Origin of the sequence: Novosphingobium naphthalenivorans NBRC 102051 (assembly GCF_001590985.1) — a bacterium.
GTDB lineage: Bacteria > Pseudomonadota > Alphaproteobacteria > Sphingomonadales > Sphingomonadaceae > Novosphingobium > Novosphingobium naphthalenivorans.
Map to the genome: position 1 here is coordinate 54855 of NZ_BCTX01000003.1, position 57671 is coordinate 112525.

The window sequence follows — 57671 nt, forward strand, 5'->3', positions numbered from 1 at the left end:
GCGGTGGTGGCAGCAAGTACGGCGAGAGAAAGTGCAGTCTTCATAAGCGTAGCCCTCCGAAGGGCGCCCACCCCCGGGCACCCTGTTTTCCAAAACTGGATCGAAGGCAGACGCCATTGCCCGCCGGTTATGTCCTCTCCCGGGCCCTTCCCGGCCCTTGTGTCGCGCCTTGCACGGCGGGCGCCCTTGCCCGTCCGCCGCCCCTCATGAGCCAGGCGCTTGCATTTTTCTTCAGCCCCTCCCCTTCAAGGGAGGGGTTGGGTAGGGCTTTGCCGCAAGCGCGGTGCCCGGACGAGAGGCCCCACCCCCGGCCCCTCCCCTGAAGGGGAGGGGAGATGAGCCCGGCCTTTCGCCCCCTCTTTCCTCAGGCCGCCTTCGCGGCCGGACCGTGATCGTATTCGGCCAGGAAATGCAGAACTTCCTGGCGGTAGTGATAGAACTGCGGATCATCGAGCAGCGCCTTGCGATCACGCGGGCGCGGCAGGTCGACTTTCAGGATCTTGCCGATCGTGGCATTCGGACCATTGGTCATCATCACCACCCGGTCGGCCAGCAGGATCGCCTCGTCGACGTCGTGCGTGACCATGATCGCCGTGACTTTGGTCCGGTTCCAGGTTTCCACCAGCACATCCTGCAGATCCCACCGCGTCAGGCTGTCGAGCATCCCGAAAGGCTCGTCGAGCAGCAGCAGCCGCGGGCTGAGCGCAAAGGCGCGGGCAATGCCGACGCGCTGGCGCATCCCGTTCGACATTTCCGCCGCCATCTTGTCCTTGGCATCGGCCAGCCCCACCCGGTCGAGGTAGTAATCGACGATATCGCGCCGCTCACCCTTACCGGCGTGCGGATAGACCCGCTCCACCCCCAGCGCGACGTTCTGGCGCGCGGTGAGCCAGGGCATCAGGCTGGGCGCCTGGAACACCACGGCCTTGTCCGGCCCGGCCACATCGATCTCGCGGTTGTCGAGCACGATACCGCCCGAGGAGATCGCATTGAGCCCGGCGGCCATGGTCAGCACGGTCGACTTGCCGCAGCCCGAGTGGCCGATGAGCGAGATGAACTCGCCCTTGTCCATCAAGAGGTTGAAATCCTCCACCACGGTCAGCGGCCCCTTCGGGGTCGGATAGACCTTGTGGAGCTTGAAGAATTCCAGATAGCGCCGCTCAACCGCCGACTTGCCGGCCTCGACGTAGGCGGCCGGAAGCTCCACTTCCTTCGCCCCGGCAAACAGATCCAGCGGCGCGACTTCGGGCAGCGCCACGCTGCTTTCACCGACGCTCGAACCCTGTTCGTTGAGCGCGCCGAGATAGCCGACGATCTGCTTGCGCAGCGACTGGAAGTGCGCATCGTCGTTCACCGCCTCACGGTCGCGCGGGCGCGGCACGTCGACGGTGAAAATGCGGCCGATCTTCGCGGCAGGCGCGGGCGTCAGGATCGCAACCCGGTCCGCCAGCAGCAGCGCTTCGTCCACGTCGTTGGTGACAAGGATGATCGTGCGCTTCTCTTCCTTGCGGATGCGCTCGATCTCGTCCTGCAGCTTGGAACGGGTCAGCGCATCGAGCGCCGAGAGCGGCTCGTCGAGCAGCAGGATCTCGGGCTCCATCGCCAGAGCCCGCGCCACCGAGACGCGCTGGCGCATCCCGCCCGAAAGCTGCCCCGGCTTGCGATCCATCGCATGGCCGAGGCCGACCAGTTCGACCTTCTGCCGGACCAGCGCCGCGCGTTCTTCCTTGCTGCGGTCCTTGTGGACGGCATCGACGGCCAGCGCGACGTTCTTCTCCACCGTCAGCCAGGGGAACAGCGAATAGGACTGGAACACCAGACCCCGGTCCTTGTCCGGCCCCTTGATTTGCTTGCCGTGCAGCAGGATTTCACCGGCATCGGGCTCGATCAGGCCCGCAATGGACGAGATCAGCGTGGTCTTGCCGGCCCCGGAGAAGCCGAGCACGGCGATGAATTCGCCCTCCTCGACATCGAGATCGATACCGTCGAGCACTTTGGTCACACCGCCGGTCACACCGGTGTAGGACTTCGAGACACCCTTGAGCGAAAGGATCGTGGCCATGGTCTTGTTCCTTTCCGGCTTTATGGATCAGGCGAGACGGTTGCGGCTGGCGAACTTTTCGACGGCCATCATGATCCGGTCGAGCAGGAAGCCGATCAGGCCGATGACGATCACCGCGAACATGATGCGGGCAAGCGACTGGCTGGAGCCGTTCTGGAACTCGTCCCACACGAACTTGCCGAGGCCGGGGTTCTGCGCGAGCATTTCCGCGGCGATCAGCACCATCCAGCCCACGCCCAGCGAAAGACGCATACCGGTGAAGATGTAAGGCAGCGCCGAAGGCAGCACGAGCTTGGTCAGCTTGGCGAACCAGCCCAGCTTGAGCACGCGGCCGACATTGAGCAGGTCCTTGTCGATCGAGGCGGTGCCCACGGCGGTATTGATGAGCGTCGGCCAGAGCGAGCAGAGCATGACCACGATCGCCGAGATCACGAAGCTCTTGGCCAGCATCGGATCGGCGCTGGTGATCGTGGCCGAAACCACCATGGTCACGATCGGCAGCCAGGCGAGCGGGCTGACCGGCTTCATGATCTGCACCAGCGGATTGATCGCGGCGTTGAACAGTGGCGAGAGACCGGCGGCAAGGCCGATCGGCACCGCGAACAGGGTGGCCAGCACGAAGCCCAGCGCCACCGTCTTGAGCGAGGTGAAGACCTGATCGAGGAAGGTCGGCGGCCCGGCATAATCGAAAGCGATGGCCTGCGTCCCGGCGGCGATGCGCGCATCCTGCGCCGCGTAGAACTCGGCCTTGGCTTCGTTCGAGGCCTGCCATTCGTCATACAGGGCGACACCCTGCTCGGCGACTTCCAAGGGGCCAGGAAGGGCGCCGAGCGAGGTATCGACCTGCGGGGCCAGAACCGCCCAGAGCGCGAGGAAGGCAAGGATTCCCGCCAGCGGCGCCAGGAAGGCCTTGCCGTATTTCGAGACAACCGCCTGCATGTTCCAGGCTGGGGCCGCCGGCGCGCTGCCCTTGGCGCCCTGTTCCGGCTGCGTCGTGGTCTGCGTCACCTTAATCTCCGTCTGGTCCTGAACCGGAGCCGCTTCCGAGCGAACCGGTTCCACGTCTGCAAATGCGGTTGCCATCGAAATTCTCCTTTAGAAAGGAACCGAGGCTGTCAGCCGCCGGTTACGCCCGAAGCCGTGACCTTCTGGCCCTGCTTGAGGCCGATCTTGAGCGACTGGATATAAGCGTTCGGCTTGTGTCCATCGTAGGGAACGTGATCGAGGAAGCCGTTGTCGACCGGCTTGAAACCGTCGGTTTCAGGCACGGAGGCAGCCGGGATCACCTTGTCCGCGACGAGCTTGTTGGCGGCGGCGAGATAGAGGTCCGGGCGATAGACGGCCTTGGCCTTTTCGACATACCAGCCATCGTCATGGTCGCCCGGGATCTGGCCCCAGCGGCGCATCTGGGTCATGTACCAGATGGCGTCCGAATAGAACGGATAGCCGGCGTACTTGTCGAAGAAGATGTTGAAGCCCGGCGCCGGACGGGTGTCGCCCGGTGCGAACGTGAACTTGCCGGTCATCGAGGCGGCGATCACGTCCGCGTCCGCGCCCACGTAGTTCGACTGGCTGAGGATCTTGACCGCCTCGGCCCGGTTCTTGCCGCCGTCGGCATCAAGCCACTGCTGGGCCTTGATGATCGCGCGCAGCATGGCAGCAGTGGTGTTCGGATACTTCTCGGCAAAGTCCTTGCGGATGCCGAAGACCTTTTCCGGGTTGTCGTGCCAGATGCCGTCGTCGGTCACGACCGGCACGCCGATCTTCTTCTGAACGGCAGCCTGGTTCCACGGCTCGCCCACGCAGTAGCCTTCGATCGTGCCGGCTTCGAGCGTCGCGGGCATCTGCGGCGGCGGCGTGACCGAAAGCTGGACGTCGGCATCGGTGGTGCCCTTGATGTCGCCCGGCAGGTAGTAACCGGGGTTCAGGCCACCGGCCGCCAGCCAATAGCGCAGTTCGTAGTTGTGGGTCGAAACCGGGAAGACCATGCCCATGTTGAAGGGCTTGCCCTGCTTCTTGTAGCTGTCGACGATCGGCTTGAGCGCCGAGGCCGAGATCGGGTGCACGGGCTTGCCGTCCGGGCCCTTGGGCAAGCTGGGTTCCATCTGCGCCCAGACCTTGTTCGACACGGTGATCGCATTGCCGTTGAGGTCGAGGCTGAGCGGCGCGATCAGGTCGGCCTGGGTGCCGATGCCCAGCGTCGCCGCGATCGGCTGGCCGGCGAGCATATGCGCGCCGTCAAGCTGGCCGCCGATCACGCCATCGAGCAGGACCTTCCAGTTGGCCTGCGGTTCGAGCGTGACGTTGAGGCCTTCCGCCGCGAAGAACCCCTTTTCCTTGGCAATCGCCAGCGGGGCCATGTCGGTCAGCTTGATGAAGCCGAGCTTGAGCACCGGCTTTTCAACCGCGCCGTTCGCCGAAGCGGCCTTCACGGTCTCGCCCGAAGGCGCCTCGCTCTTGTGGCCGCATCCCGCCAGTGCAACGCTCGCCATCAGCGCGATAACCGCTGCGCGACGTGTGAAACAGAACCCCCGATCCATGCTCATCGAAACCAACCCCACGTCCGAACGGCAAACGCGAAAAACCGCCTCGACGCACGTCCTCTGGGGACGACATCGGGCGGCTGCGTTGCCACTGATTGTTGAAAGCCACAGTCCGGTTCTGATCCGCTCCCGTCCTTGGGAGACAACCGTCCTGCGTCACGCACTGTTTAAGCGATTCGGCCCATTCGCGTAAAGCCCCTTTTTGCAGTGCAACAGCAAACGGGGATCAGGGAAGGCGCGAAATATACCCCTCGATATCGTTCGGATCGAACACCATCCCATCAAAGAAAATGTTCTTTTCCAATGTCATGGAACCCTGCTGCGTTCCCACGACAGTGGTCGATGCAAGGCTGCCCTCAACCTTCGAACTGGCTCCGGGAAGCGGCGCTCCAGTCCCCAGAAGTGCACTGCGGTACACATCGGGACGGAATACGCGGGCCGCCTTGCGGCACTCTTCCGCATCGAAAGGCGTGCCATCCCAGCGCACCATCTGGGTGTAGAGCCACTCCGCCTGACTGACCCAGGGAAAGTTCGCCGCCTCGCGGTGCTGGAACATGAAATCGGGGTAGTGAACCAGCGGCCCTTCCTGCGCGATCAGCAACTGGTCGGAAATCGCCCGGCGGATCAGTTCGGCGGACCCGTCGAGATACTCGGGACGCGCCAGAATTTCCGCATTCCGCTCCCAGTTCGCCGGGTCGACGAAATGCCCGCCAGCCTTGCACAAGGCCCGGATCAGACGCTCGACGCCTTCGCGCTTTTCCTCCAGCACGCTCTCGCGAAGGGCCAGAACCTTCTCGACCCCGCGCCGCCAGATCTGCGCCGTCGACAGCACGATCTCGCCTGCGCCCTGCTCCACCGCCACGCTGTTCCACGGCTCGCCCACGCAGATCCCGTCGACTTCGCCCTGCTTCAGCGCATCGGCGCAGAACGGCGGCGGAACCGTAGAAATATCAACATCATGGTCGGGCCGGATACCGCAAGCCGCGAGCCAGTAGCGCAGCATGTAGTTGTGGCTGGAATAGCGGTGGACGACGCCGAACGTCAGCGGCCGGCCAGCCTTGCTGCGCTCCTGCGCAATGGTCTTGAGCGCGGCACCGACTTCGGCCGGCGTGCCCATCCCGCCCTCGGGCCGGACTTGCCGCGCCAGCTCGGGCCGCAGCGTGATGGCATTGCCGTTGAGGCCCAGCACGAACGGCACCGACAGCGGCTGCGCGGGACGTCCCCGGCCCAGTGTGGCGGCAATCGCCAGCGGCGCCACCAGATGCGCGGCATCGCTGTGGCCGTAGAGCAGACGGTCGAGCACCGTGGCCCAGCTCATGTCCTTGACCAGCCGCAGCGACACCCCCGCCTCCTCGGCAAAGCCATGCTCGTGCGCGAGGATCGGCAGGCAGGCATCGACCAGAGGCAGGAAGCCGATTGTCAGTTCGGTGCTCACTTCGAAGAAACCCCCAGATTTCCCAACCCCATCAGACATTTCCCATGAGATTGTGGGCCGTGACTATGGCCTCGGCGATGTCCACGATCCGCTTGCCCTGGTTCATCGCCGCCTTGCGCAGTTCCGCATAGGCCTTCGGTTCGGGCAGCCCCCGGCTGTCCATCAGGATGCGCTTGGCCTTGTCGATGGTTTCGCGCTCGGCCAGCTTGCCCTTGGCTTCGGCAAGGTCCTGCTGCAACCGCGAGAAAGCGTTGAACCGGGTGACAGCCAGATCGAGAATCGGCCGGATGCGCCCCGCCGCCAGGCCATCCACGACATAGGACGACACCCCGGCCTCGACCGAAGCCACGATCGATTCGTCATCCGATTCGTCCACGAACATGGCGATCGGCCGCTGCAGCGCGCGGCTGACCGCAAAGTACTCTTCGAGCACGTCGCGTGACGGGTTGCCGAGGTTCATCAGCACGATATCGGGATTGATCTCGCCAATCCGGGCCAGCAGGCCGCGCCTTTCGGTGATGATGAACAATTCGCAATCATCGAGCGCGGCCATACCCTCCTGCAGGATGGAGGCGCGCGCGGCGCTGTCGTCGATGATGGCAATGCGCATAGGCGGCCCTTGTGCAGCGCAGCAGGCACCGTGGCAAGAGGGCCCGGCGATCGTTGCCCGGAGAGACCCATGCAAGCAAGGCGCGCATTGCATCCGAAACGGGTCCAGTTGCGATAACCGGCGTGCGCATCAACGGGTTACTCCTGCGGCAACGCACAACCTGCAGCCCGAACCGGCAAGACCATGGGCAATGCCAGAATTCCCGGAGCGCCATCTTGCAATGCACAGGACGCCCAGGCCGCGAATGCCCGAACCGGCCGAAGATGCGGCGGCGCGGAAATGCGTGACCCGGCGCCTTCCCGGCCAGAGGGCCTTGTGGTGGTGCTGGGCGGCGGAATCGCCGGGCTGGCCGCCGCGGACCAGCTCAGCCGGGCGGGCCTGCGCGTGCTGGTTATCGAGCGCAGCGCGCAAGCGGGCGGCCTGCATCGCGCCAGCCATATCGGCCCTTACACTTTCGATGCTGGATCGATCTTCTACGAACAGGGCGCAAGGCTGTTCGATCTGGCGCCGGGACTGCGGGACCTGTGCCCCACCGTCGCGCGGGTACAGCGCCGCATCGCGCCGGACGGAACTGTGCGGCACTATCCCTTCGAACCACGCGAATGGCTGGATCAGCCGCTGCCGGACATGGTTCGCACGATCGCGGATCTGGCATGGTCCCGGCTGACGGTCCGCCGGGACGGCACGCTGGATGCCCTCTGCCGCAAACGGCTGGGCCGCCGCCTGTTCGAGAGCAGCGGGCTGGCATCCTACATTGCCCGGTTCCACCACGTGCCGCCGCACGAAATCGACGAATCCTTCTTCTTCCACCGCATGGCTTTCGTGGCACGGGCGACCCGGCCCGGCGGGCTTGCCCGCATGGCGCTGCGCACCCTGACGGCAGCCAGCCCCCGCCCTCGCCCCCTGCTCCATGTCCGGCCGCGCGAGGGCTTTGCCCCCATCTTCGCGCGCATCGTCGCGCATCTTGCCGCGCGCGGCGTCGAATTCCGGTTCGGGGAAGAGCTGTTCGCGCTGCACCGCAAAGACCGCTTCTTCCTCCTGTGCACCACCGCCGGCACGCTGCGCGCCGAAGCGGTGGTGAGCACGATCGCGCTCGATTCCTTGCACAAGGTGATGTTCGGCACCGGCAGTGGGCTGGTGTCGCTCGACATGACGACCCTGTTCGTTTCGGCCGCCAGTCTCGATCCGCGACTGGGCAACGTGCTTTACAATTTCCACCGCGCAGGCTGGTGGAAACGGGCCACGATCCATTCGCGCATCTACCCCGAACCCCGCACGGGCCGGGAATTCCTCTCCGTAGAGGCCACCATCCCGAAACAGGGACGCCACGATCCCGGCGCGGCCTTTGCCGATTTCCAGCGCCACATGGCCGACCTCGGACTGGCCCAAGGACTCGCGCTGGAAGGGCATGAACGGGTCCGGAACTGCTACCCGCTCTACACGCCCGGTTCGAACGCGAACATCCGGCAGGTGCTGGACCGGATTGCCGGGGCCGGAATCGTTCTCGCAGGACGGCAGGGACGGTTCGAATACCTGCCCACGTCCTCCGGCGTGATCCGGCGCGTCGCCGAAGAGCTGGACGCGGCCCGCCATCTGACCGCTCTTTCCGGAAGGAGCCCATGAATTGCCCCTGACAGCCCTTTCCTCCAGCCAAGCCGCTCCCGCCCCGGACGATCGCGCTCCGGACGATCGCGCTCCGGACGATCGCGCTCCGGACCATCCCCCAGAGCGGCCCGCCTTGCAGAAAGCACGCCCGGAACAGCGCCAAAACGGCGTGCGGGTGCGTGTATTCAATGTGAAATACAGCCCGAACCTGGGCGATGGACTGCTCAGCGAATGTCTGGAGCAGACGCTGATCGATTGCGGCGCCGCGCCGGACACCTGGTCGGTGGACCTTGCCGGACGGACCACGTTCGGTGCCGGTTCCGCCAACCGTTCGGCGCAGATGCGCGTGCTCGATGCCTGTCCCGCGCCTCTGCGGCGCCTCGCGGTGCGCGCGCCGTTGGCGATCCAGTCGCGGCGGGTCTGGCGGCCGCACTACCGGCAGGCGCTCGACGGGGCGGACGGCGTGGTGATCGGCGGGGGCAACCTGATGACCGATCTCGACCTCAACTTTCCCACCAAGATCGGCCTTGTCGTGGAAGAGGCCGCCCGGCGCGGGTTGCCGGTTTTCTTCCATGGCTGCGGCGCGGCCGGAAACTGGAGCCCGCGCGGACGGGCCCTGCTGGGAAAGGCCCTGCGCCATGGCGTCATCAAAGGCGTATCGGTCAGGGACGAGCGCTCACGCCGGATCTGGAACGATCTTGCCGGGACGCAAAGCGGCCTCGAAGCCACGCTGGTGCGTGATCCGGGCCTGCTCGCGGCCCGGCGCTATCGCGTGGCGCCCGGCCGCCAGACGAACGATCCGCCCGTGATCGGCCTCAATGTGACCAGCCAGCTCGCGCTTCGCTATCACGCCGAGCAGGCGCCCGACGCCGCCAGCCTTGACGCCTGGTATATCGCCCTCGCCCGCGCGCTCGTCGCACGGGGCAACCGCGTCGCGGTCTTCACCAACGGCTCGCCGGAAGACCGCGCCTGCGCGCAGAGACTAGAGCCCGCTTTCCGTGCGCTGGGCAGCGCCGTCAGCTTCCCCGATCCCCGCACGCCGGAGCAACTGGTGCACCTGATCGCCGGTCTCGACGCACTGGCGGCCTTCCGTATGCACGCGGTGATCGCGGCCTATGCCTGCGGCGTGCCCTTTCTCGCGCTGGCCTGGGACCCCAAGCTGGACGCCTTCCTCCGCTCGGTCGGGTGCGAAGACCGGCTCTGCCGCCCGGTCCGGACATCGGGCGAAGCCGCGGCCGTGCGGCTACGGGACGCGATGCAGCGCCCCGTCCCCACCGAAGAGCGCGACCGCGCCGTGGCCGATGCGCACGCAGGCGTCGCCATGCTGCAGGACGCGATCGCGCAAGCTCTCCGGCGGCCGTGATGCCCCAAGCCGGACTCCGCATCGCCTGCGCGGCGGCCATGGTGATCGCCATCGCGGCAAAGGCAAGCGATGCGTCCCCGCCCCCCATCGAACTGGGCGCGGCGTCAAACTTTTCCCAGGGGTGGAGCCTGCGGACCGCGCAAGCGGCGCTGGACCTGCCGGTGCCGCGCCTGCGCGACAGCATCCGCTGGGCCGATGTCGAGCGAACACCGGGCCGCTACAGCTTCGACAAGCCGATCACGACATGGCCTGACCGTTTCGCGGACAGCAAAGTCAGGATCACGCTGACACTCAACTGGGGCAACCCGCTTTACGATGACGGCCAAACGCCGCACTCGGCCCGGGCGCTCGCCGCTTTCGGCCAGTTCGCCGCTGCCCTGGTGCAGCGTTTTCCCCGGATCGACACGCTGGAGATCGGCAACGAAGTCAATAGCGGCAATTTCGTCTCCGGCCCAGTGAAGGACGCCGGGCTCAGCGAACGCGGGCGCTATCATCTGGCCATGGTGCGCGCCGCCGCGCAGGCCGTCCGGCAAGTACGGCCGGACGTGAAAGTGCTCGGCGGCTCTACCCATTCGCTGCCGGGCGGCTTTCTCTGGCCCCTGCTCGACCTGCCCGGCGCCGATGCCATCGAAGGACTCGCGGTCCATCCCTACACCACGCCGATCGACCAATTGCCGGCCCAGATCGGCCTGCTGCGCGGCTATGGCCCGGCCGCGCACCTGCCGCTCCACGTGACCGAGTTCGGCAGTGCGGACCCGCAACGCGCCCCCGACGATCTGCTGCGCGGCTATGCCACGCTCGCCGCGCTGGGCGTCAGCGAGATGGACTGGTATCCGCTCAACGAGCGGGGCGACGGGCTTGTCCCGCTGGTGCGGCGCGACGGCGCCCTGACCGGCGCGGGCGAAGCATTCCGCTTCATGCAGGCGCGGCTGGCCGGCCTGCAAGCCCGCGATACGAGCCCGGACCGGTTTACTTTCGTCCGCAAGTTCGGCCGCAGGATCGAAGTGCTGTGGGGCGCGCCGCGTGCGGTCAGCATCGATACCCGGACTGTCTCCGCCTTCGATGCCACCGGCGCTCCGCTCGATCCCCGTTCGCTCGCCCTGCGGGATGACCGGGCGCTCGTGCTGATCGGCAAGGCGCCGCTCACTGCCGCTTCCGTGCAACTGGGATGCAATCCGCTGGTGGCAGACAGTTTCTATCAGTTCGGCTATCCCGCCCCCGGACAATTTCAAGCCTCGGGTGACGGCTTCCAGCGCTTCGTCCGGATCGCCGGACGCGACATTCCATTCGAAGTCATGGCCGGCCAGCAGCGCACCGGCGTACCCTGGACGCCCTATCTGGGGCGAAGCGACATGCGGGATCTGCGGCTTGCGGCAGACACCGTGCTCCCCGCGGTAAAAGGGCCCGACAGCGCCGTTGTCCTGCGCCACATCGCCGCGCGCGACAGCCGGTTGCGGGTTCTGGCCGAGTTTACGGTATCCCCCCGCAGCAGCGACGGTATTGTGGCCGCGCTTTCCCGCAACGAGCATACCCTGCTCTCGCGGGCCGGCACGGCGCCGGGCGATATCGATCTGAAACTGACCTTGCGCAAAGGCCAGAGCCTCTCGCTCTCGATAGCGCCCCGCGCCAGCCCCCAGGGCGATACGACGCGCTACCGCATCCGCATCTTCGACGAAGAGCGATGTCCGCAAGACCGCGCCTCCGGCACCTGACCCCCGGATGATCGCGCACCGCTGGCCATGAAACGAATCCGTTTTGAACCGGGACAAGGAAACGCAAAACAGGCGCCGGCACCCATCCTCTCAACACACAATCGATTAAATCAAAAATAATACTTATATATAAATACCTATTTTCTATCCATTATTACGAATAAAATCAATCACAACGAAATGACAACACCTCAACCATGTTGCAAACATTTCACAATGCAATTTATAAACCACCTATCTCATGAAGAGATATATTTGCCGATAATATCAAACAGGGGAGCCGGCACCACGTGATCAAGAGGCACTGCTCATGCAGTGCAGATTGACACAGGGCAGAAGACGGAAAGGAAATTCTCATGACGGATATTACCGGCGATACTTACGCCAACAAGATTGAAGGCACCCCGGATGCGGACATCATCGATGCCGGCGGGAGGAACGATGCCGTCCACGCCGCGGGCGGTGACGACACGGTTTACGGCGGCGCCAACCAGGACCGCCTTTATGGCGATGACGGCAACGACGTCCTCTATGGCGAAGGCTCGGACGACAAGCTCTACGGCGGTGCCGGGGACGATACGCTGGACGGGGGCGGACAGGACGACCGCCTCTATGGCGGCGACGGCAATGACGTGATCATCGGCGGCGACGGCAATGATGTCCTCTATGGCGACAATGCCAACGACGGGAACGACAACGAAGGCGGTCACGACATCTTCATGTTCGATTCCGCCGACGGGACCGACAAGGTCTTCGACTTCGAGCATGGGATCGACCAGGTCCAGCTCACCGATGGCGGCAGCTACACGCTCGACTACACCGGATCGGGCAACACCGTCCTGACTTACGGCACGACCACGGTCACGTTCTACGACGAGATCCTCGACTCTTCGGACATCCTCGTCGTCTGACGGCTTTCCGGTTCGCCGGAAGGATGCAGGAATGGGGTGCGGCCACGGCCGTGCCCCATTTGCGTTTCGCGCCCGGTGCAGATTTTCATCCGATTTGGCGGATTGATGCCCGCCTCTGACACCAAAGTTCGCTGCTGATGACGCTCGTCCCTTTGCTTCGTCATTGCGAGGAGGCGAAGCCGACGCGGCAATCCAGAGTCGGCGCAAACCGCCCTGGATTGCTTCACCCTTCGGGCTCGCAATGACGAAAGAACAGGACATGCGTTCTGATCAACGAGTCACGGTATGAAACGCCGCCTCCAGCCGCTCAAAGCCCCGCTCCTGCGCAGACTAGGATCATTCCCGAGCATACTCGTTTTCCGCGAGAGGGGCCGGGCGGATAGGCTCGAACGCAGACTACTTCCCGATCCCGGAGGCACGTTTGATCCCGCATGTTGCAGCCCCCTGTGCAGATCCCCCCGCAGCTTGCGCTGCCTATCCGCGCGCCGGCCCCAATCTCTTCATCATCGGTGCCTCCAAGGCGGGATCGAGCGCGCTGCACGCCTATCTCGATGCCCACCCCGGCATTTGCATGAGCTCCGAGAAGGAGCCCTGTTACTTCGTCGATCAGGACAGACTGCGCACAGCCTGGCCGATCATGGCGCGCCAGCCCTGCTCGCACGACTGGCAGGCCTATCTTGGCCTCTGGCCCGGTGGCGAACAGGCCCGTTACCGCGGCGAAGGCAGCGTTTACTACTCGCAGGCCCCGCACCACGGCGATGTCGCCGCCCGCATCGCCGCAGCCTGCCCCGATGCGCGGATCATCTATACCGTGCGAGAACCCGTCACGCGCGCCATCGGCCACTACTGGCAGCGCTTCAAGGAATTCCAGGAACCGCTTCCGCTGGACCGTGCCGTGCGCGCAAATGCGCTCTACCGCGATACCTCCGACTATGCCTTGCAGCTGCAAGCCTATCTGGACCACTTCCCGCCATCGCAGATCCACGTGATCGTGGCCGAGGAACTGCGCGCCAGCCGCCGCGAGGTTCTGGCGCGCTGCATCGACTGGCTCGAACTCGCGCCGTTCGAATACGAAGACGCCCAGCTTGCGGATCGGCACCGCTCCCCGCCGACCAGCCGCAAGCCGCGCTTCCCACTAGTGGCAAGCGTCCGGGACTCCGCCCTATGGTCCATCGCGCGCAGGCACTTGCCCGCAGGAATGGTCACGCACCTGCGGCAGGCATCGACTCGCACGTTCGACAAGGTCCGGATCGACGAAAGCGGCGCGCGGGCCTGGCTGTCGGACTACCTTGCCCCGCGCCGGGCCGCATTCGAGGCGATGATCGGGCGGACCATCACCGCCTGGGACCACGCCTGAACCGAGGCAGAGAGCGTGAACGCCATCCCGATCGCGTTGTTCTGGGCGCTTGCCCTGTGGGGCCTGTCCAGCCGCAAGCCGGTGCTGCTCTACTTGTTCTTCGCGACGATGCCGGTGGGGGCCTTTGCCGTCATCCCCACCGCCCTGACCGGAGGGCTGACATTCACCGCCACGCCGGTGGTGTCGCTGCTGCTGATCGGCCGGACATTCCTTGATCGCGGGGGGCCGGCGGCCTTTCTGACATTGGCAGTCTTGCCCGAACGGCTGATGCTGCTGACGCTGTTCTGGCTGGTCGCGCTGATCTCCACGCTGTTTCTGCCGCGCCTGTTCGCTGGCGCCGTGATGGTCGTGCCGATGCGGGGGATCGTAAGCGCGCCCTCACCGCTGCAGCCCAACATGCAGAACATCTCGCAATTCGCCTATCTTTCGATCTCGGTCTTCTCCGTCTTCGCCTTTGCCCGCCTGCTGCAACCCGCCGCGATGCGCCAACATGCCTTGCGCGCGATGTGCCTGGGCGGGTTCGTCACGGTCGCCACCGGCCTGCTGGACTATGCCAGCCAGTTCCTTCCGATCACGCCCCTGCTGGAGCCGTTCCGCACCGCCAGCTACGCGCTGCTGACCGAAATCGAAGTGCTGGGCGGAAAGCGCGTGGTCGGCCTGATGCCCGAAGCCTCGGCCTTCGGCGCGCAGTGCCTGGCCTTCCTGAGCGCGCTCTATTTCTACCGCCGCGCCATGGAATCCCCCCGGCTGCGCGATCTCCTCGCGCCGGCCGCGATGGGGCTTCTCGCGCTCTGCGCCTGGCTGTCGACCTCTTCGGGGACACTCGTGGGCGTGGGCGTATTCGTGCTTGTCACCGCGCTCGAATGGCTCGCCCGCATCAATGCCGGCGAGCGCAAGGGCGCCATTTACCGGCAGGGGCTGGGCGGCGAAATGTCGGTCACGGTGCTGGCCGTGGCCGCAGTGGCGCTGGCAATCATCCTGCAGCCGCAAGTGCTCGATCCCGTCTATGCCATGGTCCAGCGCATGGTGCTGGAAAAGCAATCGTCGAGCTCATTTACCGAGCGCGGCATGTGGCGCTCCACTGCTCTCGCCAGCCTGACGGACAGCCACGGCTTCGGCGTCGGGCTGGGCAGCACCCGCTCGTCGAGCAGCGTGGTGGGCGTGTTCAGCAGCACCGGCCTGATCGGCGGCGCCCTGTTCTATGCCTTCGTGCTGCAATGCCTGCTGCGTCAGGTTCGCGGCGCCACGGCCGAGGCCCGGTTCATCCTGCCAGCCTTCCGATTTTCCTATATCCCGCCCTTCGTCGTCTCGCTGATGGTGGGTGATGCCGATTTCGGCGGCATGGCGGCGTTCGGCTTCGGGATCGTTACCGCCGTGGCGATTGCGGAGCGCAGATCGCTGCCCGCGCCGTATCAGCTTTATCCGGTGTAAAACGCCTCATTCCCCCGGCAAGTCGTTCTCAAACGCCTGCCGCCGCAATCCGATCAGCCAGAACAGCCCGAACAGCACCAGCCAGACCGGCCAGAAGACCCCGTCACGGATGTCGCGGCGCAGGCGCCCCGGCACGGAGACAGGCCCCTGAATGCCCGAAAAGCACCATGCCGTAACGCACCACCCGGCCAGATAAAGGCCCGCAAAGGCCAGCAACGCTTCCACCATACCCGTCCCCATCACATGTCCAGAATCCGGCGCGGATCGACGCGGCCGCGCAGGCAGTCCATCATCGCCAGCAGGTTTCCGGCCAGCCGCCCCCGGCGGTCAATCGCCGGTTCCGGCTTCACGCTGCGCAGCGCGTTGACGAACAGGTTCTTCGTCACCAGCCGGTTGGCGAAACCGGGCCGCATCGTGCCCTTGCGCTTGAGATAGACGATATTCGCCACTTGCGAATAGCCCAGCCGCTTGCCCGAAGTGCGCCCCCCGCTGAAGCCGAGATGGACGCCCGTCACGCGCGACGAGGCGATCATGCGCCCCCTGCGGCCCAGCCGGTTGGTGAAATCCACGTCTTCCTGCCAGCCGTAGAGCGGGAGGTTCTCATCGAAACGCAGCCCCCGCGCCGCTTCGACCCGGATCGCCATATTGCACCCGTAGAGTTCGTGGCGGGTGATCATCACCGGCGGGAAACGCTCCGGGCGGAGGGCGATGATCTGCAGCGCCTGTTCGACAGTGAATCCTCCGGACTGCACCCCATCAGCCAGCAGATCGCCGGTAAGGCCGACCAGCCCCGGATCCGCTGCAAACAGCGCCTCGACATGGGCGATGTAGTCCGGCGCGGGGATGAAATCATCGTCGAGAAAGACGATCACATCCGCCCGCCCTTCCAGCGCGGCGAGGGCGCGGTTGCGCTGGCGGCACAGTCCTTTTTCCGAAAAGAGGATCTCGGGTGAACCGCGCGCCTGCTCCACGCCCGCCACGTCCTGCGGCGCAACGCTGGCGATCACCACGCCGTCCGCCGGGCGAGTCTGATCGGCCAGCATATCCACAGTGCGGCGCACCAGTCCGGCGCGGCCGACCGTGGCGATCACGACGAAAATCCTCAGACCTCGGCTACCGGTCATCATGAATCAGGCCTCTTGCAACGCCGGTGCCGGGCGCCGGAACTGGTGTTTCAGGATCTTCGACAAGCCCGCTTGCAGCCGCCGCTCGATCAGCAGGGCAAAAAGGCCCGCGAACACTGTGCACAGGCCAGCGGCCACGATCACCGCAAGCACTGGCGCGAGCCCGCTGCGATAGCCCAGTCCCAGCAGGAACCCGCCGGTAATCTGGTTGATCAGGTAAAGCGGATAGGTCAGCAGGCCCGCCATCGTCGCGAACGGCACGAAGCTGCCTTTCGAGCCGATCCGGCGCAGGACGCATCCGCTCATGACCAGCGTTGCAACGCCCCATACGCCCACGGCCACAAGCGGCGTCTGCCCGAACTGGGCGACACCCACACTCGAACGCGCCGCGTAAAAGGTGGAGACCAGGGCGGCGAGGAAATTCAGCCCGAACAGCGCGGCATGAACCGGAACATTACGCCGCATGAAGATCTGATAGAGCGATGCCCCGACGGCGAAATAGCAGTTCGTCGAGATCAGCGTGACCCGCAGCTTGTAGGACGAGGCTGCCCCCGCAAGGCGATGCCCCGCCTCGCCCAGAATGCCCGCCTCACCTGCAAGAACCGCGGCCCAGAACAGGACGTTGAAAAGCGTGACCGCCACCAGGACCGGCGTGATGCGGCCGATCATGTCCATCCGGATCAGCACGAAAACCGCAGCATAGAAAACCGCCTCGGCCACGAGCGTCCAGACCGCCCCGTCCACCCAGGGACCGACCGGAAACAGGACCATCGATCGCAGGAACCGCACCGACAGTTCCCCCAGAGGAAGAACACTGCACGCAAGCACGATCGCAGCGGAAAGCACCGTGAAGAACCAGAGCGCCGGCGCGATGCGCGTGACCCGCCCGATCAGGAAATCGGACGCGGACTTGTTCTGCGCCGACATCAGGATGACGAAGCCCGATATCACGAAGAAGATCTGCACGCCGACCCAGCCCACGCTGGCCCAGGCAACCGCCTGCGGAAACGCCATGGGGTTCCCGACAACGGCCCGTATCCCGTGCGATCCTGCAGATTCCGCCCAGGACAGGAATACCAGATGATAGAACATGACCGCCTGCGCGGCGAGCAGCCGCATCACGTCCAGAGACGAAACCTCGCGCGTTCTTCCTCCCGTCATGGCCCCTCTCTGCGTCATATCCCCTCCCCGCATCATGTTCCCTCCCTGCGCCGGGCCATCCGCAGCGGCGCCCGGGGTGCGACAACGGCGCGGTAGTGCCCAACGATCTCATCGGCCCAGGTTTCCTCGCTGTTGCACAGCGTGTGGTACGAAGCGCGTCCGGCCCGCGACATCGCCGCAACGCGCGCATCGTCCGCGTGCAGTTCCGCCATTGCTGCGGCAAAGGCGGCGATATCGGACGTCTCGACGGAGAGCCCGAAACCGGCCTGCGCGATCTCCCCGGCCACCAGCGCGCGATCACTCGCGATAACCGGGACGCCCGAGCCGATCGCCTCCAGCGCGACCAGCCCGAAAGGCTCGGCCCAGCGGCTGGGCATGACCGCCAGCCGCGCCTGTGCCAGCGCCCGCGCCACGCCGCCCCGGTCCTGCCTCCCAAGGAAAGTGGCATGGGGGTTCAGCGCGCGGATGCGCGCCACCTCGCTTCCGTCGCCCACGAAAGTCACCGGCAATCCGGCCAGAGCGGCCGCCCGCGCCGCAAGATCGGCCCCCTTCTCCACCGAGATTCGGCCGATGAACACCACGCCCCGGTTGTTCTCGGCCTGCACCCGCTGCGTGCAAGGCGGGGAAACGGGATTGCGGACGGCAAAGAGCTTTTCCGGCGGCCATTGCCCTATCGCGAAAGGCCCGGCCTGCCCCGGATGGATCAGCAGCATCCTCTCGGCAGGAGCTACCCCGCCACCAAGGCCGCGCCGCAGACCCTCACGCCCGGAACGCCACAGCTTTTGGGCATAAGAGGCCTTGTCGCAGGAACTGCGCAAGCAGGCGCGGGACAGTGGTTCCAGCCCGCATTCGCGCTCGGCCCCGTAGTGAAAGAAAGCGCCATTGGGGCAAGTATTGAAATAGTCGTGCCCGTGCAGGATCAGCCGTTCGCGCACCGGCCGCAAGGCTGCGAACAAGGAAGGGGTCAGGATCTTGGACCAGCCGTGCAAGTGATAGACAGTGCCCGGCGTATCGTTCCGCCGGATCCAGTCCCGCACCGCCAGAAACCCGCGCGGATTGCACAATCCCAGAGTCAGCGCACCAAAGGCCGAGCGCTCCAGCAGCGGTTTCCCGTGAAGCGGGATGAACTCGACGTCATCGCGCTGGAAATTGGCGCCATCGTCCCCGGCAAAGAACGTCACCGGAATCCCGCACGCGCGCAACTGGCCGATCAGCACCTGCACCAGATAGGAAGCGCCGCCCAGAGCCTCGCTGAAATCGTGGAACAGCACCACGCGTTCAGGCCGGTCCGCACGCAGGAGAGGATCGTGCCGCACTGCCCGCGCCTCAGATATACCGCGGCCCGATCCGGACCGTATCGCCCGGCAGCACCGATGCGCCGCTCGTCAGTTCGTAAGCCGCCTCCGAGGCTTCCCCGGCGTGCCGTATCCAGACCACATGCGCGTTCGCGCGGTAGGTGAAACCGCCGGCCTTGGCGACCAGCGCATAGACCGACATCCCGCCGGCAAAGGCATATTCCCCCGGCTTCTCCACTTCGCCCAGGATGTAGATCGGGCGGTAGCTGACCACGTCCAGGTTGATCCGGGCATTGCGGACATAGTCCCGCCGCAGTACCGCCGTCAGGTCACTGCGCAACTGGGCCAGCGTCTTTCCGGCCGCCCGGACGTCGCCCATTTCGGGTACGCCGATCATGCCCTGATCGTTGATCGTATATTCGCCCGAGAACCCCGCTTCCCGGAAGACGTCGAGCCGAAGCTTGTCGCCCGGAGCAAGGCGGTATTCGACGAGATCGACACTCGGCAAAGGGCGCGTCGCTGTGCTCGCGCAGCCCATCAGCATCGCGCATCCTGCCAAGATCATCGTGCGAAACAGCATGTTACCCCCTGTTTTAGAGACCGGGTTCATCGAATCACGCCACCTGCCGCATCTGGCCGTGGCGGCAGGATTCCAGCGCCGCCAGAAATCCGGCGGCGAAGGCATCGCGGGAAAACCGTGCGGCGTTCGCGATCGCATCCTCGGCCCGGAACCGGGGCAGCCACGCCTCGAAACGGGTCATGGCCTCGGCCAGCGAGTCCGCGGTCTGCTCGCCGAAGAACAGGCCCGTCTTCCCATCCACAATGGAATCGGTGACGCCGCCCCGCCCATAGGCAATCACCGGACGCCCGCTGGCATTGGCCTCCACCGGAACGATCCCGAAATCCTCCTCAGGCGTGAAAACCAGCGCCTTGCAACTGGCATAGGCCTCTTTCAGCTCGGCGAAACTCAGGCGTTTGCGAACCTCCACGTTGGGACCGGCCTGGGCGCTGATCGATTTGAACATCTCGCCGTCCCCCACCATCAGCGCGGGCACGCCCAGCCGGTTGAAAGCCTCCAGCGCCACGTCGGCGCGCTTGTAGGGCGTCATCTGGCTGACCCAGAGATAACGGCCGCCGACTTGCGCGGACGGCTTGAATTCCTCCACCGCCACGGGGGGATGAACCACTGTCGCTTCCCGGCCCCAGACCTTGCGGATGCGGCGGGCGATGAAGCTGCTGTTGGCAATGATCCCGTCCACCCGGCTGGCCGAACTGACATCCCACTGGCGCAAGCGGTGGAACATCGGCGGCATGGCCATCCGGCTGAAGGTTCCGGCCGAAGCCTTGTAGTCCGGATAGTGGTCCCACAAGTACCGCATGGGCGAGTGGCAATAGCAAAGGTGCAAGGCATCCGGCCGGGTGATGACGCCCTTGGCGGGACCGGATTCGCTGCTGATCACAAGGTCGTAGGCACGCAGGTCCAGTTCCTCCAGCGCCATCGGCATCAGCGGCAGGTATTTCTGGTAGTGCTTGCGGGCGCCGGGCAGCCGGCCAATGAACGTCTCGCGCACATGGGCGGCCCGGATCTTTTCGGACATCTTGGCGGGATCGTAAACGTGAGTGAACACGTCCGCGTCCGGAAACAGGTCCAGCAGCCCTTCCAGAACCCGCTCGCCGCCGCGCATGGAGACCAGCCAGTAATGCACGAGCGCCACTTTGACGGGGCGGAACGGAGACCTGCGCGTCATGCGTAATACCCCTCGTATTTCTTGTAGAAGCTTGCGGCATCATTGCCGCCGAAACGCACCTGCTTGCGCATGTCGACCTGATTGAGCACCACGCCGAAAGACTGCACCGTGCGCAGCGGCAACTGACGCAGCGCCGCCTTGACCACCCGGTCGGATGTCTTGCGCCAGTGGACGACGAGAACCGCGCTATCGGCCAGCGAGACGATCTCGCGCGATTCCGCGATGGGCAGGATCGGCGGGCAATCGAGGAGGATCACGTCGAAGTCTTCGCGCAGGCGCGCGATCACGCGATGCAGCCCGCCGCGCTCGGTCAGCCGCCTGCCCTTGGGAAAGGGCCGGGTGATGGGGACCACCCGCAAGGGAGAATCCGGCTCCTCGTACTGGGCCACCAGCCCCGCCTCCGCCTGCACGGCCTCGTGCAAGCCGGGTTCGCCGCCAGCGAGGCCGAACTGCTTGCTGAGCTGCGCGCGGATGACGTCGCAGTCGATCACCACGACGCGTTCGCCCGCCATCGCCAGCGCCCGGCCCATGCAGGCCGTGATCGTGGTCTTGCCCTCGCCCGGCACGGCCGAAGTGATGGCCACCACCTTGCCGCTGCCCGGCGCCGCGTGGCGGATGGAAACGATGACATTGCGCAGCGCTTCGGCAAAGGCGCCATCGGGATGATCGCGCACCGTATCGAGCGGCGATGCCGCATGGGGCTCGACCGTGCGGTAGGCCGGCACGGATCCCAGCCCGCGAATGCCCAGCCGGCTCTCGACATCCTCCAGCGTGGTCAATCCGTGGTAGGACAGCTCGGAAACGATCGCCAGGAACGCGCCGAGCAGGACGCCAACCGCGCCCCCCAGGGCAAGGTTGAGCGGCAGGTTGGGCGATACCGGCAGAACCGGCGCATCGGCAGGGGAGATCAGCCGCGCCGCCGGCTGCTCAGCGCCGCTGCCCGCAACCACCTCGTTGTAGCGTTCGAGATAGGACTGATAGAGCGTCTGCGCCGCATCCGCGCGCTTCTCCAGATCGGCAAGCGCGACCAGTGCGGCGTTGTCCGTGCCCAGCTGCGCGCGCGTGCCGCCGCGGCTGGCCAGCAGCGAGGAGAGACGCTGCGCGGAGGACTGCGCGCGGGTGTCCAGAGCCTGGATCGAACGGTTCACTTCACCCGCGATCTGCCGGTCGAGATCAGCGATCTGCCGGCGCACGGTGACGAGATCGGGGTTGTTGTCGAAGTAGCGCTGGGACAAGTCCCCTTCCCGCGTGACCAGCTGGGCACGCTGCCCGCGCAAGGCGGAAATGACCGGCGATGCCGCCGCCTCACCCACGCTATCCGCCCCGCCAGACCGCAGCTGCCCCCGCGCGCTGGCAAGTGCCGCCGTATCCCGCGCGGCTTCGGCGCGGGCAGCAGCGATCTGCTGGTTGTAAGTGGAAATTTCCTGTTCGGTCAGGCTCGTCGCCGCGGAACTGAGCAGGCCCGTGCGCACCCGGTAGGACTGAACCGCAGCAAAGGCCTTGTTGGCAGCCTGCCGCAGTTCATCGACGCGGATATGCAGCACTTTGGCCGCCGTGGCATGGGAACGGGCGCGTTCGCGCGCATCGTCGGTCGTGAACAGCCCCGCATAAGTATGGGCGACCAAGGCCGCGCGTTCGGGATCGGCATCGCCAAAGGCCATGCGCAAGTTGAACGAATTGCCGACACGCGCCACGCTCAGGCGGTCGGTCAGATAGGTGATCGCCTTTTCGCGGAGGGCCGATTCCCCATCATCGGACGGTGCGGCACCGGTTCTGCTGCGAATGCCCACCGCAGACAGGATGTTATCCAGCGCATTGCGCGGCTCCATCACATCGGCGCGGAACGCCGCGTCCCGGAGCAGCCCCGTCCTGTCCAGCACTTGCCCCGCCATCTCGCGCGAATGGATCAGCTGGATCTGCGTCTCGACATCTTCGTCCCGGGGAATGCCGGCCTCGGCGGGATCGGCCGCATCCGGCACCACTTCGACGGGCCGCGCGATCATCACCACATCGGCGCTGGAACGGTAGATCCGGGGCAGCGCCGCCGTCCAGACCAGCGCCAGGACAAGACAATTGACCAGTGTCAGCAGCAGCACTTCCCGGCGGCGGCGCAGCATCGCCAGCAGGAAGCGCACCGTAATCGGGTCCTCGGAGGCGTGATGCCCCCCGCCTTGCGGCAGGACCTGCGGCACGCCGGCGCGCGGCTCATAGAGGGCGGGAAGGTTCACGACCATGGCTCCCGGCGCCGCCTCATACCGTCACCGTCATGCCGAACCCGGCGCTGAAGCCAGTGAAGGCATTCACCAGCGGCGGCCCGCTGACATCCTGCCGCACGAAAGCCGCATAAGCTCCGAACGAGAGCGAGCGGTTCACGCTATACTGCGCCTGCACCCGCGCCGCCTTGCGCCAGGTGCGAGTGCCCGCCTCGCCGAAATCACCCCGCTCCAGAGCCGCCATGGCGGACAGGCGCACATTGCGCAGCGGATCGTAATAGGCGCTCAGCACGAAAGCGTCTGTCAGGATGGCACCGACCTTCCGGTCGCCGCTGTTGCGGAAGGTCCGGCTCGCCTGCGCGCGCAGCGTGACGAGCGGCGTCACGTACCATTGCAGATCGGCCCGGAACGTCACGCCCTGGAAATCGCGGTAGGCCGGCAAAGCATAGTCGCGCCACTGATAGCCCACGCGCACTTCTCCGGAGAGCAGCGGCGTCAACGCCCCGCGGAAGCCCGCCACAACCACATAGCTGCGCGCATCGCGGCGCTCGTCCGCCGGTGCGGAGGTCGAAACCAGATCTTCATAGGAAGCGCTGCCGAAAACCGACACGAGCCCGGAGAGGTCATAGTCCAGACGCGCCTCGCCGCGCAGCTTGCGCGTATTGCGGAACGACTGGTCCGCCTTGCCGCCATCCGTAAGCGAGACCGGATCATAATCGAGCCGTTCGTATTGCACGGTGGGGGCAAGACGGAACGCGCCGAACGCCAGCCCCGCGCCCAGCTGCGCTTCAAGCCGGTTATAGCTGACCGGCTCGGCGGCGTCGGGAACCGACCCCGCGCTGCTGCGCGGCTCGATCAGATGGGAAAACCCGCCCGAAGCCCGGATCGCATTCCGCGCTCCGAAATCGAGCCTGCCATTGGCCGAGACCGCGAATTCCTCGCTGTTCTCGGTCCGGTAGCGCGCAAAACGCCGCATTGTCCCGGCGGCGGACACGGCAAAGGCGTGACGCGGAAGATTGGCGCGCAATTGCAGCGAGGGCATCACCATGGCGAACGCGTCCCCCCTGCCGTCCGGACGATTGAAGACATTGCCGTCATACCCGCCAACCAGCGAGACACTCGGCTGCGCGAACATCGGGCCGACGAGGACGGGGCGCGGCCGCAGCGCCGGTTCGATGCGCGCTCCGGCGACATCATCGCGGTCCAGCGCCGGGTCGATGACAATGGACGTACCGGCGCCTATCGCCTGGGCTCCGGCAAGCGTGGGCGCCATGGCGGCTCCCGACGACAAGGCCAGCTTGGCGAGGCCTCGCTTCATCGGCTTCACCGCGCCTCATACCCTGGCTCGTTGAGCGGAATGCATGTCCCGTTCTTTCGTCATTGCAAGCCCGCAGGGTGAAACAATCCAGGGTGGTTTGCGCCCGCTCTGGATGGCCGCGCCGGCTTCGCCGCCTCGCCATGACGAAGCAAAGGGACGAGAGTCATCATCAGCACGGTTTGACATCAATGTCGCTCTCCAAACATGCCCGAAGACAACCTCGTAAATTGCGCGCCCGAAAACCTTTCGAACGTCGAGAATTACTTCTGAAAATCACCAATTATTTGAATAATCCCCCGATACGCCCGAGTGTATTACAGTTACTCTCGCATGGCGCGCTTGAATTGATCCGAAAGCGGGCGAATTATGTATTGAAGCATTGTCCTTTGCTGGGTCTGGATGAAAGCTTCGACCGGCATCCCCACAGACAACCGCGCTTTTCCCAGCTTGCGGAACTCAACATCCGGAATGGAGACAGTGACGGAATAATAAGAGCGGCTGGTCCCGTGATCGACCGTGCGGTCTGCCCCGACTTGCGTGACCGTCCCTGCCAGCTCGGGCGTGGTGCGCATATCGAGCGCGGTGAAACGCACGTGCGCGGGCTGCCCGATGGCCACGCTGTCAATATCGGTCGGCTGCACTTGCGAGCGGACCACCAGCCGGTCCCGCGCCGGTACGATCTCCATGAGTGCCTCACCGGCGGGCACCACGCTGCCGACCGTGCGGACCTGCAACTTGTCGACAATGCCGTCCAGAGGCGCGCGGATCGCGGTCCGGTCGTTCTGGTCGCTGGCGGCGGCATCCTGCTTGCGCAAGTCCGATATCGCGGCCTGCACTTGCGCCAGTTCCAACGCCGCCTCGCTGCGGGCCGTGCTGGTGACAGAGGCCATCTGCACCTGCAGTTCGCCGATCCGCGCGCGCGCCTGCACCATGCCGGACTGCGCGGCCGCCTTCTGCGCCTGCACGCCGACCGCGGACCGTTCCAGCGCATTGAGACGATCGAGCGTGGTAAGACGCCCTTCGTAGAGCTGGCGGGTCTGCACGAGTTCCTCATTCACCAGCTTCTCCTGCCGGGCATAGGCATCGGCCTGACTGGCATAAGTCGCGATATCCGCGCGGCTCTGGGCGATCCGGGCCTGAAGCTGGCGCACCTGATCCGCCCGCGCCTGCTGGCCGAGCACAAGACTGCGGCGCTCGTCGTTCATGGCGGCCTTGACCGCAGGGTCCTGCGCCTTGGCCGTCAGTTCCGCGGGAAACGCGACGTCCGCCGCGCCGCTCTGGAGCGCCCGGAGCCGCGCCGCCCTGGCCAAAAGCTGGTCGAGCCCCAGTCCGGTATATTCGGCCTCCGCGCCCGAGACCCGGCTGTCCAGCCGGATCAGCACCTGCCCCCGCTTCACCACATCGCCATCGCGCACCAGAATATCCGAAGCGACGCCGCCGAACGGATGAGAGATTTCCTTGACGTGCGTTTCCACCGTCACTTCACCCGGCGCGATCACCGCCCCCGCCATGGGCAGAAACGCGATGAGGCCGCCCACCCCGAACACCAGCAGCCCCACGGCGCCCAGTCCGAACCGGATCAGCCCGGACAATTCCTTCTCCGGGACACCCGGCAATTCCCCGGCGATGACGGGCAGCGGATAGACGGGCGCCCCAGCCGCGAGTTGCACGGACTGGTTCACCGCCCGGCCTCCACGGGCACGCCCGCATCCTCTCTTGCCGGTTCGGAAGCGGAGCGAACCGCACGCGGCGCCTCGCCGCCGAATTTGGGGGTGGGCAGCTTCATCCTCGCCTCGAAATCCTCGCGCGTCTCGAAGCGCTCGACCCGGCCATTGTTCATCACCATGATATGGCTGACATGGGCAACGACACTGGGCCGGTGCGCGATCACCAGCACGATCCCGCCGCGTTCGCGCACATGCCGGATCGCCATGCCCAGCGCCGCTTCGCCTTCGTGATCGAGATTGCTGTTGGGCTCGTCGAGCACGATCAGGAAGGGATTGCCGTAGAGCGCGCGGGCCAGCGCAATGCGCTGCCGCTGCCCGGCGGAAAGCCCGCCCCCTTGCGGCCCGATCCGATAGTCGTACCCGCCCTCCAGCCGCACGATCAGGTCATGGCAGTCGGCCGCCTTCGCCGCCTCCAGCACCGCCTCGCGGTCGGCATCGGGGCGGAAACGCGCGATGTTCTGCGCGATCGTGCCTTCGAACAGCTCGATCGACTGCGGCACGTAGCCGACGATGCGGGCGATCTGGTCGGGCGACCATTGGTCCATCGTCGCCCCGTCGAGCCGCACCGCGCCGCGCAGGACCGGCCAGATACCGCAGACCGCGCGCGCCAGCGTGGTCTTGCCCGAGCCGCTTCGCCCGACCACCGCCAGCGCCTGCCCCGCCGCCAATTTGAAGCTGACATCGGCCAGCGTGACCGCGCGAGTGCCCGGCGGCGCGGCGGTCATGCCCGAAACCACCAATGCGGATTTCGGCTCTTCCAGCCCCATCGGCTCGATCCGGCGGGGCACGGCCTCCAGCAGGCCCCGCAGCCGGTCCATCGCCTGCCGGCTCGACACCATGCCTTTCCAGTTGGCGATCACTTGCTCGACCGGCGCCAGCGCGCGGGTCGAGAGGATCGAACTGGCAATGATGATGCCACCGGTCGCGCTGCCGTCGATCACCAGATAGGCGCCCAGCGCCAGTGTCGAGGATTGCAGCAAGGTGCGAAACGCCTTGGTCGAGCCCGACATCGTGCTGGAAATGAAGGAAAAGCGGTCATTGGCGCGCAGATAGGCCGCCTCGATCCGGTGCCACTGCTCGCGCCGCGCACCCGCCATGCCCATGGCGCGGAGCGTTTCGGCATTGCGCAGCGTGGCATCGGCCAGAGTGGCGCGCTCAGCCCCCGTGCGCATCGTTTCGAGCGCGAGCGGCGCCGTCATCCGGTTGTTGAGCAGCATCAGCGAGACCAGCACGAAAACGCCCAACAGCGCCAGCAGCCCCAGGGCCCAGTGGAATATGCTCAGGATCAGCAGATAGACCGCAATCCACGGCAGATCGAGAATGGCGAGCGGCCCCGGCCCAGACAGATAGCCACGCACGGTATCGGCATCGCGCACGATCTGCGTGCCGTTGGGCATCGCGCCCCGGTTCAGTTCGTAACGGGAAATCACGTCCAGCACCCGGTCGCTGATCGCGCGCATGAACAGCGAGCCGACATGGACCATGATCCGCCCCCGCGTCACGTCGAGCAGGGCCTGAAACGCATAGGCCAGCGCCACCAGCACCAGCAGGCTGACCAGCGAGGGAACGGAGCGGCTGGGCAGCACGTCGTCATAGGTCAGCAGCATGAAGAACGAACCTGCGAGCAGAAGCACGTTGTAAACGCTGCTGATGGCGATCACCGGCAGCAGAACACGCCGGATCGGAGCTATCGCCGCTTTCAGTTCGGCGGAGAGGCTGACCGAGAAGATCACAGGCAAGGCCACCGCAGCGCCGAGCCTGCCTTGCGGCAGCCCCGTGCCACGCATCCCGTATCGCCTGTCATCAGCCGCCAGCCCGCGCGTATTCGCATAATTATGTCCTGTCCGGAACAATCTCGCGCTGCAGCAAAACAGACGAACCCATAAACAACTAGCGCGAATAGATCAGTTTTGGCGCTTCCGTCCGGACGGATCTTCAGTTCTTCATCAAACAATAGGGGAAAGTTCTTGGTAACTTATACCTATAGATTCGCCTGCCTGACCGCCGCATGGGCACTCGCGGCGAGCCCCTCGCACGCCGACACGCTCGAACAGGCGCTGACGGCGGCTTACGAGAACAATCCATCGCTGCAGGGCAATCGCGACCTCGCCAGCGCCACCGACGAAGGCGTGGTGCAGGCGCGGGCCGCCTACGGGCCGACGCTCAGCGCCAGTGCCCAGCATACCTATACGGCCACTCGAATTCGCGGGACCGCCTACCCTTCCGAATACGACGGCTTTGCAACCTCGGTGGACGTCACGCTGTCCCAGCCGCTGTTCACGTCCGGCCTGCTGGCGGCACGAGTGGACGCAGCGGAAGCCGCCAGCATGATCGAGCGGGAAAACTTGCGCTCCAGCAGCCAGCAGCTGATCCTCGACGTAGTCAACGCCTATGTCTCGCTGCAGCGCGATATTCAGCTCTATGGCGTGGCGCTGGAGATCTACCAGTTGCTGCGGCAACAGCGCGACGTGATCGCCGAGCGTTACCGCCTGCACGATTCCACCGCGCCCGACGTCGATCAGACCAACAACCGGCTGGAACTGGCCGCCGGCCGCGTCATCATCGCGCGCTCCACGGTCGAGGCCAGCGCGGCGCGCTACCGCAATCTGGTGGGTGCCTATCCCGAGGCGCTGGCCCCGTTGCCGGCCCTGCCGGACCTCCCGACGCTGGAAACGCTCTATGTGGAGGCGGAAAGCCACAATCCGGCGCTTGGCGCCGCCAGATTCACCGAAGCCCGCTCGCGCGCGGCCGTCGGCGCGGCGCGGGCGCAAATGCGCCCGCAAGTCCATGCCTTCGCTTCGGCCTTGCGCAGTCCCGTCACGGCCTATCAGAACACCTTGCGCGAGGAATCGCTGGAGGCCGGGATCAGCCTGACAATGCCGCTCTATACCGGCGGCCAGCTTTCCTCCGCCCTGCGCGAAGCGGCCGACCGCAACCTGGCCGACCGGCAATTCATCGAGCAGGCGCGCCGCGACATGCGCGAGACGCTGGCCACCGACTGGAGCCTGCTGCAGGCCTCCAGAGAAGCCATGCCGCGCTACGATGCGGCCGTGCAGGCCGCGGAACGCGCGGTGGAAGGCGTGAAGAAGCAGGAAACCTCCGGCATCCGCACTCTGCGCGAGGTTCTCGACGTCACCAACGACCTGCTGAACGCGCGCACCGCCGCAGCCCAGACCCGCGCCGAGATCTACCTGCGGCGTGTGGCCGTGCTGCGCGACGCGGGCCTGCTGACGATCGGAATGTTCGCGCAGATCCGGCCCTACGATCCCGCCAGCCGCAAGGCCGGCATCGCCTATCTCGCGGGACTGCCGCTGCGGCCCATTCTGGAACCGGCAGACCGCGCCTTTCTTTCAGAGCATGTCCGGCCCGAACCGGTGCAGCAGGAAAGCTCTGCGGTTTACGGCTGGACTCGCTCCACCGGAAACCCACTGCAACCGCCCGCCGGGCCGCCCGCTGACCAGTAGCAGAGGTATCCGACAGAGCCTCGCATCCGGAAACGCGGTCAGAATTGCTCCGGATCGGAGGAAATACCGGCCAAACTTCCTCAGAAAGCCAACACGCATTGCCGCACCAATACTGGAGTCCTTCACGGGGCGCGTCGCCCACCCGGCACTGAAAGCAAAAACACCTTCCGAATTCGATGCAAAACAGACTGAATCCGATTTGAAGCGCACCGTTCTCGAACCTATGATACGGTCGGTTCTATCTCCACCTGACTTCCAACGGTGGAACACGAGCCCAACATAAAGCGCATGAATATCAAAAACGAACGCAAAAAGACTTCGAGAGGTCGCATGAACAGGCTCACACACCGGACACCGGCCGTGCCGTCTTTCCATCTGGGAGACCGCATCTCTCCTGTCGGCTGGGGCATTGCCATCGCCATGGGGCTGGCACTTTGGGCGCTGCTGTTCTCGCTGGTGTGAAGCAGCCTGTCCCTGCGCCACGCGCGCCCCTCACCTGCGAGGGATGATTAGGAAGCCCGCACCGGGCTGGCAAAGGCCGGCATGACGCGCTCGGCGAAGAGCCGCATCGAGGCCAGTATCCGCTCTTGCGGAAGGTTGCCGAACCAGAAACTGCAATTGAAAGTATCGGCGCCCAGCCCTTCCTCGATGCGGCGGATCTGGTGGATGCAATGGTCGGGCGAACCGATCACCACTTTGTCCGCCAGTATCGTTTCCAGGCCGGGCTCGTTCGCAAACGGCTGCGGCAGTGCGATCCCCTTGACGATCTGGCCGAGGTCATGGCGCATACTCACGCTGACGCGGCCATTCCACTGCACTTCCTCGACCGCCTCCACCGCCTCGCTCTCGCTATGCGTGACAAAGACCGGGCGCTGCGTGCCGATCCGGACGCGGTGCGGAAGATTCAGCGCATCGATCTGCGCGCGGACATTGGTGAGCCGGGAAATCGGTTCCAGAACCCCGGTAAAGAGGTTGAAACCGCGCCGTGCCGCAGCCGCCACGGCATCGGCATGGGTGGAATTCACCACATACCAGATCGGCGGCGGCTGTTGCACCGGATGCGGATAAAGCAGGGTTTCAGGCACATGCCGCGTCTGGCCATCGAACCGGAACGGCTCTCCGCACAGAGCCCTGACCGTCAGGTCGACCATTTCGTCGAAGGCGGCCGGGTCTTCTTCCTTGCGGCTGGCCAGACGGTCGAACTGGTACTGCTGGTAGCCCTTGCCCAGCCCCAGTTCCAGCCGGCCATGGCTCAGCACATCGACAGTCGCGGCCTGTTCAGCCACCAGCAGTGGATCGTGCAGCGGCAGAGGGACAATCGCAGTGCCGAGCCGGATGCGCCGGGTGCGGGCGGCCAGATGGGACAGCAGCACGAAAGGCTGCGAACTGTGGCTGTAATTGGTGAAATGATGTTCGGCGAGCCAGACAGCCTCGAAGCCAAGCTGCTCGGCCAAGTCCACGATTTCCAGCGCACGCGCATAGACCTCCGAAGAAGGCTGCGCCGTCGGTGACTGCATCAGGAGGAAAATGCCGAATTTCATGATCCCATCCCTGGATTAATAGCGGCGATCACCGGGATTGCCGCGAGACGCACACGTTCAGGGCGCGCAATATTGTGCCGTGGAATACGTGCCGATGAACCGGGTCATCGTCCCCTTCGGCACGACGTATTCGCTCTCGCCGACGCGGACATATTGCATCAGCTTGCTCATCGTCTCGGGCTGCGGAGCCCAGTCAAACGTATAGCCGAGCGAGGTCCAGGGATATTCGGCGGGCATCGCGGTTCCGTAGGAATCGTAATACTGCTGATAGAAGAACGGCTGATTGGCCTGCGGCGCGCCAGCGGCGCAGGACGTGGTGTTCGTTGCGGGGATGGCGCAGGGCCGGAAAATCATGCCGCCGCTGTTGGATGCGGCCGCATCGATCTCCAGAACCGCGAAATAGGCCTTCGCCGACACCGGCGGCAGGCCGAGACGCTCTTCGAGCCGCAGGTTCAGCGCCGCCGGGTCGTCGCTGACCGTACTCACGTAATTCTTGCAGAATTCCTGGAGATACGGCTCCAGCGTCACCCAGGTATCCCCGCCTACGGCATAGTTGAAACCGCTCGACGGCGAGGAGGGATAGCGGCCGACCTGATCCGCGCGGATCCATGTCGCCACGCGATACGTGCCGGTTTGCGGCAGCGGATCGAGCGTATCGACCGCTTCCCACGGCTCGGCGAGCGCCATGTCGTGCACGGCATTGAGATACCGATTGTACCGGCGGCGCATCCGTTCGGCTTCCCCGATCTGCGGGATGCACACCTTGCTGCCGGGCGTGAGCTGGTTCGGATCGCCAATGAACGCGAAACTGCCCTGCCCCGAACGGGCATTGGTCGCCAGCATGATCGCGTAGCGGAAACTGCCATCACCGAACCAGATATCGGACAGATCGGTGAGGCTTGTCTTGCTGTCGATCACGGGTTCTGCCGCGCAGCCGGATGCCTGCACCTGCCCCCGCGCCGCCGCCGGAGATACCGCAAAGACGGCAAGACAGCCGATCACCGATGCCGAAAGTCCCGCAAACCTGCGATAGCCCTGCATGGCGCGCTCCTTTTTACATACCTCTCAGCACCCCAGCATGTAATCCCATTCGCAAGATATCGTAGTGAAAAATTAGAAATGTATATTCATTTATATGAAATTTATTTGTGAAATATATATTTATATAAATAAACTAACGGAATATTTCAAAAACAACTGCAATCCATACCACCTCAAATTCATATTGCCGGAAGTGCACAGCCGCGCCCCGGCGCTGGCCGGTGCGATCAAGGCGTTTGTATTGGAGATGCCCCAGCTTGCCTGCGGCGTGCCGGACGGCCTGCCTCAGGCGTGGAAGCGGCGATAGCGCCCCTTGTCAGCCAGCACTTCATGCGCGCAGTTGTGCCCCGGCGCGCCGGTCACACCGCCGCCCGGATGGGTGCCCGCGCCGCACATGTAGAGCCCCTTGACCGGCCCGCGATAGGCGCCGTGGCCCAGCACGGGGCGCGCCGACCAGAGCTGGTCGAGCGTCATGTTGCCGTGCATGATGTCGCCGCCGATCAGGCCGAACTTACGCTCCAGCCCCTTGGGGCTCAGCACCTGACGGCCCAGGATCGAGGCGCGGAAGCCCGGCGCATGAGCCTCGACCGTATCGATGATCGTATCGGCGGCCTTGTCCTCTTCATCGTCCCAGTCGCGCCCGTCGGGCAGCTCGGGCGCGAACTGCTGGCAGAACAGGCTGGCGACGTGCTGCCCTTCGGGGGCTAGACTGTCGTCGATGGTCGAGGGGATCAGCATCTCCACGATCGGCGCCTTCGACCAGCCATGGATTTTCGCATCGAGGAAGGCGCGGTCCATGTAGTCGAGCGTCGGGGCAATGATGATGCCCGACTGGTGATGCTCGCCCGGCTCCGGCAGGCAAGTGAAGCGCGGCAGTTCGGACAGCGCGACGTTCATGCGGAAGGTGCCGCTGCCCGCCTTGAAGCTCTTCATCCGGCGCGCGAAATCGGCGGGCATGTCGGCACTGTCGACCATCTTGCCATAGAGCAGCTTCGGCCCGACATTAGCAATCACGCGCGGCGCCGCGATCTCCTCTCCGCTTTCGAGGCGGACACCCGCCACTTTGCCGCCATCGACCAGCACTCTGTCGACCGGGCATTCGAGGCTGATCTCGACGCCCAGATCGCGGCAGACTTTGGCCATGATCCGGGTGATGTTGCCCATGCCGCCGACCGAATGGCCCCAGGCGCCCTTCTTGCCGTTCACTTCGCCGAAGACGTGATGCAGCAGGACATAGGCGCTGCCCGGCGTGTCCGGGCTGGCATAGTTGCCCACCACCGCGTCGAACCCGAACGCCGCCTTCACCGCCTCGCTTTCAAACCAGCCGTCAAGCAGCGCGCGTGCGGACTTGGTGAACAAGTCCAGCACGTCGCGCTGCGCCTCGATCGGAAGGCCTGCCAGTTTGCGACCCTGAAGGGCTCCGGCGATCAAGGTGCGAATGCCGTCACCGACATTCGGGGGGGATTTGAGAGCAAGGTGGCGCAGCACTTCAGCCACGCCTTCGAGAGCATCGTAATAAGCCGGCAGCACTTCGGCATCGTGCGCGGAAAAGCGGCGGAATTCCGCCTGCGTGCGCTCCAGCCCACCGCCGAGCTTGAGATAGCCGCCGTCTTCCTGCGGCAGGAAGTTGGAGATCGGGCGCTCGATCACACGATAGCCGTGATCGGCCAGACGCATGTCGGCAATGACCTTGGGCTGCAGCAGACTGACCGTGTAGCTGGCCACCGAATTGCGGAAACCGGGATGGAATTCCTCGGTCACCGCCGCCCCGCCGACGACGTCGCGCCGCTCGACGATCCGGACTTTCAGCCCCGCGCGGGCGAGGTAGAAGGCACAGACGAGGCCGTTGTGGCCCGCGCCGATGATGATCGCGTCGTACTTGGTGGTCATGCGTGGCTCCAGCCGGGCGCGGGCCGGGTCTCGCGGCGGGCCTCGGGAATGATCTCGCGGATGCGCTTGCAGAAGTGGCGCAGACACACTTCCTTGTCCGACAGCGGCCCCACCGTGAAGCTGCGCGAGGCCATGCCCGCCTGCACGCGCGTGATCAGCGCGGTATCCTCGGCATTGACCTGCCGGTTGATACGCCAGTTGAGATAGCGCGCAGCGCGCATCTCGCGCCGGTCATCGTCCAGGACATAGCTGATTTCGCGGATCAGGCTGGTGGTCGGGCTGACCGGCAGCCACTGCATGAAATCGACCTGATCGGGATAGATGTCGAAAGCGACATTGGGCCAGAGCTTGAAATAGAACCAGTGGCGCTGCTTGTCGGCCGGCAGGTGCGGCACTGGCGGCAGCAGGTTCTGGTAGAGCCGCTCGGACCAGTTCGCAGACGGCTGATCGACCAGATCGCCCCACATGCGATCAGCATGGCGCTCCGCCTCGACGCCGTAGCCCTTGCCGAACAGCCGGGTGAGGCCGGGATGAGCGACCGGGATGTGGAGGCCGTCGGAATAGTTGTCGCCGATGTTCTTCCAGTTGACCGTGCGCGGGCGCATCGTCACGCGGCCGAGCGCTTTCAGCTCCTCGAACCGGTAGGGCGCGACCATCGCTTCGTAAGGCGCCATCATCTGCGCCACCGAAGGGCCGCCGTCATCGACGAGACGCACGAAGATGAAACCGCGCCAGATCTCGATATCGACTTTGGCCAGCCCATGGCCGGCACGGTCGAAATCGGGGTAGCTGGCACTGTCGGGCACACCGGAAAGGCGGCCGTCCAACTCATAGGTCCATGCATGGTAGGGGCACACGAGCTTCTTCGCGCAGCCATGCGAACCATCGACAATGCGCGATCCGCGGTGGCGGCAGACATTGGTGAAGGCCCGCACCTCGCCATCGGTGCCGCGCGCCACGATCACGCTTTCGCCGATGTAGTCGAGCGTGTGCCAGTCGCCCGGCTCGGGAATGTCGCTGACATGGCAAACGACCTGCCAGCTCGGCGCGAACACGCGGTCCTTCTCCACCTCGAAGAACTCGGGATCGGAATAGATCCAGGCCGGCAGACTCCAGCCTTCCAGCGGGTCGTTTCCAGCGATCTGTACGGCCTGCGTTGCCAATGCGCGCTCCTTGTTGTACGATCGTATAACAAGCTTATGACCGGGCATCAATCCTTCCGTCGCGCCGATCCCGACGAGCGCCGCCAGAGCCTGATCGAGGCGACCGCGCGGTGCCTTGCCGAAAACGGCGTGGGCGGCACCTCGGTGCGCTCGATCTGCACGCTGGCAGGCGTCTCCCCCGGCCTGCTGCGGCACTATTTCGCCGGTGTGGGCGATGCGATCGCCCAGGCCTACCGCTGGACCGGCAACCGCGTGGCGGCCGCGCTCTCCGATGCCGTGGCGCAGGCGGGCCAGGACCCGCGCGCCCGGCTGCTCGCCTATCTCAATGCCAGCTTCCGCTCCCCGATCGCCGATCCCGAACTGCTGAGCACCTGGCTGGCGTTCTGGAGCATGACGCCCGCCGATCCATCGATCGGCGCCCTCCACACGGAAATCTACGGCGAGTTCCGCGGCGGCATCGAAGATCTCATCCGTGCATTCCGCCCGGACCTGACCGATACCCGCCTGCCCGCGGTCGCGCTGACCGCGCTGATCGACGGCCTGTGGCTGGAACTGAGCCTGGGCAAGGCGCCCTTCACTTCGGAAGAAGCCGAAGCTCTCGCGGAAAAGTGGCTGGACTGCCTGATCGGCTAAAGCCAGCAGCTTTGATTATAGTCTTCGTCATTGCGAGCGCAGCGAAGCAATCCAGGGCAGTTTACGCTCGCTCTGGATTGCCGCGGCCCTGCGGGCCTCGCAATGACGATGCAAAGTAAAGCGATCGCGCTTTAGAAACTGCCCTGAACCGGCTTGCGGTATTTCAGCCAGAGCCAGATCGGCAGCCCCAGCGCCATCAGCACGAAGCTGAGGCCGCTGGCGGTGAGCCCCGCCCCCCACAGCGTCCAGAGCGAATAGAGCACGCCGATCAGGGCAGGAATGCGCGCCACGCCCAGCCGCAGCGCCGCCAGCGCGCAGGCGAGATAGAGCCACAGCGCGGCCGAGGTCGACAGCAGCAACAGGTATTCGAACAGCGCCTGCATCGCGCGGCTGGCGCTCATTGCGGCGAAGAGGCTGGCAATCACGGTCGAGATCACCAGCGCCCGCCGCGCGGTGCCGCGCCGGTCGACGGCCGCGAACCATTCCGGCAGCATCCGCCGCGCCGCCATGTCGCGCACCATCTCCGCTTCCAGCAAAGTCCAGCCGTTCACGGCGCCCACGCAGCTGATGACAGCAAAGATGGCAATGAGACCGGCGATCTGCGGGCTCCAGAAACGCCCCACGAACGTGGCGAAAGGTGCGGGCGACTGCGCCACTACCTCGGGCGGCAGCAGCAGGCCGATCGCAGAACAGACCAGCAGGTAGAGCACGCCGGTGAGCCCCGTACCCCACAGCGTCGCGCGCGCGATGTTCACTTCCGGCCGCTCAACCTGCCCGGCCGCAACGCTCGCCGATTCAAAGCCGAGGAGCGCCCACAAAGTCAGGCTGGCAGCGCCGTTGACGCCGTGAAACGTGACTTGCCCCGGAACGAAAGGCGGCGGTGCCACTTGCCCTGTCGACAGCACGATCACGGCCAGCACGGCCACGACGAGCAATGGCAGCACTTTCAGCGCGACCGTCACGATCTGAAAGCTGCCTGCCGCCCGCACGCCGCGCAGATTGACGAGTGCCAGAAGCCAGAGCAGCACGATCGCCGCAAGCGCCGGGATGTTCCCGAGCACCGGCACCATGCTCGAAAGATAGCTGATCGCGGCCACGGCAATAGTCACCACCGCCGTCCAGATCGAGACCAGATAGATCCAGCTGATGAAGAACCCGGCTGAATAACCGAAGGCAGCGGACACGAAACCCGCCGGCCCGCCCGCTTCCGGCAAGGCGCGAGTCAGACGCGTCAGGACATAGGCCAGCACCAGGGCCCCTGCCGTCGTCGCGATCCAGCCGATCACGGCGGTCCAGCCATAAGGCGCCAGACTGGCCGGAAGCAGGAAAACGCCCGAGCCGATCATGTTGCCCATGACCAGCGCAGTTGCGGCAACGAGGCCGAGGCGTCCCCCTGTGGTCACCCCGGCCCCGGCGCACTCCGCCCTTTTCAGCGGTTCAAATGGGGTCTGCGGTTCAGAAATCGGCGCCGACCTTCAAGCCGATCACTCTCGGCTTGATCACGTAGTCATAGAAAACGCCGCCCGTGCTGCTGATGTTATACGGATCGCCGCAGGTGGTTTCCAGGCACTGCACCCCTCTGTCGATCACGCCGTTGCTGTCGAACAGGTTGGTTGCATAGAGCTCGACCCGGTACTTGTCGTTCTTCACGCCAATGCTGACATCGGCCGTGGTATAGGCACCGAACTCACCCTTGAGCGAATTTTCGAAAAGGCGAAGATCGCTGCGCCGCTTGCCGATGTAATTGACCGCGAACTGGACGTGCCCTTCCCACGAGGCGACGGGGAATTCGTAGCGGGCAACAGCATTGCCCTTGAACTTCGCCGTGGTTGGCAGGCGTGTTCCCTTGGGAGCCAGGAGTGCGTTTTCGGTGCCATCGGTGCCAGCCAGACTGCAATCGAAGCTGGAATTGGCGATGAGGCAGAAATCCTTGCGGATCGTCGCATCGTTGTAGCTGCCGCCCGCGCTCAGCGTGAGGCCGTTCTTGTGATAGCCGAGATCGAATTCGATGCCGCGAATGCGCGCGACACCGGCGTTGCGAATCTCGGTCAGGCCGTTTTCGCCCAGGAACGAGAGCTGGATATTGTTCCAGTCCTCCTGATAAACCGCGCCATTGAAGCGCAGCGGCCCCCACTGGGTCTTCCAGCCCAGTTCGTAGTTGTCGAGCTTGTCCGGCCCATAAGGCGCCAGCGTGCCGCGCCGGTTGATACCGCCCGGACGGAAGCCGCGCGACCATGTCGCATAGATCATCGCATCGGGCGTGATCTTGTAGGTGAGGTTGAGCTTGGGGATGACGCCGGTGTCCGATGTCACCTTGTCGAGATTGGTACAGGGCGTGCCGCTGACGATGGCGTCGGCGAAGCAGGCCGCCACGCCGGTCCGGCTGGAATAGCCATCGCTGTATCCGAAGAAGCCAACCAGCGAGTTCTTGTACTTGTAGGCCCTCAGGCCCCCGGTCGCCGTCAGCTTGTCGGTCAGATCGAAGCTCACTTCGCCGAACAGGGCATAGTCGCGGTCGATGCGCTTCTGCTTGGTCAGCCAGATGTCGCTGGCCGTGCCCGGCACGGTGATGGAATCGGCGATGTTATCGACGATGTAGTTCTGCTCGATCAAGTGCGACTGGCGCTGGTAGAACATGCCCGCGATCAGGCGCAGGCGGCTGTCCTGCGGCGAACTGATGCGCAGTTCGCCGAACTGGCGGTGATAGACGTCCTTGCCCTGAATGTACTGGTTGGGGCTGACCAGATCGCCATTGTTGTCATAGAAATAGGCGCCGGAGCCGTAGAGGGCATCGTAGAAATAGGAATAGTCCGAATAGTCGGCGTCCGTGTAGTCCTTGCGGTTGAGGATGCCGCCGGTCGCCACCAGATCCCAGTTGCCCAGCTTGCCCTCGACCGTCAGAGCGGCCTGATACCACTGGTCCTTGCTCCACTCCGGATTGTATTGAACGGTTTGAAGCTTGCCGGTGACCGCGCTCGAACGCTCCTGCGCGAAGCTGCCATGGGTCTTCTGGATCTGCCCCATCAGGGTCGGCTTGAGCGTCCAGTTCTCGTCCAGCTCGATGCCGAGCGCCATGCGGCCGCCGTAGGTATCGACATCGTTGTAGTTCTTCTTGACGTAGTCCGCGTTGTTCTGGGTGATCCCCGAGGTCGGATACGTGCGGCTGCCGTAGATATTGTCGATATAGCCGCCGTCATGCCGATACCATGCCACGACGCGCAGCGCCGCATGGTCCGACAGGCGGAAGTTCACGAAGCCTTCGGCCACCCCGCCCATGGCGCCATGCGCCACGCTGTTGAGTTCCACGTCCTCCCCGCCGTAAGTGCCGGAGTAGTCCGGCTGGTTGGTGACGATCTTGACCGTGCCCGCCATCGAGCTGGCGCCGTAGAGCGTGCCCTGCGGCCCGGCCAGCGCCTCGACGCGGGCCAGATCGTAGGCGTGGATGTCGAGCGCGCCCTGGATCGTGGTGATCGGCATTTCGTCAAGATAAGTGCCCACGGTCGGGAGCGGGCCCGAGTGGTTGGCATTCTCGCCCGACGCGACACCGCGGAAATAGATCTGGCTGAAACCCGGCTGGGTGGTCTGGATCGTGACCGAAGGCAGGAACTTGACCGTATCCTGCATGTCCTTGACCTGCAGGGACTCCAGCTTCTCGTTGCCCAGCGCGGTAATCGCGATCGGCACGCTTTGCATGTTCTCGGTACGCTTCTGGGCCGTAACGTAGATGACGTCGCCCTCATCGGCGCCGGCCGGAGCGTTCTGCGCAAGCGCTGGTTGCGCCGCGGCAAGAACAGTTGAACCCAGCAGCACGGCAACCATGCTGCGACGACGAACCGGAAGCGACATACCCATCAGCAACCCCCTGGACATTGCCCGATCGGGAAGGCGCCACAAATTCGCGGCCTTGACAACAGCTTTAGGAAGACGTGGGAATCGAGCGGTGTAACCTATGACATTTCTGCCACATTAGCGGATCCGGCTGTCAGCGCTCCGCGTAAGTATCCACCAGATCGCCGAGCGCGGCCTTGAGCGGACCAAGCCAGGTTTCATAAGGCCGCCACTGCCCCACCCCGTCACGATTGATCGGCCGCCGCACCTGCTCGCTCGATGCCGTGCGCACCGCGCGCGTATTGGTGTGGAACTGCAGGCACGCCTCTTCGAACGGCAGGCCCAGATAATCGAGAAGCCGGCGTACTTCGCCTTCGGGATCGTCGAGAAGCTGTTCGTGGATCACCCGGTGAACCCGGCCCGGCAGGACCTGGTCGTAATGCGCCATCGCCCGCACATAGTCCGCATAGTAGCGCCCTATGTGGGACAGGTCGTAGGCAAAGGCCTGCCCTTTGGCGAAGTGCTGCCGGAAATTGGAAAAGCAGCAGTCGAGCGGGTGGCGCCGCGCATCAATGATTTTCGCATTCGGCAGGATCAGCGCGATGAAGCCCAGGTAGCCCCAGTTGTTGGGCAGCTTGTCGATATAGAACGGCTTGTCCGTCTTGCGCTGGATGCGCGTGCGTTCGAGGAATTCGGCGCCCAGTTCCGCCAGCCTGCCGGGCTCCATCGCCGCCAACGCATCGGGCCAGTCCTGCCGCTTGCCGCCTGCCTCGCGCGCCTCTCGCATGGCCAGCTGCGGAATGTCCGGAAGTTCCATGGTCCCTTCGATCTGCGAATGGCTCGAAAGGATCTGTTCGATCAGCGTGGAGCCCGCGCGCGGCAGGCCGAGGATGAAGACCGGATCGGGCGAAGGATCGCCCTGCCCCATGCGTTCGGCGACGAACGCCGGCGTCAGCGTCTCGATCACATGGTCGACCTGCGCGGCGATGACATCGGGATCGTGCTTCAGCTCCTCGCTGCGCAGGCGATTGCCTTCGGCGTAGTGGGTGAAGGACTTGCCGGGCTCCGCCCGGTCCTCGAAAGCCTTGCCCAAGGCAAAATGGAGATGCAGCCGGTCCTCGTTCGAGAGTCCCGTTCCGCTTTCCAGCACCGCTTCCATAGCGGCCACGTCCGCATCGGCGAACTGCACGGTCTTGAGGTTCGCCAGACTCCACCAGACCTCGCCCAGCCCCGGTTCGATCTCCAGCGCGCGGCGATAGGCGGCGATGGCCTCGGCCTGATCGCCCACGGTCTTGAGGATGTGGCCCAGGCTCATCCACAGCTTGGCATGATCGGGGAACGTGCGGGTCAGCTCGGTATAGATGCGCAAGGCCTCGTCATAGCCGCCGATCCGCCCCAAGGCGGCGGCCTTGAGATTGAGCTTGCCGGCATCGACCTCACCCGCCGCCAGCACCTTGTCGAGTTCCCCGACCGCCTCGGCAAAGCGGTGCTGCTTGTAGAGCACAGTCGCCAGATTGGCGCGGGCCGCGGCGAAGGCAGGGGCCAGTTCCAGCGCGCGGCGCAGCAGCGCCTCGGAATCGCGATAGCGGCCGATGCGCGCGGCCAGTTCCGCCATCAGCCGGATGGCCGCGACATCGAACGGGTCCTGCTTCAACCGCTGGCGCAGCAGGGTTTCCGCCGTGGGCAGATCGTTGTCGATCATCGCCCGGGCAATGGCGATCATCACCGGATCGTGGACCGAAGCCCGGATCGCCGCCATCTCCGACACTTCGGCTTCCCCGTCGCGGCCAAGCGCGCGCAAGGCCCGGCCCAGCATACGGTGCTTGGCCGCATTGGCAGGGTCGCGCGCGACGGCCTCGCGCAAGTCCGGCAGTGCCGCAGCGGCGCTCACTTCACAACGTCTCCGACCTTCATCACATGCGCCACGCTCTCCAGCACGCGCACGTTCTGCAGGGGATCACCGGCAACGGCAATCATGTCGGCAAACTTGCCGGCGGTGATGGAGCCCAGTTCCTTGTCGTGGCCGATCAGCGTGGCGGCATCGATCGTCGCCGCACGGATCGCCTGCAACGGCGTCATGCCATAGCGGACCATGTAGGCAAACTGGCGCGCGTTCAGGCCATGCGGATAGACGCCCGAGTCCGTGCCATAGGCGAGCTTGACGCCCATCTTCACCGCCTTGGCGAAACCCTCGCGCTGGGTCTCGGTCGTCTCGCGGTTCTTGCGCAAGTATTCTTCCGGCCAGCCTTCCTTGGTGCCGACGTCGTTGATGTAATCGCCGTTGTAGATGTCCATGACCAGCCAGACGCCCGCCTTCCTGGCCATGCGCAAACCTTCATCATCGATCAGGCTGGCGTGTTCGATACTGTGGACGCCAGCGCGGATCGCGGCCTTGATCCCCTCGGCGCCGTGGGCATGGGCCGTTGCATAGCTGCCATGCGCTTTCGCCACCTCTATGGCCGCGCGCATCTCGTCCTCGGTCAGCTCCGGCTGGCCCGGCTCGGTGCCGATCGCCAGCACTGCGCCGGTGGCAATCAGCTTGAGGAAATCGACGCCATGGCCGAACAGGTATTCGGCCTTGTCATGGGCCTCCTGCGCATTCTTCACGACGCCCAGACGCATGTCGGGCGGGAGCTGGTCATTGGGGACCACGCCGTTCAACTCGCCGCCGCCGCCCGGGATCGTGATATAGGCGCCTGCCACGAACATGCGCGGCCCCGGCACTTCGCCCGCGGCAATGGCATCGCGCAGCGCGACATCGGTCAGCCCGCGATAAGTCCCGACATCGCGCACCGTGGTAAAGCCGGCATCCAGCGTGACGCGGGCGTTCTGCGCCCCAAGCAGCGCGGTGGCCGCGGGCGAGGTCTTGAGCGGAGCGGCAAGGTCCGCGCTCTGGCCGGTATCGGCAAGGTGGGTGTGCAGGTCCATGAGGCCTGGCAGCACCCAATAGGCCGACCAGTCGAGCCGCTCGGCCCCCTCCGGCGTCTTGCCGCAAGGCTCGATCCGGGCGACGCGCTCGTCCTCCACGAGCACGCACTGCCCGGTCTTCACCGCACCGCTTTCCACATCCAGCAAGTGGCCCGCTTCCACGTAGAGCGGCCGGGCCGAAACCGGCGTGGCCGCCAGCGTCAGAGCCAGCGCGGCGAATGTCACCGAATGCCTCATTTCGCGGAGAGATCCTTGTAGAGGCTCAGGTAGTAGGTAATGCCGGGGCGGATATTGAGCAGCGGCTCGCGTTCGTTGAGGCCGTGGGCAAAGTCTTCCGATTCCTTGATCATCGTGGCGCTCGCGCCATAGCTGGGCACGCCCAGCGCGCGATACCACATCGAGTCAGAGGCGCCCGAAGCCTGCATCGGAATGATCGGCACCGGCCCCCAGGCCGCCTTCACCGCCTTGCTCACGGCCGCCACGAATTCCGGGTCCATCGGCGAGGCCGGTGCCATCACCGAATCGTCGCCCGTGACATCGGAGAACTGCGCGGCCGGTTCGGCGGCCACTTTCTCCAGCTCCGCCATGATCTCCTCGCGCGAATGGCCCGGGAAGATGCGGCAGTTGATGTTCGCCGTCACGCTCTGCGGCAGCGCGTTCTGGGCATGGCCGCCCGAAATCATCGTCGGCACGCACGTCGTGGCAATGCGGCCCACCATCGCCGGATTGGCGCGCAGCACCTTGAGCGCGGCAGGATCTTCCGGATTGGCCGCGAAGGCCTTCATCGCCGCGGCCAGTTCGGCATCGGGTTCAAGCTTTGCCGCCTCAGTCCAGTAGGCGCGGGTAATGTCGTTGAGTTCCGGCTTGAAATTGTAATGCCCGATCCGGTCCAGCACTTGCGACATCTGGACAATGGCATTGTCCGGGCGCGGCATCGAGCTGTGGCCGCCGGGGTTGGTGATCTCGATCTTGTAGTCGATGTAGGTCTTCTCTCCGCCCTGCCAGCTCCAGTAGAGCGGCTTGCCGGTTTCTTCCGACAGCGTGCCCGAGGCGCCATCGACATTGATCACGATCTTCGCGTTCTTGAGCCGCTCGGCGATCAGCTTCGAGGTGTCCATCGTGGTTTCCTCGTCACCCGAATAGGCGATCACGAGGCTGCGCTTGGGCTGGAAGCCCTGCCGGCGCAGTTCCATCATCGCTTCCATCGCCAGCACTGCGTCAAACTTGGTATCGCTGGCCCCGCGCCCATAGAGATAGCCGTTCTCCACCACCGGCGTGAACGGATCGCGCTCCCAGTCCTCGGGCTTGGCCTCGACCACGTCCATGTGCGCGGAGACCACCACCGGTGCGAGCGAAGGGTCGCTGCCCGGCCAGGTGGCGATGAGATAGGCAGTATCCTGGAAGGGGACGATCTCGATGGCCTTGGGATCCCACCCGCCCTTGATCAGCGCCTCGCGGAACAGTTGCGCCACTTCGGGGGTCTTGTTGCCTTCACCCTTGACCGAGCGCAGGGCGATGGCCTGCTTGGAAAGCTCCAGCACCTCTTTCTCCGCAACCGGATAAGTCTTCGCGGCCAGGCACGGCGAGGACAGGAGGAGAGCCGGGGTCAGCACAAAAACAGGAAGCGATCCGAAGCGCATTTACGTTTTCCTTGAAAGATCAGCCACCGGCGAGGCGGCCGTGGCCATGGGAGAAACTTACCGCGCGATCCCACGATCGCAAGGTGGCGCACGCGAACAAATCGCGCGCAAAAAGCAGGAAGGCGGCAGGCAGGCGCCCCCCGCTGGCAACAGCCGGTCCGCCTCGGCGACAGCCGCCAGACCGGCCGCCCGGCCCCGGCGCGAAACCGGTCACTTCGTCACCTGTCCGCGCTGGTCGGCCATACCCATCGACACGAGCAGGGGCTGGCTGTCCTGCCGCGTGCGGAAATCGTCCTTGCTGCCGAGCCCCTGCCATTGGGCGAGGATCAGCGACTGGGCCACGGCACCGCCCAGGGTCGTGCCGGGCCCGAGGATCACGAACAGATCGGGCGCAAACTCGCGCGCGGCGACTTGCAGGGCCTTGGTGAAGTCGTACGGGCAAGTGACTTGCTCGCCCAGCGTATAGGCATAAAGCGCCCGGCAATCCGTGGCGCCGGGATTCCAGATCTTCCCCCGTCCATCGATCATCGGCAGGCCGGGTTGCCCGAACAAGTCCTCCGGCAATTGCGCCCGCCCTTCGGCAGCCACCGGCTCCTGCAAGGGCGTATGGAAGGCCGCATGATTGCCCAGCCGCATCGGGAAGCGCTGCTGCACCGGCTCGACGGCCTTCTCGAACGCCTCAAGCCCGGCAGCGTCACCGGCGATCACCAGCATCCCGCCCAGATCGATCGACAGATAAAGCTCCCGGCCCGCCTCCGCCCCGATCCGCGCGACGAGATCGAGCAGCTCCCGCTTGCGTTCCGGCCGGGGCACCCAGTCCTCGTCCACCCAGGGGTAGATCAGCTGCCCGCCGATCAGCGAGCGCTGCATCAGCGTTCCCATCGTATTGGCCACCTGGAACCCGGCCTCAGGCGTCAGCGCCCCGCCGCAGGCAAGCGCGGTGTACCAACCCATCGAATTGCCGGTGACGGCGACGATCTCGATCTCGTCGCGGTCGATCGCCAGAAAGTCGCCGTAGGAGGCGGCGAAAATCAGGCCCGAGGCATTGTCCCCGCGCGTATGCTTGGCCATGGAAAACCGCGCCGCCCCGTCGAGCGCGCTCAGCGCCTCCTGACCGGCGGCCTCGCGCCGCGCATCGAACCGGGCCAGCAGATCCGGATCGGGAAAGCGGCGGCCGAGATAGCCAAGCTCGCTGGCATTGTACGTCCCCCGGCCGGGGCAGATCGCAACCGCTGTGAGCATCAGTCTTTCCCCAGAAGCTGCAGCGCCGCAGCGACAATGGCATCGCGCGAAGGCATCGTTGCCGCGTAGGCGGGGCCGGTCGGGATGAAACTGTCCTCCGCCGTCAGCCGGGCGTGCGGCAACACCGTGCGTTCCGAAACGAGCGTCATCAGCGCTTCGGCCAGACCACCCGTGCGCCGGGTCTCATCGACGATCAGGACCGCACCGCATCCTTCCAGAGCCTCCACGATCGCATCTTCCGGCAAGGGCGAGAGCCAGCGCAGATCGATAATCCGCACTTTCACGCCCTGTTCGGCCAGAATGGCACGCGCCTGATGCGAGAAATAGGCCCCGTTGGCGAATGTCACGATGGCAAGGTCCGTGCCCTCGCCATGCACGCCGACTTGCCCCAGCGCGATCCGCTCGCCGGGCTCGGGATACGTCGTCATCCAGAGCCCGTCGCCCGGTTCGTGCAGGTCCCGCATGGGATAGAGCGCGATCGGCTCAAGGAACACGACCAGCCGCTGCTCCTCGCGCGCCAGCCGCACGCATTCGCGCAGCATCAGCGCTGCGTCGCGCCCGTTGGACGGGCAGGCAAGGATCAGCCCCGGAATGTCGCGCAGTACCGCCACCGAATTGTCATTGTGAAAATGGCCCCCGAAGCCCTTCTGGTAGCCGAGCCCGGAAATCCGCACGACCATGGGATTGGTGAACTGGCCGTTCGAGAAGAACGGCAGCGTCGCCGCCTCGCCCCTGAGCTGGTCCTCGGCATTATGGAGATAGGCGAGGAACTGGATTTCCGGCATCGGCACGAAGCCGTTGTGCGCCATACCGATCGCCAGCCCCAGGATCGACTGTTCATCCAGCAGCGTATCGATCACCCGGTCCCGCCCGAAGCGCGACCAGAGCCTTTGGGTCACGCCATAGTTGCCGCCCTTGCGCCCGATGTCCTCGCCCATCATCACGATCTCGCCATGCTCCAGCATGAGATCGGTCAGCGCCATGTTGATGATCTTGACCATCGGCTGCGGTTTATCCAGCGCCGAAGCGTCGGCCCCGAACACTTCGGCGCGCCAATCCGGATCGGGTCCGTTACCGGGGCGGCACGCGCGTTTCGGCGGGATCAGGCTGGCCATGACCTGCCGCGCATCCTGCAGGCGCGGGCGCGTGATGACTTCGGCCGCGATCCGCTTCACGCGGGCACCGGTCGCTTCATAGACGGCAAGCGCCTCTTGCGGGGCCAGAGCCCCGGCTTCGGACAGTTGCCGGACCATGTGCAACAGCGGATCGTGCGCTTCTTCCGCCTCGACTTCCTCGCGGCCCAGATAGGCAAGCGGCATGTCGGCCCCCGCATGGCCGTAAAGGCGGATCGTGCGGATATGCAGGAACGCGGGCTTGCGGCGCGTGCGCACGTAATCGGCCGCTTCCGCCACGACGCGGTAAGTCTCGTAGATATCGAGCCCGTCGCACGCGAAATACCTGAGCGCGGGCCGGTGGGAGAACGCCGCTTGTATCCAGCCCGAGGGAGTCTTGGTCGAAATGCCGATGCCGTTGTCCTCGCAGACGAACAGCAGCGGCAGAGGCACCGACTGATAACTGGTCCATTGCGCCGCGTTGAAGGCGCCTTGCGCGGTGGAATGGTTCGCGGAGGCATCGCCGAACGAGCCCATTACGATCGCATCGTCCGGCATCGTCTGGAATTGGGGCGGGTGCCTCCTGGCAAGGCCCAGCGAATAGGCCGCGCCCATCGCCTTGGGCAGATGGCTGGCGATCGTCGAGGTCTGGGGCGGAATGCACAGCGCTTTCGAGCCGAGCACCTTGTGCCGCCCGCCCGAGATCGGGTCTTCGGACGAACAGGCGAAGGACAGCAGCATATCCCAGGCGATGGTCTGCCCCGGAACCTGTTCCGCCCGCTGGATCTGGAAGGCCGCGTCGCGATAGTGCAGGAACGCCATGTCCGCCGGGCGCAGCGCCGCGGCCACCGCCGCCATGCCTTCATGCCCGGACGAACCGATGGTGTAATAGCCCTGCCCCGCCGCCTGCATCGCCCGGCTTTCCCGGTCGAGCGCGCGCGTCAGGCAGGCCGACCGGAAGATGGACACCGCCAGTTCATCGCCGAGCGGTCCGGACGGAGGACTGCCGGCCGGAAAATCCGCTTCCGCAACCCGGCGCAGGAAGTTCTCATGTACGATGGCAGCGCGGTCCATGGCCCTATGTCCCTAGATGCTGGGTGTCCCTAGATGCTGGCGTCCTCAGAAGAAGGCTTGCAGACCGGTCTGCGCCCGGCCGAGGATCAGGGCATGAACGTCATGCGTGCCCTCGTAGGTATTGACCGTTTCGAGGTTTATCATGTGACGGATCACCTGAAATTCCTCGGAAATGCCATTGCCGCCGTGCATGTCGCGCGCCATCCGCGCGATATCGAGCGCCTTGCCGCAATTGTTCCGCTTGATCAGCGAGATCATCTCGGGCGCGGCCTTGCCCTCTTCCATGAGGCGACCCACGCGCAGACAGGCCTGAAGGCCAAGCGTGATCTCGGTCTGCATGTTGGCAAGCTTGAGCTGGAACAACTGCGTCTGGGCCAGCGGCCGGTTGAACTGCCTGCGATCGAGCCCGTACTGGCGCGCCGCGTGCCAGCAGAACTCGGCCGCGCCCATCGCGCCCCAGGCAATGCCATAGCGCGCACGGTTGAGGCAGCCGAACGGCCCCTTCAACCCTTCGACACCGGGCAGCAGTGCGTCTTCGCCCACTTCGACGCCGTCCATCACGATCTCGCCGGTGATCGAGGCGCGCAGCGAGAGCTTACCGGCGATCTTGGGAGCGGAAAGCCCCTTCATCCCCTTTTCGAGCACGAAGCCCCGGATCGCCCCGCCGTGCGCCTCTGACTTGGCCCACACCACGAAGACATCCGCGATCGGCGCATTCGAGATCCACATCTTGCTGCCGTCAAGGACATAGCCACTCTCGACCTTGCGGGCTACCGTGCGCATACCGGCCGGGTCTGAGCCCGCATCGGGCTCGGTCAGGCCGAAACAGCCGATCAACTCGCCGCTGGCGAGGCCGGGAAGGTACTTTTCCTTCTGCGCCTGCGATCCGTAGGCATGGATGGGGTACATCACCAGGCTCGACTGCACGCTCATCATCGAGCGGTAGCCGGAGTCGATACGCTCGATCTCGCGCGTGACGAGCCCGTAGGTCACATAGCCCGCGCCCAGCCCGCCGAACTCTTCCGGGATCGTCACGCCCAGCAGCCCTGCCCGCCCCATCAGGCGGAACAGTTCCGGATCGGTGGCCTCCTCCCGGTAGGCCTCGATGACGCGCGGCTGCAGCTGGGCATTCGCGAATTCGCGCGCGGCATCCCGCAACATGCGCTCGTCCTCGGTAAGCTGGTCTTCGAGGTAGAAGGGGTCGGACCAATCGAAGGCCGAAAGCGAAGGGCCGTGACCGTCAGACATGAACGTAACTCCTCAGAGAAAGCGGAAAGAGGGTGTTGCCATCCGCAGCGATACGGGGAACAGGGACGCACGGGGCAGGAACCACGCAAAAGATCGGCCCTTTGTCCTTCCGCCGCACATCCATGACGCGGGAACGACGCAGGGGAGATTGAACAGGCATGCCATTTCCGGGCCTTGGACTCAGCACAGCATTGGTTCCTCTCGCAAATCTCTTGCCGCGGCACACGCCGTGGGATTTCAGCCGCCGCCCTTTGCGCTCTCAAGGCAGAGCAACGTACAATCAAACGACTGAAAAGAAACTATTCCCTCAGGGAATACCATCAGCATCCGCAGCAGCCTTACCCCGGAGCACCAAGGCCCAGAAGCGATAATGTTATTCCATCAGAGAATATTATTATGAATCAACGTAAGATAGCAACGCCGCAGGAGCAATCCCTGTGGGCAGGCCCCGCCATGAGCTGGCCCGGTGGTTTGTCCAGCTTGCCCGGCCCGATCGCCCTGACCGTCACCCTGGCCGCCACCCTGGCCGTCACCCTTGGCTGCGCCAGTCCCGCGCGGGCCCAGGAAGACGAACCGGCCAGCCCGATCATAGTCACGGGACAGGGACTGGACAGCGGCCCCGCGTTTCCCGCCTACGACGTGACCACGATCGAACGCGAAGCGCTTACCGCCAGCGCCTCGGGAAGGATCGAGGATGTCCTGTCCTCCGTTGCAGGTTTCGCGCAGTTCCGCCGCTCCGACAGCCGCTCGGCCAATCCTTCGGCTCAGGGCGTGACATTGCGCGCGCTCGGCGGCAATGCCTCCAGCCGTGCGCTCGTGCTGCTCGACGGCGCGCCCATCGCCAATCCGTTCTTCGGCTATATCCCGCTCTCGGCAATCAGTCCGGACCGGCTCGCCAGTGTACGCGTGGTGCGCGGCGGCGGCATGGGCGCCTTCGGCATGGGTGCGGTTTCCGGCACGATCGACCTGACCAGCGCGGGGCCGGACGAGATCGGAACGCTCAAGGGAGAGGCCCTGATCAACGATCGCGGCGAGACTCAGGTGTCCGCCACCAGCGCGCCCCGGCTGGGCGAAGGCTTCGTCGTGGCCAGTGTGCAATGGGACAAGGGTGACGGCTTCTGGACCACCCCGAAAGATCAGCGCGTCAATGCCTCCGCCCGCGCTGCCTATGAAACATTGTCAGGCAGCCTTCGCGCCGTCGCGCCGCTGTCCGGCACGATCGAGATCCAGGCCTCGGGGCTGGTCTATGACGACAACCGTACACTGCGCTTCAAGGGCGCGGATTCCACCTCGTCAGGCCAGCAGGGCAGCTTGCGGCTGGTCGGCCGGGGAGACTGGCAATTCGATGTTCTGGGCTATGTCCAGGCACAAGACTTCTCGAACATCGTCATCAGCTCCTCCAGCTACAAGAAGACGCTCGATCAGGCCAAGACGCCAACGCTGGCCATCGGCGGCAAAGCCGAAATCCGCCCTCCGGTGGGCAATGCGCACGTGCTGCGCCTCGGCACCGACCTGCGCCTGTCGCAGGGGCACCTTGTCGAGCTGCCTTATTCCACCGCAACCGGACTGCCGACTGCCTTTCGCCGCGCCGGTGGCGACCAGTCCGATCTCGGCTTCTACGCCGAAGACGACTGGACGCTCGGCGCGCTGGTGCTGACCGCCGGGGTCCGGGGCGATCGCTGGACGATCCGCAACGGTTTCTACCGCGCCCTGACAGCATCGGGCGCTGTCAGCGAAGACATCGCCTATGCCAATCGCTCGGGCTGGAACGCCAATGCCCGCGGCGGTCTGGTCTGGCACGCGAGCGAGGCGATTTCCGTCCGCGCCGCAGCCTATACCGGGATGCGCCTGCCGACGCTCAACGAACTCTACCGCCCCTTCGTGGTCTTTCCGGTGAGGACCGAGGCCAACGCCGCCCTCAAGCCTGAACGCCTGCGCGGCTACGAGGCGGGCATCGAAGTGCATCCTTCCGATGCGATCTCGCTGTCGCTGACGGCCTTCGACAACCGGCTCAAGCACGCCATCGCCAACGTCACGATCGCCACCAACCTGCGCCAGCGCCAGAATGTCGATGCGATCCATGCCCGCGGCCTTGAAGCCTCGGCCGATCTGACCTTCGGCACGGTCAGCCTGAACGGCTCGCTGTCCTGGACCGATTCAAAGGTGGAGGCCAGCGGCGATCAGGCCGCTCTCGACGGTATGCGCCCGGCCCAGGTCCCCAGGATCGCCGCCAGCGCCACCCTTGCCTGGATGCCGCGCGGCGGCTGGCGCCTTGCCGCCACCCTCCGCCACGTCGGCGCGCAGTACGAAGACGACCTGCAGACCAACCTCCTGCGCGCCGCGACCACGCTCGACGCCTATGCGCGGGTGCCGCTGACGGGCCCCTTCGCGCTCGTGCTGCGCGGAGAGAACCTGACTGATGAGACCATCGTCACCCGCAACCAGTCGGGCTCAATCGATCTGGGCACGCCAAGAACGCTCTGGGCCGGGTTTGCCATAAGCTTCGACTGATAAGCCGGCGTTCAGGCCGCGATCAGCGGATCGCTCACGCCATGGCCGCCGTCTTCAAGGCGGCCTGCCAGCCTCACGCTCCCTCCCGGCCCGGTGATCGCGAAATCATACCAGCGCTGGGTTTCGGCGACGGGCCAGCGCAAATGCTGCGCCGCGCCCGCGCCGATGCGGACAGTCTGCGGCGGATTCGCGCCGTATTGATCGCCGCCGACCGTCAGTTCCGCAGGACCCGAAGCCGGATTGCTCAAAGCCAAAACGAGCGCCTTGTCCTTCACATCGTAGCGAGCCGTCAGCGCGGGCAGCGCATCGGCCCGGTCCGCCGTGAAGGACCGCCTGAACCCATTGGGGCCGAGCACCAGAAGATCGAAGCCCTGCCCCTCGTGCGGTTCCCAGGTATCCGCCAGCGCCTTGCCCGCTTCCACGCAATAGCGGCGGGGAAGCCGATCGAGGCGGTGCGTGTCGTAAACGTGGAAGACGGCACCTGCCTTGCCCTCGTTGACGAAACGAAGCGTGACGGAACCGGCCGTGGCACCGGGCGCGGCATCGACATGCAGCACATAGGGCAAGGCGCGCGAGCGGCGCAGGCCCGGTTCCTGCGACGGGTGCGCACCGGCGCGCGGCGGCAGGATCCTGGGCCGCTGCAGATGCAGCGCCAGCGCTTCCTTGGAGCCTGTCGCATCCGGCAATTGCGGGAAAGCCCGGTCCGCTTCCATGCGGAAATCAAAGCATGACGTCAGATCGCCGCACATGGCCCGGTGCCAGGGGCTGATCGCCGGGATGGTGACGCCGAAACGCGCTTCGAGGAAGCGGCCGACCGAAGTGTGATCGAACGCCTCCGAATTGACCCAGCCGCCCTTGCTCCACGGCGAGACCACGTACATCGGCACGCGCGGCCCCAGCCCCCAGGGCCGCGTGGTGCCGGTGATCGCGTCGTCGCGCGAGGTGTACTTGTCCTCGTGATCGTCGAAGTATTCGCCGTCGAGCGGGAACGTCGCCTTGCCCGCCAGTGTCCCGTCCTTGTTGAAAGAGGGCGGCGCGGGCGGCGGGACATGATCGAACAGGCCGTCGTTCTCGTCGAAAGTCTGGAAGAAGACGGTGCTGGCCCAGACCTCCGGGTTGGCAGTCAGCGCATCGAGCACGCGCGCGGTGAATTCGGCGCCTTCGATCGGAGTCGAGGCGGAAGGATGCTCAGACCATTCCCTGGGCGGCAGCACCCAGGACACCGCCGGCAAAGTGCCGTCCTTCACATCCTGTTCGAGCTGTTCGAGCGACCAGTGGCGCATACCGCGTTCATAAAGTGCGTCGCCCGGCTTGCAGGTGCGGAAGCCCTCGAAGGCCAGGCCGCCGTGCATCGCGCCGGTCCAGTTGTCGTTGGGGTCCTGATAGATGCGCCAGCCGATCCCCTGCTGCTCCAGCACTTCGGGGATCGTCGCCCATTCAAGGGCGTTTCCGGCATAGGTATAGCCCGGCTCGGGCAGAGCCCCCTTGATCCAGCAGCGCAGGTTGTTGGGCTCGGACTTGTCGTCACGGCAATTGACGCCGCGTGCGCGCTCGCGCGGATCGAAGCTGGAGCCGGACCAGAAGACAATGCGGTTCGGGTCCGTCCCCGAAGTGACTGAGCAATGGTAGGCGTCGCAGATGGTGAAGGCTTCGGCCAGCGCGAACTGGAAGGGAATGTCCTCGCGCTTGAAATAGCCCATCGAATAGTCGGTCTTGTACTTGGGCCAGAGGCCGAAGTTCCCCTGGTTCCAGGCTGCCTGCGCATCGGCGAAGGAATGCGGCGTGCCGGGGACCTTCATCGCGTTGGTCGCCTCGGTGTCGAGATGGAACGGCGGCAGCACCCGCGCGCCGTTGGACTGGTCCCAGACCGTGCGCCCGTCCGGCAGCGGCACCGTGTGCCTGTCGCCGAAGCCGCGCACGCCCTTCAGCGTCCCGAAGTAGTGATCGAAGGAGCGGTTCTCCTGCATCAGGATGACAACATGCTTCACGTCCCGGATAGTGCCGGTGACGCGCCGCGCCGGAATGGCCAGCGCTCGCCCGATACTGGCGGGAAAGGACGCTGCGGCGCCGAGCACGCCGGCAGCCTTGAGGAAATCGCGCCTGTTGTTCGTCACCATGGATCTCTCCTGCGGGAAGGGGTCAGAGAAAACGCCGCCGCAAGCGGGCGGAAATCTGGTCGAGGATCAGCACCACCAGGAAAATGGCGATCAGGATCGTGCCGACGTAGCCATATTCGTACATGTCGTAGCGGCCCTTCAGCTCCTGCCCGATGCCGCCGGCACCGACGAGGCCGATGACCGTCGCCATGCGGACATTGCGGTCGAGCACATAGAGCGTCGCGCCGATGTATTGCGGCATCGCCTGCGGCAGAACGGCAAGGCGCCAGATCGCGAGCCGCCCGCCGCCGATCGCCGCCAGCGCCTCCTGCGGCCGGCGGTCGGCGTTCTCCGTATCGTCGGCGTAGAACTTGCCCAGCACGCCCACCGCGTGCAGGCCGAGCGCCATGAAGCCGGCGATCGGGCCGAAGCCGTAAGCGATCACCAGAAACAGCGCGCTGATCAGCTCCGGCAAGGCACGCAGGAAGCTCACCATCGAGCGGGCCAGAAAACGCACGCCGCCATAGGGCATGACATTGCGGGCGCCGAGCAAGGCCAGCGGAAGGCCGAAGAGCATACCGATCAGCGTGCCCCAGAGCGCGATTTCCAGCGTTTCGAGGATCTTGATCGCGACATGGCCCAGATAGCCGAAGGGCTGGACCAGATACGTCCTGGCAACAGGCCGCGCCGTCATCTCCAGCGTTTCGGGATCAAGCGTCTGCTCGCTGCTGCGCACCTCTTCCAGATAGGCGAAAGGCGGCAGATGGGCGGGATCGAAGTTCGCGATGCGCGATACGTCCTGCCGGTCGGAAACCTGCAGCGGGAACAGGCGCGCCAGAACATTGCCTTGTCCGCTGTCCGAGGGGCCCTTGCCGAGCAGCGCCGCGCCGGTCAGCGACAGCATCCGCCCGGCCTCGACGCGTCCGCCGGTGTAGAACAGCAGCGCCAGCGCCGCGATCAGGACCAGCACGCTGCGCGCGCCGAACGGCTGAGGATAAATCCAGCCGGGCGCGCCACCGATGGGAGCAGCGGCCTTCATACCGCCTCCCGCAAAGGCAGGCCCGCATGAGGCGCAGGCACTTCATCCTTGGCGTAAATGATCGCCACATCCCGCGCGTTGAGCGCTTCGGGCGGCCCGTCGAAGATCACACGCCCGCGGTGCAGCGCAACGATCCGGTCAGCAAAGGCACGGGCGAGATCGAGCTGGTGCAGGCTGCACAGCACAGTGGCGCCCCGCTCGCGCGCCTGCGCCTTGAGCAGTTCGAGCACCTCGCGCCCCAGCGCCGGGTCCAGGCTCGCCACCGGCTCGTCTGCCAGAATGACCGCCGGATCGAGCATGAAAGCCCGCGCCAGCCCGAGGCGCTGCTGCTGGCCGCCCGAAAGCTGCTCGGCCCGGCGGCGCAGATGCGCTTCGTCCAGCCCCACCGCCTTCAGCAGATCGCAGACCTTGTGCTTGAGGCTGGCGGGATAAAGCCCGGTCAGAACCCGCCAGAGCGGGAGCACCGGAACCGCCCCCGCCATGACATTGGCCGCGCCACTGGCCCGCGGGACAAGGCCGAAATGCTGGTGCACCATGGCAATGCGGCGGCGCAAGGCCGGCAGCGACGTCCGGTCGACCGGCCGCCCGTCAATGGAGACGCTGCCGCTGGTCGGTGTCTCCAGCCCGTTGACACAGCGCAGCAGCGTGGACTTGCCCGCCCCGGAATGGCCGAGCAGGACGCAGAACTGCCCGGCCGGAACCGTCAGTTCAACCTCGCGCAGGGCCGTCGTGCCGTCGGGCCATACCTTGCCGATGTTGCGGAAGTGGATTTCCATGGTCCGCCCTCCTCAGCGCTCGGACGACTTCTTGAGGATTTCGCCCTTCAGCTCATCGCTCACCAGCGCCATCTTGCGCGCCGCGTCGTCGAAGCGTTCCGCGGGGAACGCCGAGTCATAGCCATCGACCTGCTTCCCGCCGTAACCACGGATCATCTCAGGGCGGATCCCCGGCGCCTTCGCCACATCCGCGAAGGCCTGACGCAGCTTCGTCTTGAGCGCCTCGGGCAGCTTGCTGTTCATGACCAGCGGCGGATAGGGAATCGGCTCGCTGCGCGCGATAACCTGTACGCCCTCCACCCCCGGCACGCCTTCGCGCACCGCCTTTTCGAAGGAATCGAACGAAAGCGCCGCGGCGTCGACGCGCTTTTCGAGCAAGGCCGCCAGACTGTTGGCATGGCTGCCGGTCAGCCGCAGGGCGCCAAGGTCCGTTACCGGATCGAGCTTTGCCTCGACCAGCATCGCGACCGGAATGACAAACGAGGACGTGGAGTTCACGTCGCCCAGCGCAAGGCTCCGTCCGCGAAGGTCGCCGATCGCGCGGACCGGCCCGTCCTTGCGCGCGAAAATGCCCGCGAAGTACTCGGACTTGCCGTTCTCCACCGCCACGGCCAGCAATTGCGCGCAGCCGCGCTCCTTGGCCTGCAGGTACGTGACCGGACCAACAAAGGCGACATCCGCCGTGCCGTTGCACAGCGCCTCGACGACAGCGCCATAGGACTGCGCCACCTTGAGATCGAAATCGATGCCCGCCGTCTTGCCCACCGCCTGGAACACCGGCTTGTAATCCGCCAGCGTCCCGCTTTCGGTGCCGCCATCGGCGGGTATCAGCAGGACATGGAGCGGAACAGCGCGGTCCGTGTTCTCCTGGCCCGAACAGGCCGCCAGTCCGGCCAGCACCAGTATCGCCAGCGCCCGAGCGAAGATCCTTCTCATTATCGTTTCCCCTGTACCGCGCATAAGCGCGCGCCGGTCGCTAGGCGGCCGGCATGACAAGAAGGTGAAGGCTGATGCGGGGGACTGAACGCAGACACGGCGGCTCCGGAAATCGATCCGGGCGGACCACGACCCGCCCGGATCTCCACGAGGCTCAGAAGCTGGTGGTGTAGGAGAAGAACACGCTGCGCGGTTTGCCCTCGAACGGATAGCCGAAGTAGTAGTCCGGGCTCTTCGTGGTCATCTCACCGCGAATGAAGGCCGAACTGAAGCGCATGTTGCCGTAGCCGTAGCGTTCGGCATACTTCTCGTCGAAAATGTTCACGAAACGCAGCTGGAAACGATGCTGCTTCTCGTCACCCGCCCAGAAGGCGATCGAGCCGTTCACGACGAGATAGTTGCCGAAGTTGTGGCGCAGACTACCGCCGACACCACCCGTCGCATATTCCGGTCCCTGATAGCGCGGGAACAGGTTGACGTGGAAGCGATCGTCCGGCGAGCTCCAGGCGGCCGTGCCCTGGATCATGTATTCCGGCGTCTCGTTGATCTGCAGGTCCGAACCCTTGAGGTGGGCCTTCTGGCGCGTGTAGCCGAGATTGAAGGTCCACTGGCTGCCGATCGCCAGGTTCAGGTCGGCCGTCAGGCCACGGATCTGCGTGACGGCGGTATTGTTGTAGTAGGTGTTCGGCGTCAGGCCCGAGGTGGACTGGATACGGTCGGAAATGTCCGTATGGAACAGACCCACTTCGCCGCTGAAGTTGACGTTGCCGAAGGTCTTCGCAAAGCCGATCGCGCCGTTGTAGGTTTCCGTCGATTCTGGCTTGAGGTCCGGATTGCCGACGCGGTCCACAGTGTCCATGAACAGTTCGTTGGTCTTGGGCAGGCTGTAGGAGGTGCCACCGTTCGCGCGCAGGTAGAAGGCCCCGATCGGCTGCCTGAACCCGAACTTCCAGATGAACTTGGACCCGAATGACTTGGCGAAATCGACGCGCCCGGCAAGGCTGACCTTGGTGTTCGGACTGAACGGCAGAACCGGGCGTGCATCCAGATATACGCCGGTCGTGTTGTCCCAGGCATGGCTGATGTTGAACACCGGATCGGAGTCGTTGCGGAACGAAGTGCGCTGCACGCCGAAGACCGCTTCGCCCACATTCGGAAGCGTCAGCGTGTTGCGCAGGTTCAGGCCGTACTCCATGAAAGCGCTGACCTTGGAATCCTCCCCGAAACCCTTGTTGGGATAAGGAATGGAACGGCCGGTCGCGTCACCGAAGGCAATGGCAGCGCCGGTCGCGGGGTCGATGCAACCTTCCGACTGACGGCAGACCTCGGCATAAGTCTCCGTGTTGTTGAGCTTGGGATTGCTCCAATAGGCGGAGAACTCGGTCAACAGCTTGTCCGACCAGCGGTGGGTAATGCTGCCGTCGATGATCGGGTAGCGAACGCGGTTGGGAGAGATGACCTCGTTGTCCGGGAACGCGTCGTCGAACTCGATCTGCGTGTACTGGCCGTTCAGGCGGATTTCTGTCGCATCGCTCGGCTTGAACAGGAACTTCATGCCGACATTGGTGCGGTTCAGCGGGTAAGTGTGAATGGCGCCAGCCGCGGCGACATTGTCCACGAAGTCGTCGGGGTTGAACAGGCGCGGACCATCGGTGTCCTGCATGCTGCCATAGACCATCGCGCTGATGCGGCCGTCCTTGTCCAGCGTGCCGCGGGCATTGCCCCACAGTTCGCGCGAATTGAACGAGCCATAGCTGGCGCCGAGTTCGACCTTGTTGGTGCCGTCGGGACGCTTGGTGACGATGCTCACCACGCCGATGCCGCCGTTCGAACCGAAGAACAGGCTGTTACCGCCGCGGAACACCTCGACGCGCTCGATCATGTGCGGGTCGAT

44 protein-coding genes (2 of these 44 cut by a window edge) are annotated in these 57671 nt (G+C 65.2%); 11 read left to right on the forward strand and 33 right to left on the reverse strand.

The window, feature by feature from the left end:
* The 6 genes from NN5_RS01880 to NN5_RS01905 form a co-directional block, all read right to left on the reverse strand.
* Positions 1-44, reverse strand: the beginning of a protein-coding gene (locus tag NN5_RS01880) for an alginate export family protein (protein ID WP_067732358.1). It extends 1195 nt beyond the left edge of the window; the window shows 44 of its 1239 coding nt (coding positions 1-44); its start codon is at positions 42-44; the stop codon falls past the left edge of the window.
* 320 nt (positions 45-364) lie between these two features.
* The gene (locus tag NN5_RS01885) at positions 365-2062 is read right to left on the reverse strand and encodes an ABC transporter ATP-binding protein (RefSeq protein WP_067732359.1); all 1698 of its coding nucleotides are present in this window, start codon (positions 2060-2062) and stop codon (positions 365-367) included.
* Positions 2063-2089: 27 nt separating this feature from the next.
* Entirely contained in the window at positions 2090-3145 is a 1056-nt protein-coding gene (locus NN5_RS01890) for an ABC transporter permease (RefSeq protein ID WP_067732360.1), read from the reverse strand.
* A gap of 32 nt (positions 3146-3177) precedes the next feature.
* A complete protein-coding gene (locus NN5_RS01895) occupies positions 3178-4602 on the reverse strand; it encodes a CmpA/NrtA family ABC transporter substrate-binding protein (protein WP_084384680.1) in 1425 nt (474 codons plus the stop codon).
* A 229-nt stretch (positions 4603-4831) separates the two neighbouring features.
* Positions 4832-6040 (reverse strand): ABC transporter substrate-binding protein, encoded by a 1209-nt coding sequence (locus tag NN5_RS01900; RefSeq protein ID WP_067732361.1) that lies wholly within the window; start codon positions 6038-6040, stop codon positions 4832-4834.
* 31 nt (positions 6041-6071) lie between these two features.
* Positions 6072-6650 (reverse strand): ANTAR domain-containing response regulator, encoded by a 579-nt coding sequence (locus tag NN5_RS01905; RefSeq protein WP_067732362.1) that lies wholly within the window; start codon positions 6648-6650, stop codon positions 6072-6074.
* Between the two features lie 279 nt (positions 6651-6929).
* Between NN5_RS01905 and NN5_RS01910 the strand changes: the two genes are divergently transcribed.
* From NN5_RS01910 to NN5_RS01935, 6 genes are all read left to right on the forward strand, one after another.
* Positions 6930-8273 carry an FAD-dependent oxidoreductase gene (locus tag NN5_RS01910; protein WP_067732363.1) on the forward strand — a complete coding sequence of 448 codons (1344 nt, stop codon included), beginning with the start codon at positions 6930-6932 and terminating at the stop codon, positions 8271-8273.
* Positions 8274-8424: 151 nt separating this feature from the next.
* Positions 8425-9618 carry a polysaccharide pyruvyl transferase family protein gene (locus NN5_RS01915; protein WP_245656138.1) on the forward strand — a complete coding sequence of 398 codons (1194 nt, stop codon included), beginning with the start codon at positions 8425-8427 and terminating at the stop codon, positions 9616-9618.
* Complete coding sequence (locus tag NN5_RS01920; protein WP_245656140.1) at positions 9618-11330, forward strand: hypothetical protein; 1713 nt, start codon at positions 9618-9620, stop codon at positions 11328-11330. Before NN5_RS01915 ends, NN5_RS01920 begins: the two co-directional genes overlap by 1 nt.
* 356 nt (positions 11331-11686) lie before the next feature.
* Positions 11687-12241 carry a calcium-binding protein gene (locus NN5_RS01925; protein WP_067732364.1) on the forward strand — a complete coding sequence of 185 codons (555 nt, stop codon included), beginning with the start codon at positions 11687-11689 and terminating at the stop codon, positions 12239-12241.
* 421 nt (positions 12242-12662) lie between these two features.
* A complete protein-coding gene (locus NN5_RS01930; protein WP_245656141.1) occupies positions 12663-13598 on the forward strand; it encodes a sulfotransferase family protein in 936 nt (311 codons plus the stop codon).
* 15 nt (positions 13599-13613) lie between these two features.
* Positions 13614-15029 (forward strand): hypothetical protein, encoded by a 1416-nt coding sequence (locus tag NN5_RS01935; RefSeq protein WP_067732365.1) that lies wholly within the window; start codon positions 13614-13616, stop codon positions 15027-15029.
* 6 nt (positions 15030-15035) lie between these two features.
* Here the strand turns inward: NN5_RS01935 and NN5_RS01940 are convergent, their stop codons facing one another.
* From NN5_RS01940 to NN5_RS01985, 10 genes are all read right to left on the reverse strand, one after another.
* Positions 15036-15269: a hypothetical protein gene (locus NN5_RS01940; RefSeq protein WP_157080961.1), complete on the reverse strand. Its 234-nt coding sequence runs from the start codon at positions 15267-15269 to the stop codon at positions 15036-15038.
* Positions 15269-16156, reverse strand: coding sequence for a glycosyltransferase family 2 protein (locus tag NN5_RS01945; protein WP_067732367.1), 888 nt, complete (start codon positions 16154-16156; stop codon positions 15269-15271). Before NN5_RS01945 ends, NN5_RS01940 begins: the two co-directional genes overlap by 1 nt.
* A 3-nt stretch (positions 16157-16159) precedes the next feature.
* A complete protein-coding gene (locus NN5_RS01950) occupies positions 16160-17314 on the reverse strand; it encodes an acyltransferase family protein (protein ID WP_169800933.1) in 1155 nt (384 codons plus the stop codon).
* A 32-nt stretch (positions 17315-17346) separates the two neighbouring features.
* A complete protein-coding gene (locus NN5_RS01955; RefSeq protein ID WP_245656142.1) occupies positions 17347-18630 on the reverse strand; it encodes a glycosyltransferase family 4 protein in 1284 nt (427 codons plus the stop codon).
* A gap of 10 nt (positions 18631-18640) precedes the next feature.
* Positions 18641-19189 (reverse strand): polysaccharide biosynthesis/export family protein, encoded by a 549-nt coding sequence (locus tag NN5_RS01960; protein ID WP_245656143.1) that lies wholly within the window; start codon positions 19187-19189, stop codon positions 18641-18643.
* Positions 19190-19223: 34 nt separating this feature from the next.
* Positions 19224-20357: a glycosyltransferase gene (locus tag NN5_RS01965; protein ID WP_067732369.1), complete on the reverse strand. Its 1134-nt coding sequence runs from the start codon at positions 20355-20357 to the stop codon at positions 19224-19226.
* Complete coding sequence (locus NN5_RS01970) at positions 20354-22585, reverse strand: GumC family protein (protein ID WP_217998555.1); 2232 nt, start codon at positions 22583-22585, stop codon at positions 20354-20356. The genes NN5_RS01965 and NN5_RS01970 overlap by 4 nt, the downstream gene beginning before the upstream one ends.
* A 22-nt stretch (positions 22586-22607) precedes the next feature.
* On the reverse strand, positions 22608-23888 hold the full coding sequence (locus NN5_RS01975) for an outer membrane beta-barrel protein (RefSeq protein WP_067732370.1): 1281 nt from the start codon (positions 23886-23888) through the stop codon (positions 22608-22610).
* Between the two features lie 320 nt (positions 23889-24208).
* Positions 24209-25570, reverse strand: a complete 1362-nt coding sequence (locus NN5_RS01980; RefSeq protein WP_157080962.1) for an HlyD family type I secretion periplasmic adaptor subunit — start codon at positions 25568-25570, stop codon at positions 24209-24211.
* Positions 25567-27402, reverse strand: coding sequence for a type I secretion system permease/ATPase (locus NN5_RS01985; protein WP_084384675.1), 1836 nt, complete (start codon positions 27400-27402; stop codon positions 25567-25569). The genes NN5_RS01980 and NN5_RS01985 overlap by 4 nt, the downstream gene beginning before the upstream one ends.
* A gap of 180 nt (positions 27403-27582) precedes the next feature.
* On the opposite strand from NN5_RS01985, the gene NN5_RS01990 reads away from it, so the two are divergent.
* On the forward strand, positions 27583-29079 hold the full coding sequence (locus NN5_RS01990; RefSeq protein WP_245656145.1) for a TolC family outer membrane protein: 1497 nt from the start codon (positions 27583-27585) through the stop codon (positions 29077-29079).
* A gap of 330 nt (positions 29080-29409) precedes the next feature.
* A complete protein-coding gene (locus NN5_RS27130) occupies positions 29410-29541 on the forward strand; it encodes a hypothetical protein (RefSeq protein ID WP_281190391.1) in 132 nt (43 codons plus the stop codon).
* A gap of 47 nt (positions 29542-29588) precedes the next feature.
* Here NN5_RS27130 and NN5_RS01995 read toward each other — a convergent pair whose 3' ends face one another.
* Both NN5_RS01995 and NN5_RS02000 read right to left on the reverse strand, forming a co-directional pair.
* Positions 29589-30620, reverse strand: coding sequence for an LLM class flavin-dependent oxidoreductase (locus tag NN5_RS01995; protein WP_067732371.1), 1032 nt, complete (start codon positions 30618-30620; stop codon positions 29589-29591).
* Positions 30621-30677: 57 nt separating this feature from the next.
* Entirely contained in the window at positions 30678-31661 is a 984-nt protein-coding gene (locus NN5_RS02000) for a hypothetical protein (protein ID WP_067732372.1), read from the reverse strand.
* A 94-nt stretch (positions 31662-31755) separates the two neighbouring features.
* Here NN5_RS02000 and NN5_RS02005 point away from each other — a divergent pair, with 94 nt between their 5' ends.
* Positions 31756-31968, forward strand: a complete 213-nt coding sequence (locus NN5_RS02005; protein ID WP_067732373.1) for a hypothetical protein — start codon at positions 31756-31758, stop codon at positions 31966-31968.
* Here NN5_RS02005 and NN5_RS02010 read toward each other — a convergent pair.
* Together NN5_RS02010 and NN5_RS02015 are read right to left on the reverse strand one after the other, a co-directional pair.
* A complete protein-coding gene (locus tag NN5_RS02010) occupies positions 31947-33551 on the reverse strand; it encodes a phytoene desaturase family protein (RefSeq protein WP_067732374.1) in 1605 nt (534 codons plus the stop codon). The two genes, NN5_RS02005 and NN5_RS02010, sit on opposite strands and share 22 nt — an antisense overlap.
* Positions 33548-34714 (reverse strand): aromatic ring-hydroxylating oxygenase subunit alpha, encoded by a 1167-nt coding sequence (locus NN5_RS02015; protein WP_245656147.1) that lies wholly within the window; start codon positions 34712-34714, stop codon positions 33548-33550. The genes NN5_RS02010 and NN5_RS02015 overlap by 4 nt, the downstream gene beginning before the upstream one ends.
* A 36-nt stretch (positions 34715-34750) precedes the next feature.
* Here NN5_RS02015 and NN5_RS02020 point away from each other — a divergent pair, with 36 nt between their 5' ends.
* Positions 34751-35347: a TetR family transcriptional regulator C-terminal domain-containing protein gene (locus NN5_RS02020; protein WP_067732376.1), complete on the forward strand. Its 597-nt coding sequence runs from the start codon at positions 34751-34753 to the stop codon at positions 35345-35347.
* 131 nt (positions 35348-35478) lie between these two features.
* Here the strand turns inward: NN5_RS02020 and NN5_RS02025 are convergent, their stop codons facing one another.
* The 8 genes from NN5_RS02025 to NN5_RS02060 all read right to left on the reverse strand — a co-directional run bounded on the left by NN5_RS02025 (position 35479) and on the right by NN5_RS02060 (position 48419).
* Entirely contained in the window at positions 35479-36750 is a 1272-nt protein-coding gene (locus NN5_RS02025) for an APC family permease (RefSeq protein ID WP_157080964.1), read from the reverse strand.
* A 52-nt stretch (positions 36751-36802) separates the two neighbouring features.
* On the reverse strand, positions 36803-39193 hold the full coding sequence (locus tag NN5_RS02030) for a TonB-dependent receptor (RefSeq protein WP_084384676.1): 2391 nt from the start codon (positions 39191-39193) through the stop codon (positions 36803-36805).
* Positions 39194-39329: 136 nt separating this feature from the next.
* Positions 39330-40934: a tetratricopeptide repeat-containing sulfotransferase family protein gene (locus tag NN5_RS02035; RefSeq protein ID WP_373280317.1), complete on the reverse strand. Its 1605-nt coding sequence runs from the start codon at positions 40932-40934 to the stop codon at positions 39330-39332.
* 128 nt (positions 40935-41062) lie between these two features.
* Positions 41063-42340 carry a Xaa-Pro dipeptidase gene (locus tag NN5_RS02040; RefSeq protein WP_067732379.1) on the reverse strand — a complete coding sequence of 426 codons (1278 nt, stop codon included), beginning with the start codon at positions 42338-42340 and terminating at the stop codon, positions 41063-41065.
* The gene (locus NN5_RS02045; RefSeq protein WP_067732380.1) at positions 42337-43743 is read right to left on the reverse strand and encodes a M20/M25/M40 family metallo-hydrolase; all 1407 of its coding nucleotides are present in this window, start codon (positions 43741-43743) and stop codon (positions 42337-42339) included. Before NN5_RS02045 ends, NN5_RS02040 begins: the two co-directional genes overlap by 4 nt.
* Before the next feature lie 210 nt (positions 43744-43953).
* Positions 43954-44985: an ACP S-malonyltransferase gene (locus NN5_RS02050; protein ID WP_067732381.1), complete on the reverse strand. Its 1032-nt coding sequence runs from the start codon at positions 44983-44985 to the stop codon at positions 43954-43956.
* Positions 44985-47171: a thiamine pyrophosphate-dependent enzyme gene (locus tag NN5_RS02055; RefSeq protein ID WP_067732382.1), complete on the reverse strand. Its 2187-nt coding sequence runs from the start codon at positions 47169-47171 to the stop codon at positions 44985-44987. The genes NN5_RS02050 and NN5_RS02055 overlap by 1 nt, the downstream gene beginning before the upstream one ends.
* A gap of 45 nt (positions 47172-47216) precedes the next feature.
* The gene (locus tag NN5_RS02060; protein WP_067732383.1) at positions 47217-48419 is read right to left on the reverse strand and encodes an acyl-CoA dehydrogenase; all 1203 of its coding nucleotides are present in this window, start codon (positions 48417-48419) and stop codon (positions 47217-47219) included.
* A 453-nt stretch (positions 48420-48872) separates the two neighbouring features.
* On the opposite strand from NN5_RS02060, the gene NN5_RS02065 reads away from it, so the two are divergent.
* Complete coding sequence (locus NN5_RS02065) at positions 48873-50930, forward strand: TonB-dependent receptor (RefSeq protein ID WP_084384677.1); 2058 nt, start codon at positions 48873-48875, stop codon at positions 50928-50930.
* A gap of 11 nt (positions 50931-50941) precedes the next feature.
* On the opposite strand, the gene NN5_RS02070 is transcribed toward NN5_RS02065, so the two are convergent.
* From NN5_RS02070 to NN5_RS02090, 5 genes are all read right to left on the reverse strand, one after another.
* Entirely contained in the window at positions 50942-53047 is a 2106-nt protein-coding gene (locus tag NN5_RS02070) for a phosphocholine-specific phospholipase C (protein ID WP_067732384.1), read from the reverse strand.
* A gap of 22 nt (positions 53048-53069) precedes the next feature.
* On the reverse strand, positions 53070-54065 hold the full coding sequence (phnE, locus tag NN5_RS02075) for a phosphonate ABC transporter, permease protein PhnE (protein WP_067732385.1): 996 nt from the start codon (positions 54063-54065) through the stop codon (positions 53070-53072).
* Positions 54062-54841, reverse strand: coding sequence for a phosphonate ABC transporter ATP-binding protein (locus NN5_RS02080; protein WP_067732386.1), 780 nt, complete (start codon positions 54839-54841; stop codon positions 54062-54064). Before NN5_RS02080 ends, phnE begins: the two co-directional genes overlap by 4 nt.
* Positions 54842-54853: 12 nt before the next feature.
* Positions 54854-55777 carry a phosphate/phosphite/phosphonate ABC transporter substrate-binding protein gene (locus tag NN5_RS02085; protein ID WP_067732387.1) on the reverse strand — a complete coding sequence of 308 codons (924 nt, stop codon included), beginning with the start codon at positions 55775-55777 and terminating at the stop codon, positions 54854-54856.
* A 154-nt stretch (positions 55778-55931) separates the two neighbouring features.
* Positions 55932-57671: the 3' portion of a TonB-dependent receptor plug domain-containing protein gene (locus NN5_RS02090; RefSeq protein ID WP_084384678.1), read on the reverse strand. Its footprint extends 426 nt past the window's final position; 1740 of the gene's 2166 nt are visible here — the last part of the coding sequence; the start codon falls outside the window, past its right edge — the gene reads right to left on this strand; the stop codon is at positions 55932-55934.

What these genes read in the sequence shown, in the direction of transcription:
- NN5_RS01885 (WP_067732359.1), bottom strand. Translation starts at nt 2,062, where the DNA reads ATGGCCACGATCCTTTCGCTCAAGGGTGTCTCGAAGTCCTACACCGGT.
- NN5_RS01890 (WP_067732360.1), bottom strand. Translation starts at nt 3,145, where the DNA reads ATGGCAACCGCATTTGCAGACGTGGAACCGGTTCGCTCGGAAGCGGCT.
- NN5_RS01895 (WP_084384680.1), bottom strand. Translation starts at nt 4,602, where the DNA reads ATGGATCGGGGGTTCTGTTTCACACGTCGCGCAGCGGTTATCGCGCTG.
- NN5_RS01905 (WP_067732362.1), bottom strand. Translation starts at nt 6,650, where the DNA reads ATGCGCATTGCCATCATCGACGACAGCGCCGCGCGCGCCTCCATCCTG.
- NN5_RS01910 (WP_067732363.1), top strand. Translation starts at nt 6,930, where the DNA reads ATGCGTGACCCGGCGCCTTCCCGGCCAGAGGGCCTTGTGGTGGTGCTG.
- NN5_RS01920 (WP_245656140.1), top strand. Translation starts at nt 9,618, where the DNA reads ATGCCCCAAGCCGGACTCCGCATCGCCTGCGCGGCGGCCATGGTGATC.
- NN5_RS01925 (WP_067732364.1), top strand. Translation starts at nt 11,687, where the DNA reads ATGACGGATATTACCGGCGATACTTACGCCAACAAGATTGAAGGCACC.
- NN5_RS01940 (WP_157080961.1), bottom strand. Translation starts at nt 15,269, where the DNA reads ATGGGGACGGGTATGGTGGAAGCGTTGCTGGCCTTTGCGGGCCTTTAT.
- NN5_RS01945 (WP_067732367.1), bottom strand. Translation starts at nt 16,156, where the DNA reads ATGATGACCGGTAGCCGAGGTCTGAGGATTTTCGTCGTGATCGCCACG.
- NN5_RS01950 (WP_169800933.1), bottom strand. Translation starts at nt 17,314, where the DNA reads ATGACGGGAGGAAGAACGCGCGAGGTTTCGTCTCTGGACGTGATGCGG.
- NN5_RS01960 (WP_245656143.1), bottom strand. Translation starts at nt 19,189, where the DNA reads ATGCTGTTTCGCACGATGATCTTGGCAGGATGCGCGATGCTGATGGGC.
- NN5_RS01965 (WP_067732369.1), bottom strand. Translation starts at nt 20,357, where the DNA reads ATGACGCGCAGGTCTCCGTTCCGCCCCGTCAAAGTGGCGCTCGTGCAT.
- NN5_RS01975 (WP_067732370.1), bottom strand. Translation starts at nt 23,888, where the DNA reads ATGAAGCGAGGCCTCGCCAAGCTGGCCTTGTCGTCGGGAGCCGCCATG.
- NN5_RS01985 (WP_084384675.1), bottom strand. Translation starts at nt 27,402, where the DNA reads ATGCGTGGCACGGGGCTGCCGCAAGGCAGGCTCGGCGCTGCGGTGGCC.
- NN5_RS27130 (WP_281190391.1), top strand. Translation starts at nt 29,410, where the DNA reads ATGAACAGGCTCACACACCGGACACCGGCCGTGCCGTCTTTCCATCTG.
- NN5_RS01995 (WP_067732371.1), bottom strand. Translation starts at nt 30,620, where the DNA reads ATGAAATTCGGCATTTTCCTCCTGATGCAGTCACCGACGGCGCAGCCT.
- NN5_RS02000 (WP_067732372.1), bottom strand. Translation starts at nt 31,661, where the DNA reads ATGCAGGGCTATCGCAGGTTTGCGGGACTTTCGGCATCGGTGATCGGC.
- NN5_RS02005 (WP_067732373.1), top strand. Translation starts at nt 31,756, where the DNA reads ATGAAATTTATTTGTGAAATATATATTTATATAAATAAACTAACGGAA.
- NN5_RS02010 (WP_067732374.1), bottom strand. Translation starts at nt 33,551, where the DNA reads ATGACCACCAAGTACGACGCGATCATCATCGGCGCGGGCCACAACGGC.
- NN5_RS02020 (WP_067732376.1), top strand. Translation starts at nt 34,751, where the DNA reads ATGACCGGGCATCAATCCTTCCGTCGCGCCGATCCCGACGAGCGCCGC.
- NN5_RS02030 (WP_084384676.1), bottom strand. Translation starts at nt 39,193, where the DNA reads ATGTCGCTTCCGGTTCGTCGTCGCAGCATGGTTGCCGTGCTGCTGGGT.
- NN5_RS02035 (WP_373280317.1), bottom strand. Translation starts at nt 40,934, where the DNA reads ATGGCGGCGATCCGGGCTTCGGTCCACGATCCGGTGATGATCGCCATT.
- NN5_RS02040 (WP_067732379.1), bottom strand. Translation starts at nt 42,340, where the DNA reads ATGAGGCATTCGGTGACATTCGCCGCGCTGGCTCTGACGCTGGCGGCC.
- NN5_RS02045 (WP_067732380.1), bottom strand. Translation starts at nt 43,743, where the DNA reads ATGCGCTTCGGATCGCTTCCTGTTTTTGTGCTGACCCCGGCTCTCCTC.
- NN5_RS02050 (WP_067732381.1), bottom strand. Translation starts at nt 44,985, where the DNA reads ATGCTCACAGCGGTTGCGATCTGCCCCGGCCGGGGGACGTACAATGCC.
- NN5_RS02055 (WP_067732382.1), bottom strand. Translation starts at nt 47,171, where the DNA reads ATGGACCGCGCTGCCATCGTACATGAGAACTTCCTGCGCCGGGTTGCG.
- NN5_RS02060 (WP_067732383.1), bottom strand. Translation starts at nt 48,419, where the DNA reads ATGTCTGACGGTCACGGCCCTTCGCTTTCGGCCTTCGATTGGTCCGAC.
- NN5_RS02065 (WP_084384677.1), top strand. Translation starts at nt 48,873, where the DNA reads ATGAGCTGGCCCGGTGGTTTGTCCAGCTTGCCCGGCCCGATCGCCCTG.
- NN5_RS02070 (WP_067732384.1), bottom strand. Translation starts at nt 53,047, where the DNA reads ATGGTGACGAACAACAGGCGCGATTTCCTCAAGGCTGCCGGCGTGCTC.
- phnE (WP_067732385.1), bottom strand. Translation starts at nt 54,065, where the DNA reads ATGAAGGCCGCTGCTCCCATCGGTGGCGCGCCCGGCTGGATTTATCCT.
- NN5_RS02080 (WP_067732386.1), bottom strand. Translation starts at nt 54,841, where the DNA reads ATGGAAATCCACTTCCGCAACATCGGCAAGGTATGGCCCGACGGCACG.
- NN5_RS02085 (WP_067732387.1), bottom strand. Translation starts at nt 55,777, where the DNA reads ATGAGAAGGATCTTCGCTCGGGCGCTGGCGATACTGGTGCTGGCCGGA.